This is a genomic window from Yoonia maritima, assembly GCF_043641945.1.
Classification (GTDB): domain Bacteria; phylum Pseudomonadota; class Alphaproteobacteria; order Rhodobacterales; family Rhodobacteraceae; genus Yoonia; species Yoonia maritima_B.
Genome location: NZ_JBHZRX010000002.1, coordinates 57,394 through 115,064 on the forward strand (window position 1 = coordinate 57,394; position 57,671 = coordinate 115,064).

Below are 57,671 nucleotides of genomic sequence, written 5' to 3' on the forward strand. Positions count from 1 at the left end.
CCAAATCCGCCTTGGCGATCTTACGCACCAGTGTTTCGTAACCAACCTGTTCGCCAAAGCCACAGACCATCGCGGCGACCTGTGTGTCAAACAGCGGCTCAGGAATTACCCCTGCGTCAACAAAGAAAATCTCAAGGTCTTGGCGGGCAGCGTGGAATACTTTGACCACCCCAACGTCACGGTAAAGGTCATATAGTGGTTCAAGCGACAGACCGTCAGCAAGTGGATCAACCAGAACAGCATCTTCGCCGTTCTCATCCTGATAGGCCAACTGCACGAGACACAGCTTTGAATAATACGTCCGTTCGCGTAAAAATTCAGTGTCTACAGTCACATATGGCCGCTTTGCTGCCTCTTTACAGAAGTCAGCCAAAGCTTCAGTCGTTGTGATCTTTTTCATGCGTCGTCCGTCAATCGTTCAATACTAAGCCACAGTGGTGAGGTTTGATAAGCGATTGACTGAAAAATGAAAAGGTCAGCCACGCACTAGCCGTTAATCATTAACGGCGTACGGTCCCCAGCGGCGTAACGCTGCAACACTTGCGGGTAAAGCTGGTGCTCTAGCGGTAGCAAACGCGCAGCTAATGTTTCGGCCGTATCATCAGCAGAAACCGCAATTTTCGCTTGCCCCAAAATAGGTCCACCATCCAATTCAGCCGTGACTTCGTGCACGCTGCAACCGTGCTCCGTGTCGCCAGCCTCAAGCGCTCGGGCATGCGTGTGAAGCCCTTTGTATTTTGGAAGCAACGATGGGTGAATGTTTAACATTCGCCCTTCCCACATGCGCGTAAATTCAGGCGTCAGAATGCGCATGAACCCAGCAAGACAAATGATGTCGGGCTTTGCCGTTTCGAGCGCCTTTTGCAAAGCGGCCTCAAACGCGGCGCGATCCTTGCCAAATGGTTTGTGATCAATAGCAAAAGTCGGGACGTTCAGCGCCCGCGCTTTTGCCAGCCCACCTGCGTTTGGGTCATTTGAAAGCACCAAAACAGGGCGCGCTGGGTGATCGCCAGTCATCGAATTGACCAGCGACACCATATTAGAACCACCGCCTGAAATCAGGATCGCAACGCGTTTAGTCACAAAAGAGCACCTGAATAGGAAACGCCTTCGCCTTTGGTCACTGTACCAAGGTGATGCACAGTTTCGCCGGCCTCGGCCAGCAAGACAGTCAATGCCTCAGCTTCTGCAGCATCCACGGCCAGAACCATGCCGATACCCGCGTTGAACGTTTTCAACAGCTCTGCTTCGGCCATGCCGCCAGTTTCAGCGAGCCAACGGAAGACCGGAGGAAGCTCCCATGAACTCAGATCAATCTGCGCGCCCAAGCCTTCAGGCAGTACACGCGGCAGGTTTTCCGTCAGACCACCACCAGTGATATGGGCCAGCGCATGCACGCCCCCTGCCCGCACAGCAGCAAGTGCTTGCTTTACATACAGACGCGTTGGCGCCAACAGCGCCTCACCCAATGTGCCATCCGAAAATGGCGCATCATCGGCCCAGGCCAAACCAGAAAGCTCAACAACACGGCGCACCAGCGAATAACCGTTTGAGTGCACACCATCAGATGCGAGCCCCAACAGCACGTCGCCTTCGGAAACACCCGAAGGTAACTCAGCGCCACGTTCCATCGCGCCCACTGCAAAACCAGCCAAATCAAAGTCGCCTTCGTGGTACATGCCGGGCATCTCAGCGGTTTCACCGCCAATCAGCGCACAACCTGATGCTTCACACCCAGCAGCAATGCCCTCGATAATACGGGTCGCCTCGTCTAGTTCGAGCTTACCAGTCGCAAAGTAATCAAGGAAAAACAGTGGCTCTGCGCCCTGACACACCAGATCGTTCACACACATAGCAACCAAATCGATCCCGATGGTATCAACGTTGCCTGTGTCAATCGCGATGCGCAGCTTGGTTCCAACACCGTCAGTGGCGGCAACCAGAACCGGGTCGGTGTAACCCGCACCTTTTAGGTCAAACAATGCACCAAAACCGCCAAGTCCGGCCATCACACCCGGACGGGCCGTGCGCTTTGCTGCTGGTTTAATGCGCTCTACCAGCGAATTGCCAGCGTCGATATCTACCCCAGCATCTGCGTAGGTCAGGCCGTTTTTGGTCATTGTGACACCCCATCTTTACGTTGAAGCTGCGATAGCCCAAGCCCCGCTCTTGCGCAACGCACTGTGGGCGTGAAACCGCAATAAATTGCGTTTTACATACCGTTTGTTAACCGTTTGAGGTGTATTCGAGGACCGAGATCGAAGCCCTCCTCAACTTCCATTGCATCTCAAGTCAAAGTGGCCAGCGAGTGTAAGGCGCTAAATTCGTCTACACTCGCCGGCCCGCTTGTACTGACAGGGTGAAGCATGTTGAAAAGATCGCACATCTGCTTCTTGACGCGCCTGCCCGGTCTGATACTTCATGTCGCCACGGGGGGCCTGTAGCTCAACTGGTTAGAGCAGAGCGCTCATAACGCTTTGGTTGCGGGTTCAAGTCCTGCCGGGCCTACCACCCCTACAATCCAGATAGCTTCATGATCTCTTCGGGATAACGTTCGCCTTGAACATTGAAATCATCCGAAAGCCTGTCGATTTCCGCCACGTCCGTCGGCAACAGAACGACATTAGCTGCGCCAAGATTTTCACTTAATCGTCCCAGATTGCGGGTCCCAAACAGTGGCACGATCCATGGACGTTTTGCCAGCATCCAAGCAAGCGCCAACTGCGCAGTCGTACAGCCAACACGCGTTGCGATTACGCCCAAGCCATTCACCAACAAAGCATTCTTACCCCGTGCATCCGCCAAAAACCGAGGTATTTTTCCACGAAAATCGGTTTGATCAAGCTGCGTTGATGTGTCGATTTTTCCGGTCAAGAAGCCCTTCCCTAGCGGACTGAACGGAATAAGCCCGATGTTCAGTTCCTCTAGCACAGGAAACACTTCTTGTTCGGGTTCTCTGGTCCAAATGGAGTATTCGCTTTGAAGCGCCGTAACCGGGCAAACAGCGTGTGCGCGACGAATCGACTGCTCGCCGGCCTCCGACAGACCAAAATGTGCGACTTTTCCAGATGAAATTAGGTCAGCGACGGTGCCTGCGACGTCCTCCATCGGAACGTCAGGATCGACGCGGTGCTGGTACAACAGATCGATCTTTTCGACTCCCAATCGCTTAAGCGAACCATCAACCGCACTACGAATCTGTTCTGGACGGCTATTTACGCCACCGCGATGAACGCCCGTTTTTTGATCGATATCCCACCCGAACTTTGTCGCAATTTTTACTGATCCAGCTAAGGGTGCTAGCGCTTCGCCCACCAGTTCTTCGTTGATCCATGGGCCATAAACTTCGGCTGTGTCGATCAGTGTTACGCCTTGCTCGACCGCTGCGCGAAGCACTGCAATGAGCCCGTCGCGATCACGCAATTCACCATAACCCATCGCGCCAAGTGACAGGCACGAGATTTCAAATTCTGATATACCCAACTGACGTGCTTGCATCTTTCTTCTCCGCGTTGCGCTATTCTTACGCTGTTCTGGCCCATCATTTAAACGACGCATTGCGATTTCGTTCATATCGGCCAGTTCGACATTCATATCACTTTGCGAGTTGACGCAACGTAGGCTTTGGTAGCGCTACCTCCTAAACATCAAGCTCTAAAGAATTATTCAGTATACTATAGTATACAGCCTTCCTGTGGTCATAATTTTGCGCTATGGCAGGGCCAGAATCCATCCTCAAACGGAGAGACACATGACAAAGATCAAGGTAGAGAACCCAGTCGTCGAACTTGACGGCGACGAAATGACTCGCATCATCTGGGACTTCATCAAACAAAAACTCATCCTGCCTTATCTGGACATCGATCTAAAGTATTACGATCTTGGGATGGAAGTCCGCGACGAGACGAACGACCAAATCACGATCGATGCAGCCGAAGCGATCAAGAAATACGGCGTTGGCGTGAAGTGCGCGACTATCACACCTGACGAAGCACGCGTCGAAGAATTCGGCCTGAAAAAGATGTGGCGCAGCCCGAACGGTACAATCCGGAACATCCTTGGTGGTGTTGTTTTCCGTGCACCAATCATCTGTAAAAACGTGCCGCGCCTAGTGCCGGGCTGGACCGACCCGATTGTTATCGGTCGCCACGCGTTTGGTGATCAATACAAAGCAACCGATTTCCTGATGCCCGGCCCTGGCAAACTTACGATGAAATTCGTTGGCGAAGACGGCACTGTGATCGAAAAAGAGGTCTACGACTCCCCGTCCGCTGGTGTCGCAATGGGCATGTATAACCTTGATCAATCGATCATCGATTTTGCACGTGCTTCGTTAAACTACGGCCTGAATGTTGGTTGGCCTGTATACCTGTCGACCAAAAACACGATTCTGAAAGCTTACGATGGTCGCTTTAAGGATCTATTCCAAAAGGTCTACGAAGAAGAATTCGAAGAGAAGTTCAAAGAAGCTGGCATCTATTACGAGCACCGTTTGATCGACGATATGGTTGCATCCGCAATGAAATGGTCAGGGAAATTCGTTTGGGCTTGTAAGAACTACGATGGCGATGTGCAGTCTGACACGGTCGCGCAGGGCTTTGGTTCACTTGGCCTGATGACATCGCAGTTGATGACGCCCGATGGAAAAATTGTCGAAGCCGAAGCGGCACACGGTACAGTGACGCGTCACTACCGTCAGCACCAAGCTGGCCAAGCGACCTCAACCAACTCTATCGCGTCGATCTTTGCATGGACCGGTGGCCTTAAACACCGCGCGAAACTTGACGATAACGCGCAGCTGATGGGTTTTGCATCCACACTGGAAAAAGTCATCGTCGATACTGTCGAAAGCGGTTTCATGACCAAAGACTTGGCGCTGTTGGTTGGCCCGGATCAAAGCTGGCTAACAACTGAAGGGTTCCTCGAAAAGATCGACGAAAACCTCAACGCTGCAATGTAACGCATTCTCTGGGGGCGGCTCTGTCCGCCCCCAGACTACGTCTCAAATGGGATTGTTAAGGTCAGCAATATTGACCTAAGATGCGCCCATGACCGAATCCCATACTCCACCAAGACACAGCCGTATCGACGATCTACAAGGGCTAGCCCTTGGCGTTTTCCTCTGCGGCATCGGCCTCCATATATTGACCCATGTCGGCCTGATCACAGGCCAAACCGCCGGATTGGCGGTCATCATCAGCTACCTGACAGGATGGTCCTTTGGCGCGGTGTTCTTTGTAATCAATATCCCCTTTTACGTCTTGGCCTACGTGCGGCTGGGGGTAGTATTCACAATCAAATCTTTGATATCCGTCACGCTTTTGTCGGTGGTGACCGAATTTCTGCCTATGGGATGGCAAATGGGAACGATCACACCGTGGCTGGGTGCGGTTGTCGCAGGTTGCGTGACTGGTATCGGCCTCATTGCGATGTTCCGCCACAATGGTTCACTCGGCGGTTTTGGTGTGATGGCGCTAGTCATTCAAGACGCCACCGGATTTCGCGCCGGATACTTCCAACTGTTGATTGACGCAGTGCTATTCAGCGTCGCGTTTTTCATCTTACCGTTCAATTTGGTTATTTGGTCGTTGCTCGGTGCAGTGATCATCAACCTTATGATTGCAGTGAATCACCGCCCCGATCGTTATGTCGCCCGCTAGCTGACTATTCGATTGCAATGATAAATGTACCAACGCCTTCAAACTCGTCGAATTGCAACGCAAGCACACCGCCCAGTTCTTCGGCAGAAGGCCCATAGAACGTTGCATCAACTGTCGAAGATGACGTCGTACATCCGGCTGAACAGATCAATTCACCACTGAATCCGTTACCCGACACCGGTGCAGCATCAAGCGATAGTTCTACAGGGGTTTCACCGTTTAGCATCCCATCCAACGTGCCATCCACGTTGCCGTTGAAGTCGGCGACGAAGGTTGCACCACCTTCGTAGTTCGCATCGCCGCCACCGATTTGACCGAGAGCCTGAAAACCGCCCGTATAAGTCGCCGATCCACTGGGAAGATTCCCAGCATTGGTTTCTGTCCCAAATACGTAATGTGTTTCGCCAGTTAATTCCCCGCCGTCAAACACGACGATCTCAACTGCGCCCGCATATTTGCCTGATCTTTCTGGCTCAAAGATCAGCGTAACGTCCTGATCCCCCAGCTTGCCACTTCCATCCGTAATAGCTACGGTTTCACCCGAAATCTCCAAGCTGCCGTTCAATGCGCTGCCGGTCAGAAACCCCTCGTCCAAGGTGATGTTTGCTCCGTCGGTCACAGACGCACCTTGGCCAGGTTGATAAGACGCCGCCGCAGCCGCCAGTTCGGTCCCCGTCAAATCCTCAAGCTGTGGCACGGATGCCGTCTCGCCTGTGCTGCCGCCGCATGCAGTCACGGTAACTAAAACTAGCAGAACAGTGGGGATCTTTCTGGTGGTCATGCTTAGGCGTCCTATTCAAGCGAAAGTCGTCATTATCGCGTTCGCAACACAATAGCCAAATCACGCGCCACTTCGATAGCCGAATGGCGATGACGATACGAATTTTGCGTAAACCCGCCGTTTTCCAGCTGACAGCCCCGGTCAGCTCAGCTACGCCTGAGATATGCCAGCACATTACATCCAACTGCTTCTTGCCATTATCACCGAAACGATCGGGACATCTGCGCTTCAGGCTAGCGCACAGTTCACGCGTTTTTGGCCGTCGGTATTGGTGGTCATTTCTTATGCGGCATCGTTTTACCTTCTTGCTCTCGCGCTCAAAGTCATGCCCGTGGGAATTCTATATGCGATGTGGTCAGGCCTAGGGATCGTTTTGATCGCGGGCATCGGCTACGCCGTGTTTGGCCAAAAACTTGATCTGCCCGCGGTCATTGGCATTGCGCTGATCCTTGTCGGGATCATTATCATACACCTATTTTCAAACACTTCGACGCACTAACGCACCGTCTTGCGAATAAGGGGTAGCTTTTGCTGCGATTGCACGGTATCCGCGCGACAACTTACCCAAAAGGCAGACCTATGGATATCCGCAATATCGCGATCATCGCGCACGTTGACCACGGCAAGACTACTCTTGTTGATGAACTTCTAAAGCAATCCGGCGTATACCGGGAAAACGAAGCCACCCAAGAACGGGCGATGGACAGCAATGACATCGAACGCGAGCGTGGCATCACGATCCTTGCGAAATGTACGTCTGTCGAATGGAAAGGCACACGGATCAACATCGTTGATACGCCCGGCCACGCCGACTTTGGTGGCGAAGTTGAACGCATCCTGTCGATGGTTGATGGCGTTGTCCTACTGGTTGACGCGGCCGAAGGCCCGATGCCTCAGACTAAATTCGTGACTTCTAAGGCGCTTGCATTGGGCCTGCGCCCTATCGTCGTCGTGAACAAAGTCGACAAACCAGATGGTGAACCGGATCAGGCTGTTGATTCCGTATTCGACCTTTTCGCGGCACTTGAAGCAGACGACGATCAGCTTGATTTCCCAACTATGTTCGCATCTGGCCGTTCTGGCTGGTGTGACAATGAACTGGACGGTCCACGCAAAAACCTTGACGCGCTGTTCGACAAAATCGTCGAGCACGTCCCAACGCCAAAGCAAATCGAACGCAAAGGCGAGCCTTTCCAGATGCTGGCAACCACCTTGTCTGCCGACCCGTTCATTGGTCGTATCCTGACAGGCCGTGTAGAAGCAGGTACGCTTAAGGCTGGTGACACGATCAAGGCGCTGTCGCGCACTGGCGAGAAAATCGAACAGTTCCGTGTTTCTAAGATTCTCGCGTTCCGTGGTCTGCAGCAGCAGCCAATCGACGTTGCCGAAGCTGGCGATATCGTGACCCTGGCGGGCATGGCCAAAGCGACCGTTGCTGACACACTATGTGACGTTAGCATCGACGAGCCGATCCCTGCCCAGCCGATTGACCCGCCAACCATCACTGTGACCTTTGGCATCAACGACAGCCCGCTTGCTGGCCGTGACGGCAAACACGTGCAATCACGTGTGATCCGCAACCGTCTTGAAAAAGAATGCGAAGTAAACGTTGCGATCAAAATCGCTGACACTCCGGGTGGCGACGCGTTCGAAGTATCCGGTCGTGGCGAATTGCAGATGGGTGTTTTGATCGAAAACATGCGTCGTGAAGGCTTTGAACTGTCAATCTCACGTCCTCAGGTTATCTTTACCGAAGAAGACGGCCAGCGCATGGAACCTGTTGAAGAAGTCACCATCGACGTGGATGACGAATACACAGGTGTCGTTGTTGAAAAGCTAACAGGCCCACGCAAGGGCGAGCTGATCGAGATGAAACCTGCCGGTGCTGGCAAAACCCGCATCATCGCATATGTGCCGTCACGTGGCCTGATCGGTTACCACGGTGAATTCCTAACCGACACGCGCGGTTCAGGTGTACTGAACCGTATCTTCCACGGCACAACACCCTACAAAGGTAAGATCGATGGCCGTCGTCAGGGCGTTCTGATTTCCATGGAAAACGGTACGTCTGTTGCGTTTGCACTTTGGAACCTCGAAGACCGTGGCAAGATGTTCATCGGCGCACAAGAACCAGTGTACCAAGGTATGATCATCGGTGAGCACAGCCGTGAAAACGACCTCGAAGTGAACCCGTTGAAAGGTAAGAAACTGACCAACGTGCGTGCCTCTGGTACGGATGAAGCAGTTCGTTTGACAACGCCTGTGACCATGTCACTGGAACAAGCCATCGCTTATATTGATGACGATGAACTGGTTGAAGTCACGCCAAATGCTATCCGTCTGCGTAAGCGTTACCTTGATCCGCACGAGCGCAAGCGTCAGTCACGCTCCGCTTAATTCGCGGCAACACTGCATTTTTGCACAGGGCGGTCCGCACGGGCCGCCCTTTTTCTTTGCGCGAACTCTACTATCTTGTGAACAAACCGCAGGAGGCGACCATGCAAAAGCTACAAAGCCAAGGTGTGCATCACATCACCATCACCGGCGCGGACCGGCAGTCTACGATCGACTTTTGGGAAGGCGTTCTGGGCATGCCGTTTGTGTTTGAACAGCCAAATTTGGACGACCCTGATCAAGGGCATCTCTATTTCGATCCAGGCGATGGCAGATTGATTACCGTTTTCACGGCCGAAGACCGGACCCCCAAGCGCCAGATCGTTGACCAAAGCCAAGGCTATCTACATCATTTGGCCTTTGCTGTTTCAAAGGTCAGCTTTGATCAGGCTGTCGATCGACTGAAAGAGCGAAAAATCCCGAACTCCGGCCCAAAGGATCGGGGATTTATGGACAGCATCTATTTCCGCGATCCATGTGGAATGTTGATTGAATTAGCCAGCTACCGCTTTGAACCGCCGCAGGGGTATACGCATACAGATGTGCTGCACCGTGCGCATTTGATCCGAGTCGCTGCAGGTGATGATCACATCGACAAAGTGCATCTGGCAAATGCGATCGAAGCTCTCGTCGCGAACAAAGCCCTTAGCCTATCACGGTAATAAAAAAGCGCGGTCGGTACCGCGCTTTTCATTATTCTGAAATTTCGACGACGACTAACTCGCGCTCGGATGCGCCACGTGCGTGATCCAACGCTTTTTGGTAGGCATCGGAATGGTAGCAGGCCACCGCCTCATCAACGGAAGGAAAACGCGCCACAACATTGCGCGGACGCTCTTTGCCTTCCAGCTGCACATAGCGACCACCGCGGGCAATGAATGTCCCGCCGTGGTCTGCGATTGCAGGCCCTGCGAGTTCCGCGTATTTTTTGTATGCTGCGTCATCCGTTACAGTGACGTGGGCAATCCAAAGTGCGCTCATTTCAATCCCTCCAAGACAGATTTACCGGCAGCGATCGCGGCTTCTGCGTTTTCAGCAGAAGCACCGCCACCTTGGGCCATATCCGGACGGCCACCGCCACCTTTACCGCCAAGCTCCGGCGTGACAGCACGCAAAATGTCGACAGCAGAAACGCGTCCCACCAAATCTTCGGTCACGCCAACAGCAACGGCAGCCTTGCCGCCCGTGTCAGCGATCAGAAGAACAGCACCGCTGCCCATGGCCGTTTTCATTTCGTCGATCAGCGCGGGCAAATCCTTGCCCGTTACGCCTTGCAAGACCTGCGCTTGGAACGCGACGCCGTTGATAACTTCTGATGGTGCAGCCTCTTTCGCGCCGCCACCCATCGCGACCTCGCGACGTAGCTGCGCCACTTCGTTAGCAAGCGCCTTGCGCTCATCCATCAGGGCTTTGACACGGTCTGCAAGTTCTGATGCAGGTGCCTTTAGAACCGCTGCCGCAGCCATCAACCGTTCGTCTTGCCCACGTAGATAATCAAGCGCGGCCTGACCAGTCAGTGCCTCGATCCGGCGCACACCGGCGCTTGACGCACTATCACCAAGCGCGACAAACGCGCCGATCTCACCAAGCTGGGTAACGTGCGTACCACCGCAAAGCTCAAGCGAATAAGTGTCGCCTGACGTGCCTTTTCCAGACCCGGCCTGACGGCCCATTGAAACCACGCGAACTTCGTCGCCGTATTTTTCACCAAACAACGCCTGCGCACCCATCGCGCGTGCATCGTCAGGTGTCATGATACGGGTCTCAACCTTTGTATTCTGGCGGATCACCGCGTTCACATCGCGTTCGACCTTCGCCAGCTCTGCTGCTGACAATGCCTTGGTGTGGCTAAAGTCAAAACGAAGGCGATCAGGCGCATTCAATGATCCGCGCTGTGCAATATGATCACCCAGTACTTCGCGCAGGGCTTCGTTCAACAGGTGCGTCGCAGAGTGGTTTGCCTGAATGGCAGCACGGCGAGAAGGATCAACGACAAGCGTCGCGCCCTGCCCTTTGTTGATCGAACCTTTGGTCACTTTTGCAAAGTGCACGTAAACACCTGCCACTTTCTTCGTGTCCGTGATTTCGGCAGTACCTGTCTCAGTGGTAAGCAAACCGGCATCACCAACCTGACCGCCTGCTTCTGCATAGAATGGCGTTTGGTTCAGCACGATTTGAACTGTACCATCAGCGGTGTCAGCCAGTGCACCATCAGCAACAAGCGCGACGATCTGGCCCTCGGCAGAAGTCGTGTCATAGCCCAAGAAATCTGTCGTGCCATGCTGGTCAGCAACATCGAACCATATCGTGCTGTCAGCGGCCTCGCCTGTGCCGGACCATGCGGCACGTGCCTTGGCCTTTTGTTCGGCCATAGCAGTGTCGAACCCATCGGTGTCCACCGTGCGACCACGATCACGCAGTGCGTCTTGGGTCAAATCCAGCGGGAAACCATATGTGTCATAGAGTTTGAATGCAGCTTCACCGGGCAATGCGGCGCCTTCGGGCAGATTTGAAACTTCATCATCAAGCAACTTAAGACCGCGATCCAAGGTCTGCTTAAAGCGTACTTCTTCGTTCAGCAGTGTTTCTTCGATCAAACGCTGCCCCTGACCAAGCTCAGGATAAGCCGCCCCCATCTGCTGAACCAATGCTGGGACCAATTGGTGCATGACTGGGTCTTTGGCACCCAGCAAATGCGCGTGACGCATCGCGCGTCGCATAATGCGGCGTAGCACATAACCGCGGCCCTCGTTAGATGGCAGCACGCCTTCGGCAATCAAGAATGACGTGGAACGCAGGTGGTCCGCAATCACGCGGTGGTGCGTTACAATGCTTTCGTCCGTGCCGGTCGATGTCGCATGCGCTGATGCTTCGACCAGCGCCTTCATCAGGTCAGTCTCAAAGACGTTGTTCGTGCCCTGCAGCAGTGACGAAATACGCTCTAGCCCCATGCCAGTGTCAATCGACTGCTTTGGCAGCGGCTTCATCGATCCGTCTTCGAACTGCTCGTTTTGCATGAAAACAAGGTTCCAGATCTCGATAAACCGATCGCCATCTTCCTCAGGTGAGCCTGGAGGGCCACCCCAGATGTGATCGCCATGATCATAGAAAATCTCGGTGCATGGACCGCACGGGCCGGTTGGACCCATCCGCCAAAAGTTGTCGTCAGTTGCGATACGGATGATCCGGTCATCCGGCAGACCTGCAACTTTTTTCCAAAGATCGGCAGCTTCGTCATCCGAGTGATAGACAGTGACCAACAGCTTTTCTGCAGGAATATCCAACTCTTTGGTTACCATTTCCCAAGCGTATGGGATGGCCTGTTCTTTGAAATAGTCGCCAAAGCTAAAGTTGCCCAACATCTCAAAGAACGTGAGGTGGCGGGCTGTCATGCCAACGTTATCAAGATCGTTGTGCTTACCACCGGCGCGCACACATTTTTGGCTGGTCGTCGCACGCGTGTAATCACGGGTTTCAACCCCAGTGAAACAGTTCTTGAACTGCACCATACCCGAGTTAGTGAACATCAAGGTTGGGTCATTACGCGGCACTAGCGGGCTAGAGGCCACGATTTCGTGACCTTGCTTGCCAAAGTAATTCAGAAAGGTTGATCGGATGTCAGCAAGGCTTGTCATGGCAGACTTTCATAAATGCGTCATAGTCCCGCGCAGAAATAGCGATGCACCCGCCTACTGTCCACAGTACGCACGCAATTCTTGTCATCTATAAAAGACGTTCGCCAACGAAAAAGGCGCCGCAAATGCGACGCCTTCAATCTAACTCAATGTGGCGAACTAGACCTCAACAAGATCGTCGTCGTCAGGACCACCCATTGGGGCGCCAAAATCCAGACCATGCGCTGCACGAATCTTATCTTCGATCTCGATCGCTATGGCCGAGTTTTCACGCAAGAACGTCTTAGAGTTTTCGCGGCCCTGCCCGATACGTTCGTCACCATAGCTAAACCAAGCGCCTGATTTCTCGACGACACCAGCCTTCACACCAAGATCGAGCAATTCGCCCATTTTGGAAATGCCTTCACCATACATGATGTCGAATTCAACCTGTTTGAACGGAGGCGCAACTTTGTTTTTGACGACTTTGACGCGGGTGGCGTTGCCGACAACCTCATCACGGTCCTTGATTGCACCGATACGACGAATATCCAAACGGACAGACGCGTAGAATTTCAACGCGTTACCACCTGTTGTTGTTTCAGGCGAACCAAACATAACGCCAATTTTCATCCGAATTTGGTTGATAAAGATAACCATACAGCCAGACCGGTTGATCGAACCGGTCAATTTACGCATCGCTTGCGACATCAGGCGGGCGTGTACACCAACGCTGCTGTCACCCATATCACCTTCCAGCTCTGATTTTGGCGTAAGCGCCGCGACCGAGTCGACGATGACCATGCTAACGGCACCAGAACGTACCAACGTGTCCACGATCTCAAGCGCCTGCTCGCCTGTGTCGGGCTGCGAAATCAGCAGTTCATCTAGGTTCACACCGAGCTTTTTCGCATAGCTTGGATCAAGCGCGTGTTCGGCGTCTACAAACGCGCAAACACCGCCTTTTTTCTGTTCTTCCGCAATCGCATGGAGCGTCAGCGTGGTTTTACCAGAAGATTCTGGCCCGTAAATTTCGATAATCCGCCCTTTAGGCAGACCACCGATGCCAAGCGCGATATCGAGCCCCAACGAACCGGTCGATGTCGCCTCGATGTCGGCCATCTTGTTGTCGCCGCCGAGCTTCATAATAGAGCCCTTACCGAACTGCCGTTCGATCTGCGCCAACGCGCTTTCTAGCGCTTTTTCTTTATCTGCCGTTTTCTTGTCAGCCATTTTGAGGAGCTCTGCCGTTGCCATGTTTCCAGTCCTTATTTCACGCGCCAGCCAAGGCGGCAATCACTGCTTTGTTCTTTTTATGTTCTCACTATACATGAGATCAAAAGCAGAACATTGCAACTAAAATTTTATAGGTGTACCTTCACCTAGAAACGGTTAATGTTTAGTTTATGCGAAATGCTACCCTACAAGTACTGAAAGGATGTCGTTTAAATGCTTGTTTTCTGGAAAGAAAACCTCGTGCTGCTATCTGTTCCAAAAACAGGAACGACCGCCATTCAAGGTACACTTGCGCCGCATGCCACGATGGTTTTACGTGATCCACCACAGCTAAAGCACTCTCCTTGTTATCGCTATAACCGATTCCTGCGCCCACTCCTTTCCCAAGCGGGCGGCCAAACTCCGGAAGTAATGGCGGTTGTTCGGCACCCGATTGACTGGCTCGGTAGCTGGTATCGATATCGCTCGCGCAATAATCTGGTCGGGCACGCAAACAGTACACGAGACGTCAGCTTTGATGACTTTGTCATTGAATACTGCAAAGAACGCCCTGCGCCCTTTGCCAGAGTCGGATCGCAAGCCAAATTCTTGCAGGTCAACGGTGAGCTCGGTGTCGATTATCTGTTCCGTTACGAGGCGCAGGATAAAATCATCGCCTTCCTTGAGGACCGGCTCCAAAAGCCCATCAACCTCAAACATCTGAATGTATCGCCAAAGCAAGAGCTTACGTTGTCGTCCGACTTAGAAACCAAGTTACGACAGAAAAGACCCGAAGAGTTTGATGTATGGGAGATCGGACGCAGCTAGACGCTGCTATCTTCCTCGCGCCCTTTGAACCCTGTCGCGACCACAAATTTCTCAGAACTGTCGGATCGTGACGCGGGCGGCTTTACGTTAGCCACTTTGCTAAAGCGCGATTTAAGCAGCTTTTGCAGGTCACCCTCTGCCCCGCCCGCCAAAACCTTAGCGACGAAGGTGCCGCCTTCGGTCAGAACATCAAAAGCGAAATAGGCTGCGGCCTCGCAGAGCGTCATAATCCGCAAGTGATCGGTTTGTTTGTGACCCGACGCAGATGCCGCCATATCGGACATCACAACATCAGCTGTGCCGCCCAACCAGCCCATAACCTTTTGGTCGGCGTCATCCTGTAGGAAATCTAGCTGGTGGATTTCGGCACCTGGGATCGGATCGACCTCTTGCAAGTCGACGCCAAGCACATAGCCCTGCGCCTTGCTTTTGCGTTCGCCCAATGTGTTTGCCCGCTTAACAGCAACCTGCAACCACCCACCCGGCGCGCAGCCAAGGTCAACAATCCGTGCACCCGGCACAAGGAAACGAAACTTGTCATCAAGTTCCAGAATTTTATAGGCCGCCCGACCGCGATACCCGTCTGCTTGGGCACGCTTTACGTAGGGGTCATTCAACTGCCGCTGCAACCAAAGCGTTGAGCTTAGCTTGCGACCCTTCGCAGTCTTTACCTTCACGGTCAGATCGCGTTGTCCGCGTCCGGATGTATTTTTTGTTGTTTTCTTGGCCATACTCTTGCCTATCGCCTAAAACGGCGCGTCTTCCAAGACCCCATCTGCCGACATTTGCGCATAAAGTAGCCCTTCACGCAGGCCACGGTCCGCTACAGACAGCCGATCTGTGGGCCACAAACGCATCAACGCCTGTAAAATGGCAGAGCCAGACATGATCAATGCTTGGCGATCTTTTCCAATACGCGGGTCGGCACGACGCCCGATTGGACCAAGTGACAGATAATCACGGATCACGGTATCAATCTGATCAGATGTCATCCGCAAGCCGTCAACCTTTGTCCGGTCATATCGCTTCAAACCTAGATGGCTGGCAGCAACGGTTGTCACCGTACCGCTTGTCCCGATGATCTGAAATCCTTCACGGGCCTGCGCCGCTGCGTAGGGTGAAAACTCTTCAAGGTTTTCTTCAAAGAACCAACTCATCAACGCAAAGCGTGCTGCGTCATCTTCGACGTCAGCGAATTGATCACGCAGCGTGGCAACACCCAGCGGCACCGAAATCCAATCGACAACTTTCGCAGCGGCAAATGGACCGGGGTCAGACTTAAAGCCCGCATGCAAACGCATGATCGCGCGTGGGCGTTCGCGTTTTGGCACGTTAGTCAGATCAATCCAGACCAGCTCAGTCGAACCGCCACCGATATCAACGACAAGCAACTGTTCAGTGTTCACACTGACCAGAGGTGCGCAAGAAATCACAGCAAGCCGTGCTTCTTCCTCTGGCTTGATGATCTCAAGCTCCATCCCGGTTTCGCGGCGCACCTGTGCGATAAAATTGCTGCCATTATGCGCACGACGACAGGCCTCTGTCGCGACGAGGCGCATATGCTGTACGCCGTGGCGTTTAAGCTTTTCACGACAAATCCGCATAGCAGAAATGGTTCGGTTCATCGACGCACGCGACAACCGCCCTGTGCTTTCAAGGCCGTGGCCCAGCTGCACAGACTTTGAGAAACTGTCGACAACATGAAACTGGCTGCCCTTTGGTTGGGCAATCAGCATACGACAGCTATTTGTACCTAAGTCCAATGCCGCATAAAGCGACGCTGGGTCAGGCCGTTTTGGCGCGGGGGTATCGACCGCTTTTGGGAACGCGCCCGCACCTTTGGGACGCTTGGGCGCCATAGGTCACGCCCTCCATTTTTCGAGTTACCCTCAAGCTAGGCCTCCGTAACCGTTTGCACAAGCCTTGTGTTCAACTTCGTGAATGCAATGCATCTTGGATATGAGGATTATGAGGTGCCGCGGCGGTAGCCCCCTAAGTAGGCATAGGTTAGCAAGTGGCCGTCGCTCATTGCGTCCGTGATGTCGAAAACCGACATTGGGGACAAAAATCGAGTGCTAGAACCGAAGTAACAGCAACGAAGGGAATCACCACATGCCCGATGTCACAATTGTCTACTGGCGCGATATGCCCGCCCAAGTCATTGTGGGCCGTGGTCGCAAGGGCACGAAAATGCCGCTGCCAGAACGGTTCGAACAAGCAATTGATCGCGCTGCGATGAAATCAGGCGCGGCAGAATCCGACGACTATTTGGCCGGGTTCCGCAAGGCGGCCCCCTACTCCGTTGAAGGCACAGATCTTGAGGCCGCCCAAGCAGAGGCCACTCGTATTGAAACCGAATATGATCAAGAGCGCCTGAAAACGCTTATCGCCAACGACGGCTGGAATTGAAGACACCAGCCAACATAGCCGCGCGCATTACGGAGGTCGCCATGTCCCTACTTCCCTTTATGAAACGGAAAGAAACGCAATTGGGCGTAAACCCCGATATTGCGGCCTTTCTGCAAGACTATTCGATCGAAGTCATGCCGCGCACAGCCGAAAAGGTTGAAGACTTCAAAGACCTTTTGCCTGCTGGTACCCGCGTATACATCGCACATATCGACGGCACACCGATTGAGGACATGGTCGCAACCGCGAAACGGTTGGCCGATGATGGTTATAAGGTCATGCCGCATTTCCCTGCACGCATCATCCAAGATCAGGCGACGCTCGCCGATTGGATTGCTCGTTATAAAGGTGAAGCAGGTGTAGACCAAGCGCTGCTACTGGCTGGCGGTGTCACAGAAGCCAAAGGCGATTTTCACAGCTCCATGCAGCTGATGGAAACTGGGTTGTTCGGCGACTTCAAACGCCTGCATGTTGCGGGCCACCCTGAAGGTAACCGCGACATCGACAAAGACGGCAGCGACCGCAATGTCATGGATGCGTTGCGCTGGAAGCAGCGTTTCTCAGAGACTACCGATGCCGAAATGGCGTTAGCGACGCAATTCGCATTTGAAGCCCAGCCCATCATCGCATGGGCGGATGCACTGCGTGATGCCGGGATCACAATTCCAATTCACATCGGCATTGCGGGGCCTGCCAAGCTTCAAACGCTGATTAAATTCGCGAGCGCTTGTGGTGTCGGCCCATCCCTGAAGGTTCTTCAAAAACGTGCGATGGACGTCACAAAACTGCTGTTGCCCTACGAGCCAACAGAAGTATTGGCAGAACTCGCGGCACACAAAGCAGCCAACCCAGATTTCAACATTACCAATGTGCACTTCTTTCCGCTTGGCGGGATCAAGTCCAATGCAAATTGGGCCATAGAAAACGGCGGTAGCGCAGCTATCCCGGCAAACCAGACCAAGGAAACCTCATGACCCGCACGATTGTCGAATCTAAAACAAAGACTGCCATCATCGGGTTCGACCAGCCCTTTTGCGTGATCGGTGAACGGATCAACCCAACGGGCCGCAAAATTTTGGCCGCTGAACTGGAACAAGGTGATTTCAGCCGCGTCGAAGCTGACGCAATTGCCCAAGCTGCCGCTGGTGCTAATATCCTTGATGTGAACTCTGGTGCTGTTTTCTCGAATAAAATGGCCGAAGACCCACGTTACGCCGATAACAACTTTGTTGAGCCGCCGCTCATGAAAGAGCTGATCGAGCGTGTGCAGGCGGTCGTTGATATTCCTCTTTGTATCGACAGCTCTGTTCCTGGCGCGTTGGAAAACGGGCTTGCCGCTGCCGAAGGGCGCCCGCTGTTGAACTCGGTCACAGGCGAAGAAGAACGGTTGGAGCTCGTGCTGCCGCTAGTCAAGAAATACAACGTCCCGGTTGTTGCGATTTCAAACGATGACACAGGCATTTCCGAAGACCCAGATGTGCGCTTTGCCGTTGCAAAGAAGATCGTCGAACGCGCCGCTGATTTCGGCATCCCCGCGCATGACATCGTCGTTGATCCGCTGGTCATGCCAATTGGTGCAATGGCGACTGCTGGCTTGCAGGTATTCACGCTGGTCCGTCGCCTGCGCGAAGAGCTGGGCGTGAACACAACATGCGGCGCATCTAACATTAGCTTTGGCCTACCTAACCGTCATGGCATCAATAATGCGTTCCTGCCAATGGCAATGGAAGCAGGCATGACATCGGCAATCATGAACCCAATCGCCCTACCCGTCGGCCCCACAAAGATTGCCGAAAAGAAGGCCGAGATCGCAGCCGCAGGGATCATCCTGCCAGAAGACATCGACGACGAGACCTTTGTCACACTATTTGGCATGGGATCTACTAAACCCAAAGCGGGTTCCGAAATGGAAGCGATCCGTGCTGCTAACTTCCTGACAAACAACGACCCATCAGGGTCGGATTGGATCAAGTTCAACCGCGCCCCGGTTAAGGCTGGCGAAGGCCGCGCACGTACTGGACGCCGCCGTCGCGGTTAATTTTCGTTTGATCGCAACAAAAGAGGGCCGCTGAGTAAATCAGCGGCCCTCTTTTGTTATTCTGAAAACCATTAACGGTAGTACAGCGACTGCCCGTTGTGGAAGATTTGAACCTTTTCAGGGGCGGCCTGCATGCGGACAGTTTTGCCGCGCAATCCAGAGTAGATGCCGGGCAACTTGCCGATAACCGCGTCGTTTTCTCCGATTTTGTCGAAGTAAAGCAGCGTCACCTCGCCCAAGGCTTCGGTGATATTCACTTTGCCTTCAAACAGGTAATCATCATCGGTTGTTTCCAACATATCTTCGGGGCGAACACCAACATTAACCTTGAAGCCCTTATCGCTGGCTTGCGTTGGCACCGCTGATGTCACTGTGCCACCGCCATCGAGTTTCACGACAGTATGTTCGCCCGTTTCAACGATTTCACCAGACAGCAGGTTCATTGCTGGAGAGCCGATAAACTGTGCCACGAATTCGTTTTCTGGACGTTCATACAGCTCAAGCGGCGTACCAACTTGCGCGATGCCTTTGTTCGCGAGAACCACGATACGGGTCGCAAGCGTCATTGCCTCGACCTGATCGTGGGTCACGTAAACCATCGTGCTTTCGGGCATCGATTCCTTGAGCTGCGCAATCTCGATCCGGGTTGCGACACGTAGCGCTGCATCAAGGTTGGAAAGCGGTTCATCAAACAGATAGACCTTTGGGTCACGCACAATCGAACGACCGATCGCGACACGCTGGCGCTGACCACCGGACAGTGCTTTAGGCAAACGATCCAAGTAGTCCTCAAGCTGAAGGATTTTTGCAGCCTTGTTCACGGCCTCTTCAATTTCGGACGGTGATTTCTTGGCCAGCTTCAAAGCAAATGACATGTTCTCGCGCACAGTCATATGCGGGTAAAGCGCGTAGGATTGGAACACCATCGCGATCCCACGCTGGGCTGGTGGCACGTCATTGACCAATTGACCGTCAATTTCGAGAGTACCGCCCGTGATCTTTTCCAGACCAGCAATCATCCGTAGCAAAGTTGATTTACCACAACCCGAAGGGCCGACAAAAACGATCAGCTCGCCTTGTTTGATATCAAGGTTGATGTCCTTCAGAACATCAACCGTCCCACCGTAAGTCTTGGCGACGTCTGTCAGTTTTAGATCAGCCATGTATCACTCCCCTTAATTTTCTGTCTTCAGCGCGAGGCAAACCTGCCAAGGGCCAAGATGCAAACGACCGTCAGCTGACACATGCGCGCTGCCCAACTCGGCCCCAATTGGGGTCCAGTTACCATCGGGCAGATCAAAGTCTGACGGTGTGTCGCTTACGTTAAATGCGCAAAAGATTGTCTGCTTCGCGTCACTGCGCGTGAAATAGATCACATCGCCTTTGGCACGCAGTTTGTCATGGCTTCCATGGCTTAGCGCTGGATGCGTACGACGGAATGCAATTGCTTTGCGATAATGGTGCAGCAAGGCGCCCGGCTCGTCCTCTTGCGCGCTCACTGATAGCGGCAGATGTTCGGATGCGACGGGAAGCCAAGGTTTACCCTCAGAAAAACCACCGTTTTGGTTGTCTGATGTCCAAACCATTGGCGTACGGCAACCGTCACGGCCTTTAAATTCGGGCCAGAATTCGATGCCATACGGATCTTGCAGGTCTTCAAAGGCGACTTCGGCCTCTGGCAGGCCCAGCTCTTCGCCTTGGTAGATACAAACCGAACCACGCAAACACATGATCAATGTTGTGAACATCCGCTGCGCACCGGGTGCAAGGTTCCAACGTGTCGCATGGCGCACCACATCGTGGTTGGAAAACGCCCAACATGCCCAGCCTTCGCCAGCAACCGTGTCAACTTCTTCCATGACTTCGACGATGCGGTCGGCGGTGGGAATGTCAGCCGCAAGGAATTCGAACGCATAGCACATCTGCATCAGATCATCGCCGCGCGTGTATTCGCCCAAGATTTCCAAACCACGCTGGCTATCGCCGACTTCTCCGACCGCAGCCGCGCCAAAGGGTTCCATGACGGCACGTAGACGGCGCAGGAATTCAACGTTCTTGGGGTGGTTCTTGTCGTACAGGTGTTCTTGGTGGTTGTACGGGTTCACCGCTGGCGCAGTATTGGCGTTACGGCGTTCAGGTGGCAACGCAGGGTTATCGCGCAACTGTTCGTCATGCATGTAGAAGTTGATCGTATCCAGACGGAAACCATCAACGCCACGGTTCAACCAAAAACGGCCCACGTCCAGCAGCGCCTCTTGCACGGCTGGTTCATGGAAGTTCAGGTCCGGCTGGGACACAAGGAAGTTGTGCATATAATATTGTTCGCGGCGCGCATCCCACTGCCAGCCAGACCCACCAAAGATGGACAGCCAGTTGTTCGGCGCGGTTCCATCTGGTTTCGGGTCGGCCCAAACATACCAGTTCGCCTTGTCATTGGTTTTGTCAGCGCGGCTTTCAGCAAACCACGGGTGTTGATCACTGGTGTGGCTCAACACAAGATCAATCATGACCTTCACACCGAGGCTGTGTGCCGTTTCAATCACCGCGTCGAAATCTGCCAGTGATCCGAACATCGGATCGACATCGCAATAATCACTAACGTCATAGCCAAAGTCCTTCATGGGCGACATGAAGAATGGTGAAATCCAGATTGCATCGACGCCAAGCGACGCGATGTACGGAAGCCGTTGAACGATACCCAAAAGATCGCCAATGCCATCACCGTTACTGTCCTGATAGCTACGCGGATAAATCTGATAGATCACCGCACCGCGCCACCAATCTTTGTCGTTGGCGTTTCCAGGTTTTGTGGCAAGAGCCGTAGTCATAAACGTCGTTCCTACTGCACCCCGCCCCGTGACTTTGCACGGGGCTTTGGGATGGATTTGATGAAAGCCTTGGGGTTTCCCAAGACAGGCTTACTTAACCGAGCCGGCCAACAGACCGCGCACGAGATATTTTTGCATGGCAAAGAACACTGCCAACGGCACCGCAATCGACACGAACGCCGCTGTGGCAAGGATTTCCCAGTTACCACCCCGCGTCCCTAGCAATTCGACGATTTGGTTCGTCATGACGGTGGTTTGCCCGGTCGCGTCGATCAAGAACACTTTGGCGACCAGTAGATCGTTCCAAGTCCACAGGAATTGGAAGATCGCAAATGACGCAAGCGCGGGGAAAGACAGCGGCAGAATGATCTTGGTGAAGATCTGGAAGTCAGTCGCGCCATCAACCTTTGCGTTCTCGATGATGTCGCGCGGCAGTCCGACCATATAGTTCCGCAGCAGATAGATCGCGAGCGGAAGCCCAAAGCCGGTATGCGCTAGCCAGACCCCCAAATACCCTTTGCCGATACCGATGTTCAGGTGAAGGCGCAATAGCGGGATCAAAGCAAGCTGCAACGGCACAACCAGTAATCCAACAACCAGCGCGATAAGGATCGCACGGCCAGGAAAATCCATCCATGCCAGCGCATATGCTGCAAAGGCTGCGATAACGATTGGGATGATGGTCGCCGGGATCGTCACAGTCAGCGTGTTAAAGAACGCTTTGGCCATGCTGTCGGTCGCAGAACCACTAAATAAAACACGTTTGTAGTTATCTAGCGTGAATTCAGGCGGCGTTGCTGCGGTCGCAAAGACACGCTGCCCACGGCCCGATAGTTCCTCGGTCCCGGTCCAAACATAGTCACCGTTGGCTTGCACGGTGATCGTTTCACCGTCACCTAGATCAGCCGTCTCACCCACGGTGTAGGCATCAATCGCACGAGACGATGAACCCCAAACGCTGATTTCAGCGCCGCTTTCTTCGAACAGGTTGCCAGTGATCGTATAAACGCCGTCAACCAACGTCTGCACGCCTTCGTCATCTGGGTCGGTTGTCCGCAGTGTGACGTTCTGTTCGGTCGGGAACAACGATTGCCACCAACCAGAACCAGAGATTTGATCTGTGGTCCGGAACGACGACACCAACAGGCCGACCGTCGGGAACAACCAAAGCAGGACAAGGAACACCACAGAGATGTGTACGATCCACGTTAAAGAGGACTTGCTGCCAGCAATATTATCCATCAGCGCATCTCCTTACGGGCGTTATAGACGTTCCAAATTAGAATGGGCGACACGAGTAACATGATGATCATCGCGCTCGCGGATCCAAGGCCCCAGTCGTTTGCCCGGAACAGTTTGTCGTACATATAGTTGGCTAGAACTTGGGTTTCCCACTGGCCGTTTGTCATCGCGAATACGATGTCAAAGACCTTAAGAACGACCAGCGTAATGGTTGTCCAAACGACGACAATTGTCCCAGAAATCTGTGGCATCTTGATCTTAAAGAAGACCTGAAAAGGATTCGCGCCATCAACGATTGCAGCTTCGACTGTTTCTTCGGGGATACCGCGAAGTGCGGCGGACAAAATCACCATCGCGAAACCAGTCTGGATCCAGATCAATACGATCATCAAGAAGAATGAGTTCCAGCCCGGGATCGTCAGCCAAGTCTGAGGAACGCCGTATGCGTAGGTTTTTGTGAACGCGCCAAACGCCAAAGCAAGCGCTGCAAATGCGATGCCGGCAAGAAGCAAAGTACCTACCCCGCGAAGCGCAGTTGCCAAACCGCCACCTTTGCCGACGAGCGCTTTTTGTACCATGCCCCAAGCAACATAAAGCGCAGCGGCAGCAGCACAGATCATCAATAGGCCCGGCACCAAACGTAAGATCAGGAACGACCCTACCCCGCCGTCAAATTGTAGCCACACCGCATTGAGTACACCAATCTGGCTTTGGCCGACGGGGCGCGTATCATAGATCAGTTTAAAGATGACCGAGGCACCGACGAATGAAATGGCCATTGGCATAAAGATCAAGGATTTCGCGATTGAGCCCCATTTGATCCGGTCAGTCAGTTGCGCAGCAAGTAGACCAAACGCAGTCGATGCAGCAGGCACAACAAGCAGCCACAGCATGTTGTTTTGAACAGCTTCCCAGAATTTGGGGTCGTCAAACATCTGGCGATAGTTGGCTAACCCAACAAAAGCACCGCCTTGATCACGGTCCGTCAATGAATACCACAGCGTCGCGAAGACGGGGTAAGCGAGGTAAAGACCAAGGGCAAAAATTGCTGGAAAAAGAAAGAGCCAAGGGCGAACCATGTTAGCGCGGTTAATGTTGCGACCAGCGTGTTCACCTTTTGCAGGGAACAAAACCTTGTCTAGAAATTGGTTGGAAAAGTAGAAATAGGCGATACATCCACCTACCCCTAGAAAAATTGTCAGAAGACCCTGTGCCGCTGGATGCATCGTCCGTTCCCCCCCGGGTAAAACTTGTGGGGGCCAGCGCGATAAATACCGCGCTGGCCCAATTTCTCATAAGCGGTATCGCTTACTTAATTGCGTCCCAAGAAGCTTGGATGTCAGCAGCGACTGCTGCTGCGTCTTTGCCGCCTGTGTAGTCAACCATGCCAGTCCAGAAAGAACCTGCGCCAACAGCGCCCGGCATCAGGTCAGAACCGTCAAAGCGGAAAGATGTCGCGTTCAGCAGGATGTCGCCCTGACCACGCAGTGTGTCATCAGCATATGTCGCTGTGTTCACACCAGAGTGTGGTGTCAGGAAGCCGCCTTGGGCCATCATTGCTTCGTGTGCGACTGGCAGCTTCATGAATTCCATGAATGCGTTAGTCGCGTCAGATGCAGTTGTGATCGCCATAAGCGTACCACCACCCAGAACCGGGTTACCCAGATCTTCGGCTTCGAAAGATGGGAAGTAGAAGAAGTCAGCATCTTCGCCAAGCTCTGTGCCTTCTGGGAAGAACGCAGGAATGAACGACGCCTGACGGTGCATGTAGCACTGTGGAGGGCTGTCAAACAGGCCTTTTGGGCTTTCGCGGAAGTCGGTTGTTGCGACAGCGCCGGCGCCACCAGCAACCCACGCGTCGTTGCGTGCGAATTTGCCGAATGTTTCGATTGCGTTGATCACTGCAGGATCGTCAAACTTAACGTCGTTTGTTGTCCAGCCGTCATATGTTTCCAATGACGCAGTGCGCAGCATGATGTCTTCGACCCAGTCAGTCGCAGGCCAACCAGTCGCAGCACCCGACCCCAGACCGATGCACCATGGTGTACCACCATCAGCGACGATTTGGTCGGACAGCGCAAGCAGTTCTTCCATCGTTGTTGGGACTTCATAGCCAGCGTCTTCGAAGTTCTCTGGAACATACCAAACCAGCGATTTCACGTTGACGTTAAAGAAGAAACCGTAAGTTTCTGTTTCGCCGTCAGCATTTGGATAGCTGCCCAAATCAACCCAAGACGAACCAGCGGCGTAATTGTCGTTGATCCAATCAGCTGTACCTTCTGGTAGCGCAGTCAACAGGCCACGAGCAGCCATGTTTGCCGCAAGACCAGGCTGTGGGAACACAGCGATGTTAGGAGCAGAGCCAGCCTCGGCATCGATAACGATCTGCTGCTCAAAGCTGTCAGAACCTACGTATGAAACGCTTGCGCCAGTTGCGGCTTCAAACAATGCTGCCATGCTCGCGAAGTTGTCAGCTTCCAAACCCAACCAAGGGCCCGAAATTGTGACTGTTTCGCCCGCAAAATCATTTGTTTCGGCAAAAGAGTTATAGCTATCCCAAGTGAAGTCACCCTCGCCCGGCGTCAGCTCAACGTGGCTCGCTGCGTTTGCCATGCCTGCCGACAAAGCAACGGCTGCAACGCCTGCATAAAGTTTCGTTTTCATGGATTGTCCTCCCATTCACGCCAAAATAGCGCGCAATCTAAAAAGCACATCACGTGCACTCACCTCCGTCAAGCGCAGCAGGAATCAGAGCTTCCCAAAGCGCTTTGGATTTGTTTACACTCATCCAACATAGCACCAAAGTCAACAACTGCCTGACATCAAAAAGTTCTTGGAATTTGACAAAATGCTGACTACTGAAACGATTACGAAACAGTTTTACGCCCAAAAATCGGGCTTTCACTTCAATATTGACCCACGAAAGCGGCACCCCGAAGCACCATGAACCTCAAAGAACTCTCTAAAAACCTAGGTCTTAGCCAAACGACGGTCAGCCGCGCGCTGAACGGCTATCCAGAGGTAAGCGCAGCAACTCGACACCGAGTCGAACGTGCCGCGAAAGAGTTCAATTACCACCCAAGCACCCGTGCAAAGGGACTTGCCACTGGTCGTGCGCTTGCAATTGGACACGTTATTCCCGTGTCGACCAAACACGAAATGGTTAACCCTGTTTTTGGTGATTTTATCGCTGGCGCTGGTGAAACATATGCCCGCAACGGCTTTGAAATGATCTTGTCTATCGTGGACGATCTGAACGAAGAACAAATCTATCGCAGCCTCAAATCGCGTCGCGCCGTTGACGGTGTGATTGTCCACGGTCCTCGCATCGATGACCCCCGGATCGCGCTTCTGACCAACCTTGAACTACCCTTTGCTGTGCACGGCCAAGTGACACATTGCGATTTGCCCTACACATTCTTAGATGTGAACAACCACGAAGCCTTTGAACAAGCTACGGACTATCTATTTGATCTGGGGCACCGCCGGATTGCGCTGGTGAACGGCCTCGAAACCATGGACTTCGCCCACCGTAGGCGGACGGGATACGAGGCATCGCTGACTGCGCATGGCATCGCGATTGATGCTGCATTGATGTGCTCTGGCGAAATGACCGAAGTGATCGGATACGAAACCGCAAGCAATCTACTTGCCCAAGATGACGCCCCTTCCGCATTCGTGTGCTCATCACTGATCTCTGCCCTTGGTGTACGCCGCGCCATCGAAGAACGCGGGCTTGTCATGGGTAAGGATGTTTCCGTGATCACGCACGACGACGTCTTGTCGTATCTTCAAAACGGTGGCGAAACGCCGATTTTCACTGCAACGCGATCATCGGTGCGTACCGCAGGGCGCCGTCTGGCCGAAGTACTACTACACGCAATCGAACACCCAAATAAACCACCGCAACAAGTCATCCTCGAATGTGAATTTGTGGTCGGACAGTCAACGGGCCCTGCCCCCCGAAAGGATTAACATGGACTTTAAACGCTCTGATTTCCCAAAGGATTTTCTTTTTGGGGCTGCGACGGCTGCCTATCAAATCGAAGGTCACAAATTTGGTGGCGCGGGTTCGACCCATTGGGACACGTTTGCAGCCACACCGGGCAATGTTATCCGCGCCGAAGACGGCGCTTTGGCTTGTGACCATTACCACCGCTTCCCTGAAGACCTTGATCTGCTCAAAGATGCAGGGATGGATGCCTACCGGTTCTCAACGTCGTGGGCGCGTGTGATGCCAGACGGGCGGACAGTGAACCCAGAAGGGCTCGATTTCTATGACCGCCTCACCGATGCCATCCTTGAACGCGGACTAAAGCCATTCCAAACGCTTTACCATTGGGAACTCCCCTCGACGCTGGCTGACAAAGGTGGTTGGACGAACCGGGACACATCAAAATACTTTGGCGATTACACCGATGCGATCACCGATAAAATCGGTGACCGGATGGCATCCATTGCCACGATTAACGAACCATGGTGCGTATCTTTCCTGTCGCATTTTCTTGGCCACCATGCGCCTGGATTGCGCGACATTCGCGCCACCGCCCGCGCAATGCACCACATCATGCTTGCCCATGGCGAAGCAATGACACGGCTACGCGCCAAAGGCATGGAGAACTGCGGCATCGTTCTTAACTTTGAACACAGCCCGCCCGCGAATGATGAACCCGAAACCGTCGCCGCCGCGAACCTACAGGACGCAATCTATAACCGTTGGTTTATCGAGGCCGCGACCAAAGGCACCTACCCCCAAGAAGTATTGGATGGGTTCGGCCATCACATGCCTGCTGGCTGGCAAGGTGACATGGAACAGATCAGCCAGAAAATGGATTGGCTTGGCGTTAACTATTACACACGGCATGAAATTTTGCCCGACCCAGACTCGGCTTGGCCCAGCTTAAAGGCCGCTGAACCGACACTGGATCAAACTCAGATGGGTTGGGAAATCTACCCCGAAGGGCTGCAAGGCATCCTGACCCGCATGGCGCGCGAATATATTGGAGACATGCCTATTTACGTCACCGAAAACGGTATGGCATGGGATGATCACGTCGAAAACGGCGCGGTCTATGATCCGGTTCGCATGCAGTATGTTTCAGATCACATCTTGGCCGCCAAGCATGCCATCGACGAAGGCGCAAATGTCAAAGGTTTCTTCTACTGGTCCCTAGTTGATAACTACGAGTGGGCCTTTGGATATGAAAAACGGTTCGGTATGATCCACGTTGACTTTGATACCTTGAAGCGGACGCCGAAAGCGTCATATCACGCCCTCAAATCAGCTATCGCACGTTAGGTCGCACCAATGAAACACCCCGACAACAAATACTCTCTCGTCGCCGATATCGGTGGCACCAACACCCGTGTCGCATTGGCAAACGGCAAGGCCATCCTACCTGACACCATCCGCCGCTATAGCAACAGCAAATTCCCAGGGCTGGAATCAGTCATCCGCCAGTACATCACTGACGAGAATAACGTCGATCCAATCGCTGCTTGCGTTGCCGTGGCGGGCCCCGTGCGCGATGGTCAGGCGACGATGACCAACCTTGACTGGACCATCGATAAAGACACGCTCGCCCGTGCGACAAGCGCTGAAACGGTGGCGATCCTCAACGATCTTCAGGCCCAAGGGCATGCGTTGGGTCACCTTGATCCCGCAAATATTCAAACGGTACTTGCTGGGCCCGAAGCACCCGACAACGCCGCAAGATTGGTCGTGGGTGTCGGCACCGGCTTTAACGCAGCGCCAGTGTACGATCTGGAGCATGGGCGCATAGTTCCCCCTTCCGAGAGCGGGCACGCAAACCTGCCTATCCGCAACGAAATGGAACTGCGGCTTTGTCAGTTTGTTTCAACTGCACATGGGTTCCCAGCCGTCGAAGACGTGCTTTCGGGCCGCGGCCTTGAGCACGCATATGCGTTCTTGGGCGTCGAAGCGAATGACCCACGTGAGCTGTCAGCAAAAGACATCATGGAACGCTGCGACAATGGCACCGACCCACGCGCCGAAGAAGCCGTACGCCTGTTTATTCGCATTTTGGGAACAGTTTGCGGCAACCTTTCCTTGATCCAACTTCCTTTTGGCGGTGTTTACCTAGTTGGCGGTGTTGCACGCGCAATGTCTGCACATCTGACTAAGTTCGGATTTGGCGACGCATTCCGCGACAAAGGGCGTTTCGCGGGCTTTATGGGTAACTTCGGTGTCTACGTCGTGCATGACGATTACGCGGCACTCACTGGCTCAGCGGCTCACTTGGTTAGCTTGAACAAAACGCTCTAAGAAACCTTTGCCAAATCGCTTAATTGCGATTGAACTGTGTGCGTCAAGGCACTGAGTGAAAACGGTTTTGGCAAGAAGACGGAATTGGGGATGCGCTTTTGGCCATCCCCAAATGCGTCCTCGGCGTAGCCCGAAACAAAAACGACTTTTGTGTTCGGCCGGTCTTTTAGCGCCTGCCGGACCCATGTTGGACCGTCCATACCTGGCATGATCACATCCGTAACAAATAGATCGACGTGAAGCGCTGGATCGGCGAGCAAATCAATCGCCGCCTCTGCGCAGTCGGCCTCTAACACAGTAAAGCCTTGCAGGCGCAACGCACTTGACGCGAATGATCGGACCGGTGCCTCGTCCTCAACCAACAGAACCACGCCATCCGCTGGTTGCGCCATGAGCGCAGCCGTTTCAACAACCGGGGCCAAAGGTTCCGCGACAGGCAAATCATAGCTAGGGAAAAGCAGTGAAAACTCTGTCCCGCTATCGACCTCACTGTCTGCAAAAATATAGCCACCCGTTTGCTTTACAATCCCGTAAGCCGTCGACAGGCCAAGTCCCGTCCCCTCTCCCGTTCGCTTAGTTGTGTAGAACGGTTCAAAAATCTTAGGGAGTTTCTCTGGAGCAATGCCATGTCCTTCGTCGATGACCTTGACCACGACGTATTCACCGGGCGGCACCACGGCACGGTCTTTGATCATAGGTTCCGTCAGCACAAGGTTTTCAGTGACGACCTGAATTTCGCCCGCTCCATCCATCGCGTCACGTGCATTAACGACAAGGTTCATCAACACCTGCTCTAACTGCCGCTTATCAGCCTTGATCTGTGCCAAGGCCGGGTCGTGGTGAAGCGACAACGTAACCTTTTCTCCGACAAGACGGTTCAGCAAGTGCGTTAGGTCAGACAGAGTATCTCGTAGATCAATCACCTCTGGCTGCAAATTTTGTTTGCGCGAGAACGCCAGTAACTGCCCAACGAGGCTAGCCGCCCGGTTCGCGTTTTGGTGAATCTGTATCAAATCACCGTAGTTTTGATCGCCCTCATCATGGCGCAACAGTAACAAATCGCAATGCCCAGAGATGGCGGTCAACAAGTTGTTAAAGTCATGTGCGACACCGCCAGCGAGTTGTCCAATCGCCTGCATTTTTTGGCTTTGAACGAACTGCGCTTCTAGCGTCTTTAGCTCGGTTACATCATTGAGCACTGCAATCAGATGCGGCTCATTCGCCTTTCCTGCAATGTTAAGTGTGACCTGCACAAAAGTACCTTGCCGGTTCCCGCGCCCACGCAAGAATTGTGACACATGGCCGCCCCGCCCTTCGGCGGCTTCGCGCAGCCAATCATTAATCGGCCGGCCCAATCCATCCAGAACATCCGCAACGCGCTGTCCGTCTTTTCCATCCATCCCCAGCAGTTGCCGTGCCTCACGGTTGGACGCCAGAACGCCGCCGTCAGAGGCAATTTTCAAAAGCGGCACAGGTAGATCTTCGATCTCGTCCCAGCCTGCGCCAATCGTTGGTGGCTTTTGGGGAAGATGTGCGGAAGGCATCACAACGATATCGCGGCGACCGGCATGCCCCTTCATTTCTGCGACCACAACGGGAACAGGCCCACCGACAGTTTTCATTTTTGCGGTCTGACCTGACACCAGTGGCAGCTCATCGAACAAATCCCTTAGGCTGTTCGCCTGCCCCCCATGCAATTCACGGAAGGCCTTGTTTTGATGTGAAACCACACCGTCAGACGCCACGCTTAGCAGCGGAAAAGCCAACCCCTCGCCCTGAATTGCATCACTCCCACCAAGTTCATCCAACCGCCACAGCAGGCTATTCTCGGCCAACAGTGACAACCTGATCCGAAAATGGGCGCGCCGTGTAATGATGTATTCTTTGCATGAACGACGCCGCAAATCAGTGCGCTGCATGCGCTCTAACAATGAAACCGGATCTGCGATCAAATTTTCAAAGACATCAGACAGTAGGCGATTATTGCAGTCGCCAAATCGTTCAATCGCCATTGGGTTTGTATAGCGGACAACGCCAGCCAAGTCGGTGATAAAAGCATGGTCGGGATCAAGAGCGATCAAACGGGCCGCGCGTTTTTCTGCCCCCGATGGACGCAATCCGCAATAGCCCAACGCTGCCCCTAAAGTCAGAAAGCCTAACCCTAGGGGCATTGTTGGTGAAACGGCCGAAACAGCAAGGCAGATCACTGATCCGCTAAGAAAAAGCGCGCGTTTTGATATTGGGACCGCCGGCGATAACTCGGGTATATCAATCGTTTGATCTGTGGACACTGCCAACCTCACTGCTCGCTCGGATCTGGCTTACCGCAAAAATGATTAACCATTCATTAATGCGTAGCGTTCAACCACCCCAACGAAAAGAGGCTGCTTAGATTTTACGCAGCAAATTCAAATAGAAACCATCACCATCAGGGCCGGGTATAAGCTGATGACGCACCTCGCTGCGCCATTCTGGATTTGCTGCGCAAAAAGCATCAACGATCGCATCATTCTCAGAGGCTAAGACCGAACATGTCGCGTAGGCGAGCAGACCATGTTCCGCGACAAGCGGCGCGGCGCTGGCTATGACCTCGGCCTGCATGGCGTTCAAGGCATCCAACCTTTCTTGGGTCAGACGCCATTTAGCGTCAGGCGTCCGCCGCCACGTACCGCTTCCTGAACAAGGCGCATCGCAAAAGACAACGTCAAATGGTGCCGCATCAAACAGATCATCTGTCGCGATCTGCGTAATCGCAACTTTGGCGCGGGACGCGCGCTCTGGCAGATCTTTCATCCGGGCCAGTGCAATATCATGCGCGAAAACAGCAGCATCAGAACGATCAGCAAAGCCAAGCGCTTTGCCACCTCCTCCTGCACAATAATCCAGCACTCTTGCACCATCTGGAAATGTCACTGCCTGGATGGCGAATTGCGATGATGCATCCTGCAATTCAACGTATCCATCCGTAAACGCAGCAGAGGTTTTGACCCGGCGCGGATTGTCCGTCACGCGCAGGCAGGCCTCAATCTGAGGATAGCGCAAGGTTGCAACGCCATCTTTGGCCAGCAAATCCATGGCATCTTGTACCGACCCGCGCTTTTGGTTCACACGCAGGAACACATCCGCCCGCGCTTGCTGCGCTAAGGCTGCTGGTTCCGCATCTAGGCCAAGACTTTCCTGCCAATGGGGCCAAAGCCAATCAGGCAAGTCACACATTGCCGCAGGTGAAAGTGAGGTCGGCACATCAAGTTCAGCACGTTCATCATCGGTCAAAGGGGCCGGAGCGTGCCCTTCCCCCGAAAACAATCCCTCAACGCCCAAACCGTCCCGCTGCACTAACCGCATCATCAGTTCACGCCCAGTACCATCACCAAGCGACCGACGAGCGCGAAGCACGTCAAAGACGTGATCCCGAACAGCAGCGCGATCTTTTGAACCGGCAAATCGACTACCACGCGCCCAAGCTGTCAACGCCTGTTCGGCAGCTTGGCCGTCACGAATATCATCCAAAATAGAAATCGCCGTGGCGACGCGTGCACCCGGGGTCATAGCGAAAGCCCGTCGGAAGAGTAATGTTGGAACAGCATAGTCGTAGACCTTCGTATTCAGGCGGATATCGGTGCGTATAACTGCGGTTCGCCCACAATCAAACCCACCTTGCACTAAATCGCATACGCAAAAACTCAAAGTTTCAAAGTCAAATTGTTGACACGTTTTGAGTGAAAGTTAGCGACATCAATTGTTTAAGAAAGCGTAATTGTGCAACATCTAATTTATCTATTCTTCAGACTGCCCCCTATCGGATATGTAGTACTGGCGGTCGTCTTCGTCTATTTCGGAATGAATGCACGTGACAGTCAGATCGCCTCTGCAGAAAATCGGGCGGCGGCGCTCGCGGCACCTATGCCGAAACCAATCTCCCTTGGTGATTTTACGTCCAATGATCGCGGGCTAGCTGATGAAATTAATATCGCAGCGCAGATCAACACCGACTACAATTACATGCTGCATCGCGGCGAAGACGAGGACGGAAATGCTAGAGTAATGTGGCTGCTTTTCGATCCTCAAGCAAATGGCACCGAGCGCGAAGTCAAAGCGGCCATTGTAATACCACAGGCACGAAAGGAAGAATTCGTGGCGTGGATCGTCAAAAACACGCATGGATTTGGAAAGTTAGGTCCGGTATTTCACTTTAACGGTGCCTACCGCAGCAGCGTATCTTACAGCGACGTTGCCGAAGAGGCGATCGAGAAAGAAGACCTGCGCCGTTCATCGCGGTTCTTCTATATTGAACCATGGATGAATGGCAGAGCCGCAGCGCTTGCCCCCCGCGAACAGGATGGCATGACATTCGCGCAAACCTTGAACTGCGTCGGGCTGTTCTTGGTCGCACTAGCGGCACTAAAATTTGCCATGCGCCGAAATCGAACCGCCGCGCGCAAGCGCGACACACTCTACGATTCACCGATACAACGAGTTGGGTTTCTCAGGTAATCAGCCTAGCTTTTATCACCGAAAGTTAGGCCACAAACGGCCATTGATCCCTGCGATTGTGATCAATGGCCGTATAAAGTGATCAGGATTGTTATCCGATCCGGTAGTTCGGGCTTTCGCGTGTGATCTGAACGTCGTGCACGTGGCTTTCTTTTAGGCCAGCACCAGTGATTTTCACAAAGGAACAGTTCTTGCGCATTTCTGGAATTGTGGCGTTGCCAGTGTACCCCATCGCGGCACGCAGGCCACCAACCAGTTGGTGAACAACCGCGCTTGCAGAACCTTTGTAAGGCACTTGACCTTCGATACCTTCGGGAACCAGTTTATCGCTGGCCGCGTCTTTCTGGAAATAGCGATCAGCAGAACCGCGCGCCATCGCACCAAGGCTACCCATACCGCGGTATGATTTGAACGAACGACCTTGGTACAAAATCACTTCGCCCGGGCTTTCGTCCGTGCCTGCGATCATTGAACCGACCATTGCACATGAAGCACCCGCTGCGATTGCTTTTGCAAAATCACCCGAGAATTTGATCCCACCGTCAGCGATGACAGGGATATCGCCCGCAGCCGCCGCGCAATCCATGATCGCAGTCAGCTGAGGGACGCCGACACCGGCAACCATGCGAGTTGTACAGATCGAGCCGGGGCCGATCCCAACCTTAACCGCATCTGCACCAGAACCGATCAGGGCTTTGGCGGCCTCACCCGTTGCGATGTTACCCGCAACGATTTGGACCTCATTCGACAGCGCCTTTGCGCGTTCAACGGCCTTTGCCACGCCTTCGGAGTGGCCGTGCGCAGTGTCGATGACGACCATATCTACACCCGCTTCGATCAACGCTTGTGTGCGTTCAAAACCGGCATCTCCGACTCCAGATGCCGCTGCAACACGCAAACGGCCAAGGCTATCCTTACATGCAATCGGGTTTAGAACCGCCTGTTCGCTGTCCTTCAGTGTCAGTAGACCAGTCAATTTCCCAGCGGCATCAGTGATCAGCAGTTTTTCAATCCGACGCGCTTGCATCAATGAACGTGCTTCATCCAGATCCGCTGGTTCCTGCAAAATCGCAAGATCCTTGGTCGTCATCATGACGCTGATCGGCGTATCGTCGTTTTGCGCAAAGCGCATGTCACGGTTGGTGACGATACCAACAATCTTGCCACCCTCGCCCACGACCGGGAAACCGGTGATGCGGTAGCGTTCCATCAGCGCCTTGGCGTCCGCCAATGTCTGATCGGGGCGCAGAGTAACTGGATTGTAGACGGTCCCCGATACGAAACGCTTTACGCGGCGGACTTCTTTGGACTGCTCTTCAACATTCAGGTTTTTGTGAATAACACCCATGCCACCCGCTTGAGCCATAGCAATCGCCATCCGCCCTTCGGTCACTGTGTCCATGGCACTGGACAAAACCGGAATATTCAAAGCAATCGACTTCGTTACATGTGTGCGTGTGTCAGCCGTAGACGGCATTACGTTTGATGCCCCCGGCACCAACAACACATCATCAAAGGTAAGCGCCTCGCGAATCTCCATCAACCGTCTCCTTGGGTGGCATCGTTGGCACTGCGCTATCGCATGGAAACGGCGTTTACAAAACCCCCAAAGCGTTGAGAGCGCAATTTCACCAAATACAAATCGCAAAGCGTGCACTGCTTTCGAATGGGTACAGCAAGTTTCAAACATATCTGGTAGACAAATCGGTCAGAATGAATGCTAGTTCACCCAAATCAAAGCCGCCATTCTTGTCCTTCGGAGATATCTTTTGGAAAACGCTTCATTAATAGCAGTATTGTTTGTTGTATTTCTGTGGTTCTGGCTAAGCATCTGGGTGCCAGCGACGATGGCGGTGAACCGACATAGAAGCGCTATCTTTTGGGTCATCATATCAATTCTGATAACGCCATTCTTGTCGATTTTTCTATTGGTTATTCTTGGCACGTCGCGGCGCTAGAAAGCGCGACATACGCACGGCGTCAGATCATTCAAACCTCAGTGCTGGCAAATAAGCTATCCAAGAAATACGCCGAGAGTTCGATCCGGCCAGAAATGCCAGCTTTGCGGTAAACCGCTTGCGCCCTATCGCGGATTTTAGCAAGCGATGTCCGCTGATCCAGCGCGATCTCTTTCATGGATGCGCCTTTTAATAGTAGTTCGGCCACGTCCATTTCTTCTCCGGTCAGGCCCCAAGCACGGAACTCAAGCGCGATTGCGTCGCTCATCGCCGCGATCTCTTGGGATCGCGCTGCGCGCCAGTCCTCTCCTTGGGCATTGTTACGAATAACTGCGTCGTGGAACGCCTGTTGATCATCGCGCATCTGCGCCACCCGCTGCGTTGACCACGCGACGACAACCACCATCAACACAAGCATCGCAGTCTGCGCAACATCCAGCGCGATATCGACCATATCCCAAGGCGGCGATTCACGTATGATATCAAGCGCGCAAACCAGCATGAATGCAAAGGCAGGCAGCATAACAAATAGAACAGGACGCTTCATTGGATCACCTCTGATTTCACTGCGGACTATGCAATGTATCTATTCCAAAGGTCCATCCAGCAAATACGCGGAAATCTATACGGCTCATGACGCATCACATAATCATTATGACGGGTTCTGACCTTACATTTGCCGCACACCACGGTATCTAGGCACAAACAACCCAAGGCCGCGTTCATGAGCACCGATCCACTTGTTATCTTTACACCCTCTGGTAAGCGCGGGCGCTTTCCGGTTGGCACCCCTGTTTTGACGGCCGCACGCCAGCTTGGCGTTGACCTTGATAGTGTCTGCGGTGGGCGTGGCATTTGTTCGAAATGCCAGATCACCCCGTCCTATGGTGAGTTTTCCAAGCATGGCGTGACTGTCGCGCCTGATGCTTTGTCCGAATGGAACAGCGTCGAAGAACGCTATGATACTATTCGTGGGTTGAAAAAGGGGCGTCGCCTTGGCTGCCAGGCCACTGTGCAAAGCGACATTGTGATCGACGTTCCTGCCGAAAGCCAAGTGCACAAACAAGTCGTGCGCAAACGTGCCGAGGCGCGTGATATCATCATGAACCCGTCAACGCGGCTGTATTATGTTGAAGTCGCAGAACCCGATATGCACGACCCATCAGGTGACCTCGAACGTCTTGTCGCTGCGCTGCGCCGTGAATGGGAGCTACCGCAACTCGAGGCCGATTTGGGCGTGCTACGCACCCTGCAACCGGCACTTCGCAAAGGCGAATGGAAGGTCACCGTCGCTGTGCACCTAGGCGATGACACCTATAGCCCGCGTATTATCCATGTCTGGCCCGGCTTTTATGAGGGCGCGATTTACGGGCTTGCCGTTGATCTCGGCTCCACCACAATTGCCGGACACCTTTGCGATTTACGCACTGGCGATGTCGTAGCGTCCTCTGGGATCATGAACCCGCAAATCCGATTTGGCGAAGACCTGATGAGCCGGGTCAGCTATGGGATGATGAACGCCACAGGTTCCGACGAAATGACCGCCGCCGTTCGCGAAGGCATGAATGCGCTATTCGTACAGATTGCAGCAGAAGCCGCCATTGATCGCACGCTCATTGTTGACGCTGTGTTCGTCTGCAACCCAGTGATGCATCACCTATTCCTTGGGATCGACGCCTATGAGCTGGGCCAAGCGCCATTTGCGCTTGCGACCTCCGATAGCCTGTCGTTTCGGGCAATCGACCTAGACCTCAACCTCCACCCCGCCGCGCGGGTTTACATGCTACCATGCATCGCTGGTCACGTTGGGGCAGACGCCGCAGCCGTCGCATTATCCGAGGCACCGGGCAAATCCGATGACCTGATGTTGGTCGTCGATGTTGGTACCAATGCAGAAATCTTGCTGGGTAATCGTGAAAAGGTACTGGCCTGTTCATCACCCACAGGACCCGCGTTTGAAGGCGCGCAGATCAGTTCAGGCCAGCGGGCCGCGCCCGGCGCGATCGAGCATGTCGAAATCGACCCGGTCACCAAACTGCCCCGCTTTAAAGTCATTGGTTCCGATCTGTGGTCCGACGAAGAAGGCTTTGCCGCCGAAGTCGCGCAAACCGGGATCACCGGCATCTGCGGATCCGGCATCATCGAAGTCGTCGCCGAGATGCGTATGGCCGGTATCGTAGACGCGCCCGGCCTGATTGGATCTGCTGAACAAACCGGATCGCCCAATTGCTTTGCCGACGGACGTACGAATTCATACCTGCTGTATGATGGCACCGAAAACGATGGGCCAAAAATCACAGTCACGAACACCGATATTCGACAAATCCAAATGGCCAAAGCAGCATTGTACTCGGGCGCACGCCTGTTGATGGACAAATTTGGCGTCGACCATGTTGACCGGGTTATCCTTGCCGGGGCATTCGGCGCTCACATCAGCCCCAAACACGCGATGGTTCTTGGGATGATCCCAGATGCACCGCTCGACAAAGTGACCAGTGCTGGCAACGCAGCAGGAACAGGAGCGCGGATTGCACTGCTGAATACTGATGCACGCCGCGAAATCGAAGAAACCGTGCGGCAAATCCACAAGATCGAGACCGCAATCGAACCGCGTTTTCAAGAGCATTTCGTGAATGCCTCGGCTATGCCAAATGCGGTCGATCCATTCCCGATACTCAACAGCATCGTCACATTGCCACAAGTAAACCACAACACAGGTGGCGACCGTTCAGGACGGCGCAGACGGCGATCAAGCTAAAAGCGCAAAGGCCGACCAGCGTGAGTTTACTCAACGTTTCCTAATAGAATATCACCATTTTTTATTTTTGAACCGAAGCTATGGACGCGGTTACGCGACGTCGATAACTTCGGGCCAACAAAGCAGAAGGTATTTATTTTGAGCGCTCAACTTCAATCGATTAGCACCCTCCTTAACGCCGCAAAAGATTCGGTCAAAGCCGACCTGACGGTGAAACTTTGGGACGGGTCCACGATAGATTACAACCGTACCGATGCAGCAAATATCGAAGTGGTCATCAATTCTGCGGATACAATCCGCCAAATGTTACTTAAGCCAAATATCGCAACGCTATTCGGGCTATACGGAAGCGGTGACATCAGCATTACCGACGCGTCCCCGCTGCAACTGCTTAAGGCGACTGACCACGTCAGCATCCTCAATTTTTTCAAGTCTTACTCTAAGGCAAAATTGGCCAAGGCATTGGCGCCATTTGTGTTCAAAGAACGCGCAAAGTTTTCGCCACGGGCATTTTTGGACCGTTTCCAAAAAGGCAAACGTGACGACAAGGCGATGATCGCATTTCACTACGATGTCTCTAACGATTTCTACAAACTTTTCCTTGATAGCGGCATGGTCTATAGCTGCGCGTACTTTAAGGATTGGGATAACGATATTGACCAAGCGCAAATCGACAAGCTCGACCATATTTGCCGCAAGCTTCGGCTAAAACCAGGCGAGCAGATGCTTGATGTAGGTTGCGGCTGGGGTAGTCTTGCTTGCCATGCTGCAGAATTTTACGGTGTGACCGTCAAGGGCGTAACCCTGTCTGAAACGCAGTTCGCGTTGGTCAATGAACGGATCAAGCAACGTGGCCTAGAAGACAAAGTTACCGTCGAACTCACCGACTTCCGCGATCTTAAAGAGCGCAACCACTTTGATAAAATCTCGATGATCGAGATGTTTGAACATATTGGCGCTGACAACTACGACAGCTACTACAAGAACATCCACCGTATGCTAAAACCCGGCGGATTGTGCTTACACCAAGCATCCACACGTCGGGTAACGCCCAACTTGGCCGACTTTGATCACCCGACGGGCTATCAAAAGACGATCACCAAATATATTTTCCCGGGCGGTGAATTGGACCATATCGGTCGCACGATCACAGACTTTGAACGCCATGGATTTGAAGTACACGACACTGAATCGCTCCGCGAGCACTTCCGCCTTACCCTCGAACTTTGGCACGATAAATTATGGGAAAACCGCGTCGAAGCCGAAGAACTGGTGGGTGACGAACTCGTTCGTCTCTGGTTGGCTTACTTTGCGCTGTTTGAGGTTGGTTTCCAACGTAACGTGGTCAACCTCTACCAAACACTGGCGTCGAAACGACGTATCGGTGTAACAGGTCCACCCGCCACTCGCGAGGATATTTACGCGTAAACGCAACCACGTAATAGCCGTTGACGAAGGCCGCACCGCGGCTTAGACGATGGCGCACGAGCGGGTATGGTGAAAAGGTATCACGAAAGCTTCCCAAGCTTCAGTTACGAGTTCGATTCTCGTTACCCGCTCCATGTTTTCCAACAGCAAAGAGGCCCCGATGCCCGAAATTACCCGTAAGCACACAAACGCCCGGATGAGCCAATTGGTGATCCATAATGGCATCGCATATTTGGCCGGTCAGGTCGGCATTCCCGGCGCATCTGTGACCGACCAGACCAATGATATTCTCGCCAAGATTGACGCCCTTCTGGCCGAGGCTGGTACGGACAAAACGAATATTCTGACAGCGCAAGTATGGGTGTCAGACATCGCAAATGAATTCGCTGAAATGAACGCGGCATGGGATGCATGGGTTCCCGAAGGGCACGCACCCGCTCGTTGGACTGGTGAAGCAAAACTTGCCACAACAGACTACAACGTCGAGATTATCGTAACAGCTGCGATCTAACGTAGGGTGGATCTTGATCCACCTAACCCCAGAACATGCCCAAGAAGCCTGCCACCGCAATTGGCAGGCTCATCGGCAAGATCTGACGCGAAAGCACAGCCCATTTGCTTTCTTCAGACCCAATAGCCTTTCGGATCATGATGATGATTGGGAAGGCCACAAAGACCGCCCCCAAAAAACCTACAAGAGCGATCCAACCGTTCGCGGTTGGGATAAGCAAAGCAGTGCCCGCCAGCAATTTCACCGCTCCGGCGCCAATACCGCCCGCTGCAAACAATGCAATCCCAAGAACGAAAACAATAACCCCTTGCGCCAATTGCCAAGCAAAGGCCGAAGGCATGCCGGATGCACCAACCTGCACGATGAACAAAACCACGGGCAGAAGCGTCAGCCAGTTTGGCATACGCGCAGTGCGCACATCGATCATGAGGGCAACAATTAAGATAGCTGCCATTGCAAACGGAATATATTGGGTGATCATCGTAGTACTTTCCTGCTTTGATCACCCAGCTTTGCGCTAAACGCCGTTCTTTTGCAAGAAACCCACAAGCGCGGCTGTCGATCCGTCTTTGCCTTCGGTCGCTTGTGTCCCTTCGACAACAGGTTGCAGTGCAGTCGCCAGCTCTTTACCCAATTCCACCCCCCATTGGTCATAAGAATTGATGCCAAGCACGACACCTTCAACAAACACGCGGTGTTCGTATAGGGCGATGATCTGACCAAGCATGAATGGGTCCAGCTTCGGATATGCAATTGTCACTGATGGGCGGTTGCCGGGAAATACCCGGTGCTTGGCTTGACGCTCAAGCTCTGCGCCTTCGAATTTGTCAGCAACTTTTCCGCGCGCTTCGTCCAGATCCCGCCCACGCATCAACGCCTCGGATTGCGCGAGGCAGTTGGCGACCAGCAACTGGTGCTGATGATGTAGCTCATCTTCATGACCACGCGCCGCGACAAGGAATTCGCATGGGATCACGCGCGTTCCTTGGTGGATCAGTTGATAGAAAGCGTGTTGACCATTGGTCCCCGGTTCGCCCCAGACAACAGGCCCGGAGTGCACCTCTAGTTCAGCGCCATCCATGCTGACGCCCTTACCGTTACTCTCCATCTCGAGCTGTTGAAGATAAGCCGGTAAACGACTGAGAAGATTATCATAAGGCAGCACTGCTCTTGTAGAATATCCACAAATCTGATTGTGCCAAATGCCAACCAGAGCAAGGAGCGCTGGTACGTTTTCATCCCATGCCGATGACTTGAAATGCACGTCCATCGCCTGACCACCACGCAAGAACGCACGGAATGCATCGTCACCAATCGCTATCATCAATGACAACCCGATCGGGCCCCACATTGAATAGCGGCCGCCGACCCAATCCTCGAAACCAAAGACGCGGCTAGGATCGATGCCGAATGCAGCGGTCTTGTCTTCCGCCGTCGATAGCGCGGCAAATTGCGCGCCAGTATCCGATACCGACTGCGCCATCCACGCCTGCGCAGTGCGGGCGTTGGTCATCGTCTCGATAGTCGCAAAGGTTTTTGACGCAACAATCACCAACGTCGTAGTTGGATCGCAATCGCGTAGCACGCCTGCAATATCCGCAGGATCAACGTTGCTCACGAAATGGCAGCGTGGGCCGTCATGATATGGCGCGAGTGCCTTAACAGCCATTGCGGGACCAAGATCAGAACCACCGATACCGATGTTGATAACATCCGTGATCTTTCCACCCTGCCCGGCAAAACTGCCGTCGCGCACAGCGGTCGCGAATACAGACATGCGGTCGAGCGTTTCCAAGACGCCGGGCATAACATCTGCGCCATCAACCTTGACCGGGCCACCATCAAGGTTACGCATCGCTGTGTGCAAAACTGCGCGGCCTTCGGTTTCGTTAATCGGCGCACCCGCAAACATTGCGTCACGCTTTTGAGCAACATTTGCTTGCTCTAGCAGCTCCACCAGCAATGCACGGGCAGTCGTGTCGATGTTTGTCTTTGCATAGTCGAACAACATATCCCCGGCTTGTGCCGAAAATTCACTTGCGCGTTCTACATCTACAAGCGTTTCAAATCGACGATCTACGACAGAGGCGTGATGGGTTTTCAGCTTCTCCCACATATTATTTCTCCGCCCAGTGTACGGTCGTGCCATTCAAAATTGCCGCGACGGGCGCTTCTGAAGGCGACAATGTCTGCGCTCGCTCAAGAGCTGCGCGTTTTTCAGGGCCGACGATCACAATGTGTCTGCTGATTGCTGCGTTCAGGACAGACGCCGAAAGCGTGATACGCGGTTCTGGCGCACCGGGAGCGCGCATCGCGACCAAACGGTCATCGCCGTGAAGCGCCAATTCTAGCTGGTCTGCGCCGGGGAAGATCGACGCGGTATGCATGTCCGCGCCCATGCCTAGCAAGCAAACAGAAATCGGCAATGCCGGATCAAGGGCGGCTGCCAATTCGGGTAGCTTTTCTTCGGGGGTTTCCGCGTCTGCGTACAGCGGCATGTACTGTGCCGCTGCGGCGCGATCGACGAGCAGGCGCTGGCGCAACAGACGCGTATTCGAACGATCAGAAGCTTCGGGCACCCAACGTTCATCTGTCAGCATCACATGCACGCGCGACCAGTCCAGATCAACACTGCACAAGCTGTCGAAAATGGGCCCTGGTGTTGTACCGCCCGGCACCGCAAGCGACGCAGTATCATGTGTCAGCAACGCGTTCTTTAGCTCTCCCGCCAAAGTATCCGCCAAGTTCATCATCATCATTTCCGCATCGGGATATTCGAGCAGTTTCATCTGGCCGCGCCCTCCTTAAGATCAATTAGTGCATTAGATATGAAGCGTTACGCTTTGATTTCGCGCCACTTTCTACCATCACGGTGCATCATCGCCATGGCATCTTCTGGGCCAGTGGAACCGGCATCATATAGCTTTGGCACGTCGTTGCGTGCCTCCCATCCGTTGATCAACGGATCAGTCCAGCTCCAAGCAGCTTCCACTTCATCGCCGCGCATAAACAGCGTTTGGTTTCCGCGGATGACGTCCATAATCAAACGTTCGTACGCGTCCGGCACTTCTTCCGCATCAGGGCCAAGCGCATCGGCAAATGACATGTCCAGCGGCACGTCAATTAGACGCATGCCACCCGGGCCAGGTTCTTTGATGGTAACCTGCAAATCCATGCCTTCGTTCGGCTGCAAACGAATTGACAGGATATTCCGGTGACGTGCCTCGTCGCCCTCAAAAATTGAATGCCCAAGATCCTTGAACACGACGGTAATTTCCGAAGAACGCGCTTTCATGCGCTTACCGGTCCGCAAATAAAACGGCACCCCTGCCCACCGCCAGTTCGCGATTTCACATTTCATCGCGATAAAGCTTTCTGTGAACGAGCGGGGATTTTCTGCATCTTCGCGATAGCTTTTGCCATCATATCCGGCATCATACTGACCACGGACAATATGATGCGGTTCGACGGGTTGTAGCGCACGAATTACTTTTAGCTTTTCATCACGAACTTCGTCCGCGCCGAATTGGCTCGGTGGCTCCATAGCGATAAGGCACAATAGCTGCATCAAGTGGTTTTGCACCATATCGCGCATCGCGCCGGATTTATCGTAGTAAGCACCACGCCCGCCTACCCCGACCGTCTCGGCCACTGTGATTTGGATATGGTCAACGTAGTGATTGTTCCAAAGTGGCTCGAACAGCATATTACCAAACCGAACGGCCATCAGGTTTTGAACCGTTTCTTTGCCCAGATAATGGTCAATACGATAGATTTGGCTTTCGTCGAAATGGGTTGCCAAAGTCTCGTTCAGCGCGCGCGCTGTTTCAAGGTCGCGGCCGAACGGTTTTTCAACCACGATCCGACTTTGCGCATTCGCAATGCTATTTGTGTGTAGGCGTTCGGCCAGATCACCGAACAATGACGGCGCAACCGAAAAATAGAATGCTTGAACGACATCCTTACGCACGATACTCGCTAGCTCAGCCCAGCCACCTTCGCCTTTGGCGTCGATCGCGACATAGTCTAGCGTCGCAATAAATGCCTCTAAGCCTTTGGAGTCGTGTTTTTCTTCGCCACCGAATTCGGCCACAGCTGCGGCAATCATCTGGCGATAGCCAGCCTGATCCAGATCAGATCGAGCAGCACCGATAATACGCGATCCTTCGGGCATTTGCCCTGAACGGAAGCGGCGGAACAGGCCTGGCAAAATTTTACGGCGAGCCAAATCACCGGTCCCGCCAAAGATGACAAGATCAAAAGTTTCAACGGGAATGACGCGAGAGACCATAGCTTACTCCGCTTAGTTTGGGTACGTTAGCGCTAACGTCGCGTGTCTAACCCGCGAAGCAAAACAAGTCTAGCACCAGATAGCCTTAAGCTTCTAGTTCTGCATCCCAATAAAGGAAATCGACCCAACTTTCATGCAGGTGATTGGGCGGAAATTTGCGGCCTACGTTATGCAGCTGTTCTGTCACAGGCTGCCGAGGCGGCTTGCGCAGGCTCATCCCACATTGTTTTAAAGACTTTGACCCCTTCCGCAGATTGCATGGTGAGCAGGCTGCGACAACATTTTCCCAGCTTGTCACGCCACCAGCTGCACGTGGCACGACGTGATCAAAAGTTAAATCACCTTTTGCGCCGCAATACTGACAGCAAAACGAATCTCTTAAGAACAGATTAAATCGTGTGAACGCGACCTGTTTGCGGGGTTTCACAAAATCCTTCAGGACCACGACACTGGGGATTCGGATTCTTGTCGTTGGGCTGTGAACGTATTCGTCGTACTCACTGACGATATCGACACGGTCCAGCCACGCTGCCTTGATCGCATCCTGCCATGGCCACAAGGACAAGGGGTAGTATGACAATGGCCGATAATCCGCATTTAGCACCAAAGCTGGATACTGCTTTAGCGCTGCGGGTTCGCGTACGAAATCAGTTCGAAAATCTGCCTGCGTCATATCTCACATCCCACACCACGAAGTGCGGGAACTGTGCAAAGCGGCGTTCCCGCAGTCCTCTTAACTAAGGACTATATATCGCGTCAGAAATGTGACAACCCCCAGCATCTACCGAGAATTGTACAAAATATAGGCTAACTAGGCCGCTTTTGGCCAACCACGCATTATGACCCGTGCCCGTCCTTCAAGCTTGGCCCGATCCAAAGCACGTTCAGCAAAACGCAAAAGCGTTTCAATCGACGGCTGCCCCCGCGCGACCACCGCACCAACCGAGATGGTCGCGCGCAGGACTTGGCCTCTGGTACAGACTTGGATACCGTCTTTTAAACGCTCAGCAATCTCACTCGCTGCCTCCGCAGGAACCCCTGGCAGGTAGATCGCGATTGCCGCTCCATCAAGGCGTCCAATAACATCAGAATCGCGAGTTAATTCGCGGCAACGCTGCGCCAGCGCCATCAAACAAACATCACCTGCGCCGCGCCCGTGGTTACTGTTGATTGCACTCAGGTGATCGATATCCAGCACAAGCAATACACCGTTTTGTGAAACAACCCTCGTTGCCGCAGCACAAAAGGTCCGTCGATTGAGAAGCCCAGTCAAATTATCCAAAGCGCCAATAGCGCGGACTCTACTCTCTAAATGCCGAACTTTTGTGATCGCGTATGAGAACACTGTGCCCAGCACCGCGACGAACAAGACAAAAAGAATAGGTCGTGCGTATTGCACCACACTTAATCGCCCCCAATACGCGGATTGCGCTAGGGCCACTGCAATTAGGATCAAACATAATAAAGACAACCGCAGCGCCCACGCCCGCCCAAAACGAGGCGCGCGTAATTCTAAGGCCTGCGGATAGAACATATTTGAAAACCCCTGCTATATTAGTCGCACGCAAGCATTCTTGCGCACGACCAGTAAGGGCTTCGTTAACAGCGTCTAATAATCTAACAAAAACTACCGAATGCCAAAACGATCGCGCATGAACGCAAGCGCGACCTGTAAACCGTCGGGTGCGATCCCGTGACCAGTGCCCTTCATAATATGGGCGAATACCTCTTTCCATCCTGCACCCTGAAGCGCTTCGGCAGCTTGCGGCAGCGACTGCGGTGGAACGACGTCGTCTGCGTCACCATGAATAAGCAAAACGGGTGGACGACACTGAGCTTCATCCGCCAAGAGCTCGGGCTCAAGCAACCGACCAGAGAACGCGACGATTCCCGCAACAGGATCTTCACGGCGCGGCACCACATGCAGCGCCATCATTGTACCCTGCGAAAAGCCTAGCACGATCACCTGCTCGGGAAGGAGATCCTCATCGACCATGACGCCATCTAGAAACGCGTCCAAATCAGCGGCAGCGCGTTCTAGCCCTGCTCGGCTTTCTTCCTCGGATGAACCGTCAATCCATGGGATTGGAAACCACTGAAACCCCATTGGGGAACCGGCACAATCCTCTGGCGCGTCAGGCGCGATGAACAGCGTATCAGGCATATGTTCACCCAGCGGATCCGCGAGGCCGATCAGATCGGCGGCATTCGCACCATAGCCGTGTAGAAATACCACGCAGGACCGTATGTCGCCCGAAATTGGTTCGCGCCGCTGCGCCTCAAGTGCCCGAGTCATCTGATACCTTCTCGTTGTTTGCTTTGTTTGTAGTAGGCCCACATGATCCGCGCCGCAACCGATCGCCACGGCGACCAATCCATCGCCAAGTCGCGCAAGGCGCGTTCCTTTGGGCGCTCATCCAGATCAAAAATCAACCTAGCGGCTTCTTGCAGCGCCAAATCACCCGGTGCGAACACATCAGCCCGACCGAGCGAGAACATCGCGTAGATTTCAGCGGTCCATATACCAATGCCCGAAACTGCGGTTAATGTTGTGACGACATCATCGGTGCGCATCTTGCGTAACAGGTCGAAATCAATCTGCGCATCGGCTAGAGCCTTGGCGTATTTTGCCTTTTGGCGGCTTAACCCAAGCGCACGCAGACCTTCATCTGACGTTGACGACACCGCTGAAGGCGTAACCATCCCTGCCGCATCAAGCCGCGACCAAATTGCATTTGCTGATGCAACACTTACTTGCTGACTAACAATCGCGCTAAGCAACTCAGCAAAACCATCGGGCTTTCGCCGAAGCGGAAGTGGCGGCACCCCCTGCATCGCTATAGCAAAGCGGGGCTCGTGATTACACAACCATGCGGCACCTTCAGCAACGCAATCAAGCGAATGGATCACCCGCTCATTCATAACGCTTTCACCCATTCCAGCGCAGATTGGACATTATCGACAATTGACCAATCGCCACGCGGCGGTCGCGCTATCATCAGAACAGGGATACCCAAATGGTTTGCCGCCGTCAGCTTTGTCCGGCTCGCGGCACCGCCTGCATTTTTCACGACCAAACAGTCAACGCCCAGTGCCAAAAACAATTGCATCTCATCCTCGACCGAGAACGGAGGTCGCCCCACTAAAAAACGCCCACCTTTGAACGGAAACGGGTCACTTGGCGGGTCAATCTGCCGGCAGATCACTTCCCTGGCCTCAAGATTGGCGAAACGATCAAGCGTCTGACGCCCAGTCCCCAAAAACACGGTTGCCCCCACCGGAATGTGGTCAACTGCATCTTCTTCGCACGCAATCTCGGTCCAGTCGTCACCCGGTTCCGCCGACCAGCCTGGGCGTAACAGCTGCAAGTAAGGCATTCCAATATCCGCGCAAACACGTGCCGTTCGTGTTGTGATGCGATCGGCGAATGGATGGGTTGCATCTAAAACCGCCGAAATCGAATTCTGTGTTAAATAGTCACGAAAACCTTGTTCTCCGCCGAAACCACCCACGCGGCTTGGCATTGGCAGTTTGTCGGGCGAACGTGTCGCCCCAGCTAGAGAAATAATAGCGTCGGTTCCCTGCAAGGCCTCTGCCAATCGCCGGGCATCGCCTGTCCCACCAAGTATCAACAAGGTCATTCCGGTGCCTTTGCAATTATCTTTCCAGCGCGGTCGATCACAACTGTATCAATTAAACATTGATCACCGACCACGGCCTGGGCTTTATCGCGGGCCTGTTGTGCGATGCGGGCAGCGAGTGGCGCACCTGCAATTTCATAGGCTTCCAGCGCTGTGTTCGCACCACTAATACGCGGGTTTCCGGCCCAATCAGCCAGAACATCAAAATCCACCTGTGACCGTGAAGAGTGTAAATCAATCGCGCCTTGAGCCAGCTTTGCCATTTTTCCGATGCCGCCGCCGATGGTCACGCGATCAACGGGATGCTTGCGCAAGTACTTTAGCAGGCCACCCGCAAAATCACCCATGTCCAGCATAGCGTGATCAGGCAAACTATAAAGCGCCTGCACTGTGCGTTCTGACGTGGCACCAGTGCATCCGGCGACATGAGTCAGACCACCCGCACGCGCCACATCGACACCCCGGTGGATCGACGCAATCCAAGCAGCGCATGAAAACGGGCGGACAACGCCAGTTGTTCCAAGGATAGAAAGCCCGCCTTGAATGCCCAGCCGTGGGTTCCACGTCTTTTGCGCAATGGTCTCACCATCTGGTATCGACACTTCGATTTGCACATCTGGCGATTGACCATATTGCTTCGACATTTCGTCAACTACGGCGCACATCATTTGGCGAGGCACCGGATTGATAGCTGGTTCACCTACGGCGATTGGCAAACCCGGTTTGGTCACAACCCCTACGCCCTGCCCGGCCTGAAACTCAATACCGCCATCCGACTGACGGACGGTAACGACGACTAATGCACCATGTGTCACATCCGGATCATCGCCAGCATCCTTCGTTATGCCAACACGCGCCCAGCCTTCACCTGCTTCAGCCAACGCCAACGGAAACACAGGCTTTTCACCCTTCGGCAAGGTGATCCCAACCTCGGTCGGAAACGCGCCACCCCAAAGCTGGTTCAACGCCGCCTTTGTAGCGGCAGTCGCACAGGCACCTGTGGTCCAGCCACGGCGCAACTCTCCGGTTGGTTTCCTTGTCATCAGTGCGACTATAGGCGGGCATCGCGATGCCGCCAATCCGCAATCGTTGGTCGTTTGGCACCTTTCCAAGCCTCGCGTTCAACGGCATAAAGGGCGCATGACGCATACACCTGATCTTCCCTCCTTCGCATGGCCGCAAATGGAACCCGGCTGGGTCTGGCTCTGTGGCGCGGGCCCCGGCGACCCGGGCCTTTTGACGCTGCACGCGGCCAACGCTTTACGCCAAGCAGATGTGGTCATCTACGATGCGCTCGTCCAAGAGGCTATTTTGGACTGGGCACCGCAGGCCGAACACATCTACGCAGGTAAACGCGGCGGAAAACCGTCAGCCAAACAACGCGATATCTCGTTGCAATTGGTCGATCTGGCCCGCGCAGGCAAAAAAGTACTCCGGCTCAAAGGCGGCGATCCCTTTGTCTTTGGCCGCGGCGGAGAAGAGGCACAAACTCTCATCCAACATGACGTCCCCGTACGGATCATTCCGGGTATATCAGCGGGTATTGGCGGGCTGGCCTATGCCGGCATCCCAGTCACCCACCGAGACGTAAATCAGTCAGTCACTTTTGTGACCGGTCACGATCAGTCAGGTAACACTCCGGGTTCGCTCGACTGGGAAAGCATTTCCAAAGGCTCCCAAGTCCTCGTGATCTACATGGGAATGAAACACATCGCCCAGATCGCATCCAAGCTACTGGATGCGGGGCGCGGATCGGACGAACCCGTTGCCGTGGTTACCTCTGCAACCACCCAAGATCAGCAGGTGCTCGAAACGACACTTGGAACAATGGTCGACGACATCGCCAAATCCGGTCTAGAGCCACCGGCGATCATCTGCGTCGGCAAATCCGTTCTCATGCGCCAAGTCCTCGACTGGCAAGGCATGGCCGAAGGAAAGCCACCGCGCAACCTCGACCCGTTAGGGCGCGGCCGCCCCGCAGAAACAGCCTGATGCCTATCATCTTGCCGAAAATACTCCCGCCGGAGGCAGCGCAACGCCTCAGCCAGTCATGAGCTTTGTGATTGCCGCACCGTCATCGGGCAGCGGCAAAACAACCATCACGCTTGGGCTTCTCCGGGCTATCAGCCGAACAACGCCCGTATGTGCTGCAAAATCCGGCCCCGATTATATCGACCCGCGATTTCATGAAGCGGCATGTGGCCAGCCCTGTCTAAATCTTGACGCTTGGGCAATGTCACCGGCCCGGATCAAATCGCTCGCTGCTGGCGACATTCCCTTGATTGTCGAAGGTGCGATGGGCCTGTTCGACGGCGCACCACCAGACAGCAAAGGCGCAACCGCAGACGTCGCACGTATCCTCAACCTTCCTGTCGTTTTGGTGATTGACGCAGGCCGGATGGCTGGGTCAGTCGCAGCCCTTGCGCAAGGGTTTATTAATCATGACCCAGAACTGAACGTGGCAGGCGTCATCTTAAACAACGTCGGCTCTCCGCGTCACGAAGCCATGCTAAGGCGTGCACTGTCAGGAGTAACAGTCTTTGGCGCAGTTCCGCGCGCAGCCGGATTGACGCAACCATCAAGACATCTCGGCCTTGTTCAGGCACAAGAACGACCTGACCTCGAAGCATATCTGAATACCGCAGCAGACCTTGTTGCCGCTTCGGTCGATCTCAACGCGCTAATAAAACTTCATAGCTCGCCACTTCCGCCCTGTAAGGCCGCAACAATCCCTCCCCCTGCCCAGACGATCGCAATCGCCAAAGACGAAGCCTTTGCCTTTTGCTACCCACATCTTTTGGATGACTGGCGCAGGGCTGGTGCATCACTTTCGTTTTTCTCGCCACTCGCTGACGAACCTGCCCCAAAGGCAGATTTCATCTACCTGCCCGGCGGCTATCCAGAGCTTCACGCCGGACGGCTGGCCAACTGCCAGCAGTTCCTGAACAGCCTACGCACCACAACCGCCCAGATTTTTGGCGAATGCGGGGGGTATATGGTGTTAGGGCAAGCATTGATCGACGCAGAAGGTGTCACCCATAAAATGGCCGGGCTACTGGAGTTAGAAACGTCGTTCGCCACACGCAAACTGCACTTGGGTTACCGTCAACTGCAAGGGTCGCACGGTCCGATGCAAGGCAGATGGGCAGGCCATGAATTCCACTACGCGACCACAGTGCGCGCCGAAGGCACTCCGCTGTTCCAAGCCCAAGACTCCGAGGGCAACGACCTTTCGCCAATGGGGCTCATCCGTGACAATGTATCAGGTTCATTCGCGCATTTGATTGACGCGACATAAAGGGCATTGCCACTGCCCTATTCGGTGCTTACCGATACGAGTATGGATTATACAAACGATACCCGCGCGAAACGGAACGTTGCCGTTCTGGTCATGGCCCAAGCAATCCTGGGCGCCCAAATGCCAATGATTTTCGTCATTGGCGGGCTTGCCGGTGGGATGCTCGCGAGTAACCCATGCCTTGCGACCCTACCGATTTCATTCATCGTCTTTGGATCCATGACAACGGCACCATGGCTAAGTCCATTGATGCAACGTAATGGTCGGCGTTTTGGATTTTTCATTGGGGCATTCGCGGGTGCTATTGGCGCACTGATCTCAGCCTATGGTCTTTACACCGCATCCTTTCCGATCCTCCTTGCAGGATCATATTTCACCGGCATCTATATGTCGGCACAGGGTTTTTTTCGTTTTGCCGCCACTGACACCGCGTCCGATGCATTCCGCCCCAAGGCGATCTCATACGTCATGGCGGGCGGGCTGCTTTCCGCAATCATCGGACCACAGCTGAACAAAGTCGTCCAAGACGCTTATGCCGTGCCATTCCTTGGCAGCTACCTTGCGGTCGCTGCTCTGAACCTGGGTGGTATGTTGCTGTTCTTCTTTCTGGACCTGCCCAAGGGAACAAACGGCACCCCAACAGCAGTCGACGCACCTGTTGGGCGTGGTCGGCTGGAATTGTTGCGCGAACCTCGCGTGATGGTCGCCATCATCTGCGGCATGGTATCATACGCGCTGATGAACCTTGTGATGACATCAACCCCGCTTGCAGTTGTGGGATGTGGCTTTGACAAAAACAACGCCAATGACATTGTATCTGCCCACGTGTTGGCCATGTTTGTACCCTCGTTCTTTACCGGTCATCTGATTGCACGCTTTGGGGTAGAACGCATCGTCGCGACCGGTCTCGTAATCCTTGCTGGTGCTGGCGTTGTCGCGCTATCTGGCGTGACCCTCACCAACTTCTACGCAGCACTAATCCTACTAGGGCTTGGCTGGAACTTTGGCTTTATCGGCGCGACAACAATGCTCGCTGGTGCACACCGCCCGGAAGAACGCGGTGTGGTCCAAGGTATGAACGACATGATCGTCTTTGGGATGGTGACAATCGCGTCGCTTGCGTCCGGCGGACTGATGAACTGTTCAGGCGGTACCGCAGTCGAGGGCTGGACCGCAGTGAATCTCGCTATGATCCCATTCCTCGTACTTGCAGGCGGATCGCTGATCTGGCTCGTGCGACAGCCGACGACAGCGGCCTAACGCCACCATCCGCGCAGCGCGACATTGGTAAACCGCAAGTGTTCGCGCAATGGCGGCAACCCAAGTGCGCCACGTGCAACTTTGCCCGGCTCATTGTGAATTTGCCGCAGAACGGGGCGGGCCAGATATCCCGCGTACAAAACTGGCGCAGCATCAACCGCGATAGTCTTCCGTTTCTTAATCGCTGCTGTCAGCCGTGCCTCTGCACTTTGCGCAAGGGCAAGTACACCCGACTCGGAGCCATCCAACAGTGGCTTGCGCCCCCGTTCTTCTAGGTCAGGAATGGCACGGAACATATTGGCGGCCCCCACACCATAGGCAAAATCCCGGATAACAGATTCATCGCCCTGTCCTAAAAGACGCGCAGCAGTCCACATCAGATGTCCCGATGTGGCATCGATATAGCTATCGAAGTGCGCTGTATCCTCGAATGGGTCTTTATAAATATCCCAACGACGCGCTGCGATCAAACCATCCAATAGCGTCGCACCTTCGACATCCAAAACCTCAGCCAAGGCGTCAACAACTTCGTGCTTGCGTGGTTTCGCATCACCCGCAATTTCCTCAAGCGCGTCACGCCACCATTGTAATCGCATCTCTGCGATCATCGGCTCTTCTGTCACCCAAGGCGCACGTGCGACCTCAACGTTAAAGGCGTAGAGCGGAAACAACACACGACGCGCAGCAACAGGTGCCGCCATCGTCGCGCGGAAACGTTCTGGGTCAGCCTTTTCGACCAAAGCGGCACACGCATTCAGGCTCATCGCACTATCATCTTGCCAAAAATACTCAAAAATCAGACCTTCGCGCCATCACGGATCAGTTTCCAATTGATCGCATCAACCAGCGCATCAAACGAAGCATCTACGATGTTGGCGCTGACGCCGACAGTCGACCAACGTCTTCCCTGAGCATCTTCTGAATCGATGATTACCCGTGTCACAGCCTCGGTGCCGCCATTCGTGATACGCACCTTAAAATCAACCAGCTGCATATCTTCGATATACTGCTGATAAGGGCCCAAATCTTTGGACAATGCACGCGATAGCGCGTTGACTGGACCTTGGTCACTGCCATCCGGGCCTTGGCTTTCTGATACGTTCAGAAACCGTTCGCCATTGACCTTGGTCACCACCACCGCCTCTGACAAAGACACCATCTTGCCGCGCTTGTTTTTGCGACGCTCAATCGTCACGCGATAGCGTTTCACTTCAAAAAATTCAGGCAACCTGCCCAGTTCTTCGCGGGCAAGCAATTCAAAGCTGGCCTGCGCGGTATCATAAGAAAACCCTTGAGATTCTTTCTCTTTGATCCGCTCAACAATCCGTGCGAGCGCCGGATTTCCCAGTTCGACCTCGATCCCTGCGTCGGCCAAACGCGCCTTTAGGTTCGACTGCCCTGCTTGGTTGGACATCGGCACGATACGACTGTTGCCAACGGCTGCTGGATCGATGTGTTCATAGGTCGACGGGTCTTTGGCGATGGCCGAAGCATGCAAACCAGACTTATGCGCAAAGGCGGACGCCCCAACATAGGCCGCCTGTTTCGCAGGAACGCGATTCAAGATGTCATCCAGCATACGTGACGCCTTACGCAGTCCTTTCAGCGCATCAAGGCTGACACCCGTTTCAAACTGGCTCGCGAATGGTTCTTTCAACAACAACGTCGGGATCAGCGTGGTCAGATTGGCATTCCCGCAACGTTCGCCCAAACCGTTCAGCGTGCCCTGCACCTGACGACAGCCAGCCATAACAGCGGCCAGCGTGTTAGAAACCGCGTTTTCAGTATCGTTATGCGTATGAATCGCAAGGTGATCGCCCGGAATACCACTTGCAATGACAGCGGTTACAATCTCGGTCACCTCATGCGGTAGCGTGCCACCGTTGGTGTCACACAGTACGATCCAGCGCGCCCCTGCACCATAGGCTGCATGAATAGCCTCGAGCGCATAAGCGGGGTTCGATTTATAGCCATCAAAGAAATGCTCCGCATCGAACAGCCCTTCGCGCCCGCGTTCTTTCAAATAGGCAAAGCTCGCGCGCAAGTTTTCAGTGTTTTCTTCCAGAGTGATGCCAAGCGCGGTCGTCACATGGAAGTCATGCGATTTGCCAACCAAACATACGGCAGACGTCCCGGCATTCACTACACCGGCCAAAATATCGTCGTTTTCTGCTGACCGACCTAGCCGTTTGGTCATCCCAAAAGCTGTCATCGTCGCGCGCGTTTCCGGCACATCGGCAAAGAACTCGGTATCGGTCGGGTTCGCACCTGGCCATCCGCCTTCGATGTAATCGAGACCCAGTTTATCTAGAACCGCTGTGATCTGACGCTTTTCATCCGCAGAAAACTGTACGCCTTGGGTCTGAGCCCCATCGCGCAGCGTCGTGTCGAATAGGTAAAGACGTTCTTTAGTCATCACAGATCCCCCAGCTTAGCCGCGTCAAAATCTGGACCGGGTGCCCAAGTCGCCTGCCCGCCCACGTCAGTGACCTCTACACCTGCGGCGTTCAGGATATCACGGACCTCATCTGCACGATCCCAATCTTTGTTTGCGCGCGCTGTCGCACGATCCGCCAGCAACGCGTCAACACGTGCCGCAACGGCTGGCGCGACATCAGGTCCCGCCTCGCCACCGTCAAACATCGGGATGTCAGACCAATCATTGACGAGCCCCAGCATTTCCAAACCATGCGCAAAACCTGCAAGTGCTGCTGGTGTTTTGCCCTTAGACAAAACATGCAGCCGTGCCAGTGCACCGGGTGTATTCAGATCGTTGCCCAACACACCGATAAATTCAGCATCAGCTTCCCATTTGCCATCAGCCTGCAACGCCTTGATCAGATCAGGACCAAAGCCGTGCCCCTGCAAAATGCCGTACCATTTACGCAGCGTTCCGTCGGCCTCTGCCCGGCGAGATTCGGTCCAGTCGGTGGTTTTTCCGTAATGTGTACCCAGCATCACCAAGCGGATCACTTCACCGGGGATACCCTGATCCAGCAGGTCGCGGATGGTAAAAAAATTGCCCAAAGATTTGGACATCTTCTTGCCCTCGACCTGAAGCATTTCATTGTGGATCCAATAGCGTGCAAATTCACCTTCTGGGTGGGCGCAGCAGCTTTGGGCGATCTCGTTCTCGTGGTGCGGGAATTGCAGATCATTGCCGCCACCGTGAATGTCAAAGCTCTCGCCCAGCAGATCATAAGACATGGCCGAGCATTCGATATGCCAACCCGGACGGCCATAACCCCAAGGGCTGCTCCACCCCGGCACGCCATCAGCTGATGGTTTCCACAGCACGAAATCCATCGGATTACGCTTATAGGGTGCCACCTCAACACGCGCACCAGCGATCATGTCGTCCAGCGACCGGCCAGAAAGTGAACCGTATTTATCATAGCTTTCGACGGCAAACAGCACGTGACCATCGCCGGCATATGCATGCCCCTTGTCGATCAGGTCTTCGATCATCGCGATCATTTCAGCGATGTAGTCAGTCGCGCGCGGTTCGTGCGTCGGACGCATGGCACCCAGCGCATCCATATCATCATGATACCAACCGATGGTTTCAGCCGTGATATCGCCAATCTCGCGACCACTTTCGGCGGCGCGTGCGTTGATCTTATCATCCACGTCCGTGAAGTTACGCACGTAGGTCACATGATCCGCACCATAAACATGGCGCAGCAAGCGAAACAGCACGTCAAACACGAGAACATTGCGCGAATTACCTAGGTGGGCACGATCATAGACCGTCGGGCCGCACAGGTACATCCGCACGTTCTTTGGATCGATGGGAACAAATTCCTCGCGTTTGCGGGTCTTTGTATTTTGCAGCCGGATAATAGTCATAACGCCTCACGCACGGGTTTCGCCGGCGGGCTTACCAAGTTCAGCATTCAATTGAAACGTGAAAGAGCAGCCCGCGACAGATGTCAGCAGGTAATAATGCAGCAGATAATGATGCAGATGCTCTTCATAGTGATCGAAATAGCAGCTAAGCGATCAGCCGTCCAGCATTTCGACCATCTTGGAAATTGTATTTAGATTGCGCGCCGTCGCCGGGCCGATGCAGGATTCCATATTGGCCATCAGCTTGGATCGCCCCACCCCTTCGGGCGCAAAGAACCATACCGTCCGGTCGATAATCGCGATTTGTTCGGTTGCGGTTTTAAGACAGTCAATTTTGTCCTGATTTACCGCGGGGTCATTTAGGCACAAAAATGCGTGTACTTTGTTGCCTGCCTCATCCGGGAATGGGCAAGACGACGAAATCGCACGCATATTCATTTCTGGGAGGACCAAAACAGGCACTTCAAAGCCAAACTTTTGTTTGATGGCCGCGCTGATCTGCGCTGCGACATCAGCCGCAGCACTATCAGTTTCAAACACAAGATTTCCCGATGCGATGTAGCTACGGACGTCCGGATCATTGGTCACTTCGCGGCATAGTTCACGTAGATCAGCCATCGGAATCTTACAGTTCCCGCCAACATTGATCCCGCGTAAGAATGCGACGAACTTTGCCATGCTTTTTCCTTTTGTCGCCATCACAATGGCACGGCGACATCTCAGGTCAAGCCTCGGGCGGTCTAACTATAGCTGACAACTTCGAATTCGACGCCGTCATCGTCATGAAAATAGAACCGGCGGCCGGGTTCGTAATCCGCATGGCTGTGCGCTTCATAACCCATCGCACGCACTTTTTCTTCAATTGTATCAAGGTTATCGACGACAACG

At 53.8% G+C, this 57,671-nt stretch carries 53 protein-coding genes and 2 tRNA genes (2 of these 55 only partly in view); 21 read left to right on the forward strand and 34 right to left on the reverse strand.

All coding sequences use genetic code 11. From position 1 onward, the window contains the following. The 3 genes from rnd to purM form a co-directional block, all read right to left on the reverse strand. On the reverse strand, positions 1–400 hold the 5' portion of the coding sequence (gene rnd, locus ACHUEV_RS03860; protein ID WP_394177746.1) for a ribonuclease D. It extends 758 nt beyond the left edge of the window; 400 of the gene's 1,158 nt are visible here — the first part of the coding sequence; it begins with the start codon at positions 398–400; its stop codon lies beyond the left edge, outside the window. Between the two features lie 86 nt (positions 401–486). Further along, on the reverse strand, positions 487–1,083 hold the full coding sequence (gene purN, locus ACHUEV_RS03865) for a phosphoribosylglycinamide formyltransferase (protein WP_394177747.1): 597 nt from the start codon (positions 1,081–1,083) through the stop codon (positions 487–489). Beyond that, the gene (gene purM, locus ACHUEV_RS03870; RefSeq protein ID WP_394177749.1) at positions 1,080–2,120 is read right to left on the reverse strand and encodes a phosphoribosylformylglycinamidine cyclo-ligase; all 1,041 of its coding nucleotides are present in this window, start codon (positions 2,118–2,120) and stop codon (positions 1,080–1,082) included. Before purM ends, purN begins: the two co-directional genes overlap by 4 nt. 314 nt (positions 2,121–2,434) lie before the next feature. Between purM and ACHUEV_RS03875 the strand changes: the two genes are divergently transcribed. Then, positions 2,435–2,511, forward strand: a tRNA-Ile gene (locus ACHUEV_RS03875). 3 nt (positions 2,512–2,514) lie between these two features. On the opposite strand, the gene ACHUEV_RS03880 is transcribed toward ACHUEV_RS03875, so the two are convergent. Continuing rightward, a complete protein-coding gene (locus tag ACHUEV_RS03880) occupies positions 2,515–3,594 on the reverse strand; it encodes an aldo/keto reductase (protein ID WP_394177750.1) in 1,080 nt (359 codons plus the stop codon). A 157-nt stretch (positions 3,595–3,751) separates the two neighbouring features. Here ACHUEV_RS03880 and ACHUEV_RS03885 point away from each other — a divergent pair, with 157 nt between their 5' ends. Further along, entirely contained in the window at positions 3,752–4,960 is a 1,209-nt protein-coding gene (locus ACHUEV_RS03885; RefSeq protein WP_394177751.1) for an NADP-dependent isocitrate dehydrogenase, read from the forward strand. A gap of 88 nt (positions 4,961–5,048) precedes the next feature. Further along, positions 5,049–5,660, forward strand: coding sequence for a YitT family protein (locus ACHUEV_RS03890; RefSeq protein WP_394177752.1), 612 nt, complete (start codon positions 5,049–5,051; stop codon positions 5,658–5,660). Between the two features lie 4 nt (positions 5,661–5,664). Here ACHUEV_RS03890 and ACHUEV_RS03895 read toward each other — a convergent pair whose 3' ends face one another. After that, positions 5,665–6,441: a transferrin-binding protein-like solute binding protein gene (locus tag ACHUEV_RS03895; RefSeq protein ID WP_394177753.1), complete on the reverse strand. Its 777-nt coding sequence runs from the start codon at positions 6,439–6,441 to the stop codon at positions 5,665–5,667. Between the two features lie 163 nt (positions 6,442–6,604). Between ACHUEV_RS03895 and ACHUEV_RS03900 the strand changes: the two genes are divergently transcribed. The 3 genes from ACHUEV_RS03900 to ACHUEV_RS03910 all read left to right on the forward strand — a co-directional run bounded on the left by ACHUEV_RS03900 (position 6,605) and on the right by ACHUEV_RS03910 (position 9,497). After that, positions 6,605–6,940, forward strand: coding sequence for a DMT family transporter (locus ACHUEV_RS03900; RefSeq protein ID WP_394177754.1), 336 nt, complete (start codon positions 6,605–6,607; stop codon positions 6,938–6,940). Between the two features lie 80 nt (positions 6,941–7,020). After that, positions 7,021–8,838, forward strand: coding sequence for a translational GTPase TypA (gene typA / locus ACHUEV_RS03905; protein ID WP_394177755.1), 1,818 nt, complete (start codon positions 7,021–7,023; stop codon positions 8,836–8,838). Positions 8,839–8,939: 101 nt separating this feature from the next. Next, entirely contained in the window at positions 8,940–9,497 is a 558-nt protein-coding gene (locus ACHUEV_RS03910; RefSeq protein WP_394177757.1) for a VOC family protein, read from the forward strand. Positions 9,498–9,528: 31 nt separating this feature from the next. On the opposite strand, the gene ACHUEV_RS03915 is transcribed toward ACHUEV_RS03910, so the two are convergent. From ACHUEV_RS03915 to recA, 3 genes are all read right to left on the reverse strand, one after another. Continuing rightward, positions 9,529–9,816, reverse strand: coding sequence for a DUF1330 domain-containing protein (locus ACHUEV_RS03915; RefSeq protein ID WP_106355485.1), 288 nt, complete (start codon positions 9,814–9,816; stop codon positions 9,529–9,531). Beyond that, positions 9,813–12,470, reverse strand: a complete 2,658-nt coding sequence (gene alaS, locus ACHUEV_RS03920; protein ID WP_394177758.1) for an alanine--tRNA ligase — start codon at positions 12,468–12,470, stop codon at positions 9,813–9,815. The genes ACHUEV_RS03915 and alaS overlap by 4 nt, the downstream gene beginning before the upstream one ends. Positions 12,471–12,629: 159 nt before the next feature. Further along, positions 12,630–13,706, reverse strand: coding sequence for a recombinase RecA (gene recA, locus ACHUEV_RS03925; protein ID WP_394177759.1), 1,077 nt, complete (start codon positions 13,704–13,706; stop codon positions 12,630–12,632). Positions 13,707–13,898: 192 nt separating this feature from the next. Here recA and ACHUEV_RS03930 point away from each other — a divergent pair, with 192 nt between their 5' ends. After that, on the forward strand, positions 13,899–14,492 hold the full coding sequence (locus ACHUEV_RS03930) for a sulfotransferase family protein (RefSeq protein WP_394177760.1): 594 nt from the start codon (positions 13,899–13,901) through the stop codon (positions 14,490–14,492). Here ACHUEV_RS03930 and ACHUEV_RS03935 read toward each other — a convergent pair. Continuing rightward, a complete protein-coding gene (locus ACHUEV_RS03935) occupies positions 14,489–15,223 on the reverse strand; it encodes an RlmE family RNA methyltransferase (RefSeq protein WP_394177761.1) in 735 nt (244 codons plus the stop codon). The two genes, ACHUEV_RS03930 and ACHUEV_RS03935, sit on opposite strands and share 4 nt — an antisense overlap. A 15-nt stretch (positions 15,224–15,238) precedes the next feature. Further along, entirely contained in the window at positions 15,239–16,351 is a 1,113-nt protein-coding gene (locus ACHUEV_RS03940; protein ID WP_394177762.1) for a Ppx/GppA phosphatase family protein, read from the reverse strand. 253 nt (positions 16,352–16,604) lie between these two features. Between ACHUEV_RS03940 and ACHUEV_RS03945 the strand changes: the two genes are divergently transcribed. The 3 genes from ACHUEV_RS03945 to ACHUEV_RS03955 are packed head-to-tail and all read left to right on the forward strand — an operon-like array spanning position 16,605 to position 18,939. After that, positions 16,605–16,901 carry a virulence factor gene (locus tag ACHUEV_RS03945; RefSeq protein WP_394177763.1) on the forward strand — a complete coding sequence of 99 codons (297 nt, stop codon included), beginning with the start codon at positions 16,605–16,607 and terminating at the stop codon, positions 16,899–16,901. Positions 16,902–16,942: 41 nt separating this feature from the next. Beyond that, on the forward strand, positions 16,943–17,875 hold the full coding sequence (locus ACHUEV_RS03950; protein WP_394177764.1) for a methylenetetrahydrofolate reductase: 933 nt from the start codon (positions 16,943–16,945) through the stop codon (positions 17,873–17,875). Further along, the gene (locus tag ACHUEV_RS03955; protein ID WP_394177765.1) at positions 17,872–18,939 is read left to right on the forward strand and encodes a dihydropteroate synthase; all 1,068 of its coding nucleotides are present in this window, start codon (positions 17,872–17,874) and stop codon (positions 18,937–18,939) included. Before ACHUEV_RS03950 ends, ACHUEV_RS03955 begins: the two co-directional genes overlap by 4 nt. A 71-nt stretch (positions 18,940–19,010) precedes the next feature. On the opposite strand, the gene ACHUEV_RS03960 is transcribed toward ACHUEV_RS03955, so the two are convergent. From ACHUEV_RS03960 to ACHUEV_RS03980, 5 genes are all read right to left on the reverse strand, one after another. Continuing rightward, positions 19,011–20,102, reverse strand: a complete 1,092-nt coding sequence (locus ACHUEV_RS03960) for an ABC transporter ATP-binding protein (RefSeq protein ID WP_394177767.1) — start codon at positions 20,100–20,102, stop codon at positions 19,011–19,013. A gap of 12 nt (positions 20,103–20,114) precedes the next feature. Next, positions 20,115–21,767: an alpha-amylase family glycosyl hydrolase gene (locus ACHUEV_RS03965; protein ID WP_394177768.1), complete on the reverse strand. Its 1,653-nt coding sequence runs from the start codon at positions 21,765–21,767 to the stop codon at positions 20,115–20,117. Positions 21,768–21,857: 90 nt separating this feature from the next. Further along, complete coding sequence (locus ACHUEV_RS03970; protein ID WP_394177769.1) at positions 21,858–23,009, reverse strand: carbohydrate ABC transporter permease; 1,152 nt, start codon at positions 23,007–23,009, stop codon at positions 21,858–21,860. Beyond that, on the reverse strand, positions 23,009–24,235 hold the full coding sequence (locus ACHUEV_RS03975) for a carbohydrate ABC transporter permease (RefSeq protein WP_106355513.1): 1,227 nt from the start codon (positions 24,233–24,235) through the stop codon (positions 23,009–23,011). Before ACHUEV_RS03975 ends, ACHUEV_RS03970 begins: the two co-directional genes overlap by 1 nt. A gap of 82 nt (positions 24,236–24,317) precedes the next feature. Next, positions 24,318–25,673, reverse strand: coding sequence for an ABC transporter substrate-binding protein (locus tag ACHUEV_RS03980; RefSeq protein ID WP_394177770.1), 1,356 nt, complete (start codon positions 25,671–25,673; stop codon positions 24,318–24,320). 279 nt (positions 25,674–25,952) lie between these two features. Here ACHUEV_RS03980 and ACHUEV_RS03985 point away from each other — a divergent pair, with 279 nt between their 5' ends. The 3 genes from ACHUEV_RS03985 to ACHUEV_RS03995 are packed head-to-tail and all read left to right on the forward strand — an operon-like array spanning position 25,953 to position 29,295. Then, complete coding sequence (locus ACHUEV_RS03985; protein ID WP_394177771.1) at positions 25,953–26,984, forward strand: LacI family DNA-binding transcriptional regulator; 1,032 nt, start codon at positions 25,953–25,955, stop codon at positions 26,982–26,984. Position 26,985: 1 nt separating this feature from the next. Continuing rightward, positions 26,986–28,308, forward strand: coding sequence for a GH1 family beta-glucosidase (locus ACHUEV_RS03990; protein ID WP_394177772.1), 1,323 nt, complete (start codon positions 26,986–26,988; stop codon positions 28,306–28,308). A 9-nt stretch (positions 28,309–28,317) separates the two neighbouring features. Continuing rightward, on the forward strand, positions 28,318–29,295 hold the full coding sequence (locus ACHUEV_RS03995; protein ID WP_394177773.1) for a glucokinase: 978 nt from the start codon (positions 28,318–28,320) through the stop codon (positions 29,293–29,295). Here ACHUEV_RS03995 and ACHUEV_RS04000 read toward each other — a convergent pair. Beyond that, entirely contained in the window at positions 29,292–31,586 is a 2,295-nt protein-coding gene (locus tag ACHUEV_RS04000) for an ATP-binding protein (RefSeq protein WP_394177774.1), read from the reverse strand. The genes ACHUEV_RS03995 and ACHUEV_RS04000 overlap by 4 nt on opposite strands. Positions 31,587–31,683: 97 nt before the next feature. Continuing rightward, the gene (locus tag ACHUEV_RS04005) at positions 31,684–32,844 is read right to left on the reverse strand and encodes an RsmB/NOP family class I SAM-dependent RNA methyltransferase (RefSeq protein WP_394177775.1); all 1,161 of its coding nucleotides are present in this window, start codon (positions 32,842–32,844) and stop codon (positions 31,684–31,686) included. A 210-nt stretch (positions 32,845–33,054) separates the two neighbouring features. On the opposite strand from ACHUEV_RS04005, the gene ACHUEV_RS04010 reads away from it, so the two are divergent. Then, a complete protein-coding gene (locus tag ACHUEV_RS04010) occupies positions 33,055–33,789 on the forward strand; it encodes a hypothetical protein (RefSeq protein ID WP_394177776.1) in 735 nt (244 codons plus the stop codon). Positions 33,790–33,880: 91 nt separating this feature from the next. Here the strand turns inward: ACHUEV_RS04010 and guaB are convergent, their stop codons facing one another. Both guaB and ACHUEV_RS04020 read right to left on the reverse strand, forming a co-directional pair. Continuing rightward, positions 33,881–35,329, reverse strand: coding sequence for an IMP dehydrogenase (guaB, locus tag ACHUEV_RS04015; RefSeq protein WP_394177777.1), 1,449 nt, complete (start codon positions 35,327–35,329; stop codon positions 33,881–33,883). Positions 35,330–35,778: 449 nt separating this feature from the next. After that, positions 35,779–36,294: a helix-turn-helix transcriptional regulator gene (locus ACHUEV_RS04020; RefSeq protein WP_394177778.1), complete on the reverse strand. Its 516-nt coding sequence runs from the start codon at positions 36,292–36,294 to the stop codon at positions 35,779–35,781. A 177-nt stretch (positions 36,295–36,471) separates the two neighbouring features. On the opposite strand from ACHUEV_RS04020, the gene ACHUEV_RS04025 reads away from it, so the two are divergent. The 4 genes from ACHUEV_RS04025 to ACHUEV_RS04040 all read left to right on the forward strand — a co-directional run bounded on the left by ACHUEV_RS04025 (position 36,472) and on the right by ACHUEV_RS04040 (position 40,444). After that, the gene (locus ACHUEV_RS04025; RefSeq protein ID WP_394177779.1) at positions 36,472–38,505 is read left to right on the forward strand and encodes an ASKHA domain-containing protein; all 2,034 of its coding nucleotides are present in this window, start codon (positions 36,472–36,474) and stop codon (positions 38,503–38,505) included. A 138-nt stretch (positions 38,506–38,643) separates the two neighbouring features. Further along, entirely contained in the window at positions 38,644–39,933 is a 1,290-nt protein-coding gene (locus ACHUEV_RS04030) for a class I SAM-dependent methyltransferase (protein ID WP_394177780.1), read from the forward strand. Between the two features lie 60 nt (positions 39,934–39,993). After that, positions 39,994–40,067: transfer RNA gene (locus ACHUEV_RS04035), tRNA-Gly, on the forward strand. A gap of 26 nt (positions 40,068–40,093) precedes the next feature. Further along, positions 40,094–40,444: a RidA family protein gene (locus ACHUEV_RS04040; protein ID WP_394177781.1), complete on the forward strand. Its 351-nt coding sequence runs from the start codon at positions 40,094–40,096 to the stop codon at positions 40,442–40,444. 22 nt (positions 40,445–40,466) lie between these two features. On the opposite strand, the gene ACHUEV_RS04045 is transcribed toward ACHUEV_RS04040, so the two are convergent. The 10 genes from ACHUEV_RS04045 to ACHUEV_RS04090 form a co-directional block, all read right to left on the reverse strand. Further along, the gene (locus ACHUEV_RS04045; RefSeq protein WP_394177782.1) at positions 40,467–40,925 is read right to left on the reverse strand and encodes a prepilin peptidase; all 459 of its coding nucleotides are present in this window, start codon (positions 40,923–40,925) and stop codon (positions 40,467–40,469) included. A 36-nt stretch (positions 40,926–40,961) separates the two neighbouring features. Further along, positions 40,962–42,560 (reverse strand): glucose-6-phosphate isomerase, encoded by a 1,599-nt coding sequence (gene pgi / locus ACHUEV_RS04050; protein WP_394177783.1) that lies wholly within the window; start codon positions 42,558–42,560, stop codon positions 40,962–40,964. Between the two features lies 1 nt (position 42,561). Continuing rightward, positions 42,562–43,233, reverse strand: coding sequence for a 6-phosphogluconolactonase (gene pgl, locus ACHUEV_RS04055; RefSeq protein WP_394177784.1), 672 nt, complete (start codon positions 43,231–43,233; stop codon positions 42,562–42,564). 47 nt (positions 43,234–43,280) lie between these two features. Then, positions 43,281–44,735 (reverse strand): glucose-6-phosphate dehydrogenase, encoded by a 1,455-nt coding sequence (gene zwf / locus ACHUEV_RS04060; RefSeq protein WP_394177785.1) that lies wholly within the window; start codon positions 44,733–44,735, stop codon positions 43,281–43,283. 85 nt (positions 44,736–44,820) lie between these two features. After that, positions 44,821–45,408 carry an HNH endonuclease gene (locus ACHUEV_RS04065; RefSeq protein ID WP_394177786.1) on the reverse strand — a complete coding sequence of 196 codons (588 nt, stop codon included), beginning with the start codon at positions 45,406–45,408 and terminating at the stop codon, positions 44,821–44,823. A 138-nt stretch (positions 45,409–45,546) separates the two neighbouring features. Continuing rightward, a complete protein-coding gene (locus tag ACHUEV_RS04070; protein WP_394177787.1) occupies positions 45,547–46,269 on the reverse strand; it encodes a GGDEF domain-containing protein in 723 nt (240 codons plus the stop codon). A gap of 93 nt (positions 46,270–46,362) precedes the next feature. Continuing rightward, a complete protein-coding gene (locus ACHUEV_RS04075; RefSeq protein ID WP_394177788.1) occupies positions 46,363–47,031 on the reverse strand; it encodes an alpha/beta hydrolase in 669 nt (222 codons plus the stop codon). Next, the gene (locus ACHUEV_RS04080) at positions 47,028–47,672 is read right to left on the reverse strand and encodes a DNA-3-methyladenine glycosylase family protein (protein WP_394177789.1); all 645 of its coding nucleotides are present in this window, start codon (positions 47,670–47,672) and stop codon (positions 47,028–47,030) included. The genes ACHUEV_RS04075 and ACHUEV_RS04080 overlap by 4 nt, the downstream gene beginning before the upstream one ends. Then, a complete protein-coding gene (locus ACHUEV_RS04085; RefSeq protein WP_394177790.1) occupies positions 47,654–48,376 on the reverse strand; it encodes a cobalt-precorrin-6A reductase in 723 nt (240 codons plus the stop codon). Before ACHUEV_RS04085 ends, ACHUEV_RS04080 begins: the two co-directional genes overlap by 19 nt. Beyond that, positions 48,373–49,419, reverse strand: a complete 1,047-nt coding sequence (locus ACHUEV_RS04090; RefSeq protein ID WP_394177791.1) for a cobalt-precorrin-5B (C(1))-methyltransferase — start codon at positions 49,417–49,419, stop codon at positions 48,373–48,375. Before ACHUEV_RS04090 ends, ACHUEV_RS04085 begins: the two co-directional genes overlap by 4 nt. Positions 49,420–49,516: 97 nt before the next feature. Here ACHUEV_RS04090 and cobA point away from each other — a divergent pair, with 97 nt between their 5' ends. Genes cobA through ACHUEV_RS04105 form a run of 3 tightly spaced genes read left to right on the forward strand, consistent with a single transcriptional unit; the run spans position 49,517 to position 52,934 of the window. Then, positions 49,517–50,368, forward strand: a complete 852-nt coding sequence (cobA, locus tag ACHUEV_RS04095; protein ID WP_394177792.1) for a uroporphyrinogen-III C-methyltransferase — start codon at positions 49,517–49,519, stop codon at positions 50,366–50,368. Positions 50,369–50,426: 58 nt separating this feature from the next. Beyond that, complete coding sequence (locus ACHUEV_RS04100; protein WP_394177793.1) at positions 50,427–51,674, forward strand: cobyrinate a,c-diamide synthase; 1,248 nt, start codon at positions 50,427–50,429, stop codon at positions 51,672–51,674. A gap of 42 nt (positions 51,675–51,716) precedes the next feature. After that, complete coding sequence (locus ACHUEV_RS04105; RefSeq protein WP_394177794.1) at positions 51,717–52,934, forward strand: MFS transporter; 1,218 nt, start codon at positions 51,717–51,719, stop codon at positions 52,932–52,934. Here ACHUEV_RS04105 and ACHUEV_RS04110 read toward each other — a convergent pair. The 5 genes from ACHUEV_RS04110 to ACHUEV_RS04130 all read right to left on the reverse strand — a co-directional run. Beyond that, positions 52,931–53,698, reverse strand: coding sequence for a squalene/phytoene synthase family protein (locus tag ACHUEV_RS04110; RefSeq protein WP_394177795.1), 768 nt, complete (start codon positions 53,696–53,698; stop codon positions 52,931–52,933). The genes ACHUEV_RS04105 and ACHUEV_RS04110 overlap by 4 nt on opposite strands. 32 nt (positions 53,699–53,730) lie before the next feature. Next, positions 53,731–55,350, reverse strand: a complete 1,620-nt coding sequence (gene cimA, locus ACHUEV_RS04115; protein WP_394177796.1) for a citramalate synthase — start codon at positions 55,348–55,350, stop codon at positions 53,731–53,733. Next, positions 55,350–56,783: a cysteine--tRNA ligase gene (cysS, locus tag ACHUEV_RS04120; RefSeq protein ID WP_394177797.1), complete on the reverse strand. Its 1,434-nt coding sequence runs from the start codon at positions 56,781–56,783 to the stop codon at positions 55,350–55,352. The genes cimA and cysS overlap by 1 nt, the downstream gene beginning before the upstream one ends. Before the next feature lie 153 nt (positions 56,784–56,936). Then, entirely contained in the window at positions 56,937–57,461 is a 525-nt protein-coding gene (locus ACHUEV_RS04125; RefSeq protein ID WP_394177798.1) for a DUF1697 domain-containing protein, read from the reverse strand. Between the two features lie 62 nt (positions 57,462–57,523). After that, positions 57,524–57,671 carry the final stretch of a VOC family protein gene (locus ACHUEV_RS04130; protein ID WP_394177799.1) on the reverse strand. It continues 242 nt past the right edge of the window, so the window shows 148 of its 390 coding nt (coding positions 243–390); its start codon lies beyond the right edge, outside the window — the gene reads right to left on this strand; its stop codon occupies positions 57,524–57,526.

Excerpts from the sequence above, each read along its gene's own strand:
- ACHUEV_RS03990 (WP_394177772.1), top strand. The coding sequence starts at position 26,986 with ATGGACTTTAAACGCTCTGATTTCCCAAAGGATTTTCTTTTTGGGGCT.
- ACHUEV_RS03935 (WP_394177761.1), bottom strand. The coding sequence starts at position 15,223 with ATGGCCAAGAAAACAACAAAAAATACATCCGGACGCGGACAACGCGAT.
- pgl (WP_394177784.1), bottom strand. The coding sequence starts at position 43,233 with ATGAAACTGCTCGAATATCCCGATGCGGAAATGATGATGATGAACTTG.
- ACHUEV_RS03940 (WP_394177762.1), bottom strand. The coding sequence starts at position 16,351 with ATGGCGCCCAAGCGTCCCAAAGGTGCGGGCGCGTTCCCAAAAGCGGTC.
- ACHUEV_RS04125 (WP_394177798.1), bottom strand. The coding sequence starts at position 57,461 with ATGGCAAAGTTCGTCGCATTCTTACGCGGGATCAATGTTGGCGGGAAC.
- ACHUEV_RS04100 (WP_394177793.1), top strand. The coding sequence starts at position 50,427 with ATGAGCTTTGTGATTGCCGCACCGTCATCGGGCAGCGGCAAAACAACC.
- cimA (WP_394177796.1), bottom strand. The coding sequence starts at position 55,350 with ATGACTAAAGAACGTCTTTACCTATTCGACACGACGCTGCGCGATGGG.
- ACHUEV_RS04110 (WP_394177795.1), bottom strand. The coding sequence starts at position 53,698 with ATGAGCCTGAATGCGTGTGCCGCTTTGGTCGAAAAGGCTGACCCAGAA.
- cysS (WP_394177797.1), bottom strand. The coding sequence starts at position 56,783 with ATGACTATTATCCGGCTGCAAAATACAAAGACCCGCAAACGCGAGGAA.
- zwf (WP_394177785.1), bottom strand. The coding sequence starts at position 44,735 with ATGGTCTCTCGCGTCATTCCCGTTGAAACTTTTGATCTTGTCATCTTT.
- ACHUEV_RS03975 (WP_106355513.1), bottom strand. The coding sequence starts at position 24,235 with ATGCATCCAGCGGCACAGGGTCTTCTGACAATTTTTCTAGGGGTAGGT.
- ACHUEV_RS04045 (WP_394177782.1), bottom strand. The coding sequence starts at position 40,925 with ATGATCACCCAATATATTCCGTTTGCAATGGCAGCTATCTTAATTGTT.
- ACHUEV_RS04005 (WP_394177775.1), bottom strand. The coding sequence starts at position 32,844 with ATGACCCCGGGTGCACGCGTCGCCACGGCGATTTCTATTTTGGATGAT.
- ACHUEV_RS03980 (WP_394177770.1), bottom strand. The coding sequence starts at position 25,673 with ATGAAAACGAAACTTTATGCAGGCGTTGCAGCCGTTGCTTTGTCGGCA.
- ACHUEV_RS04070 (WP_394177787.1), bottom strand. The coding sequence starts at position 46,269 with ATGTTCTATCCGCAGGCCTTAGAATTACGCGCGCCTCGTTTTGGGCGG.
- ACHUEV_RS03880 (WP_394177750.1), bottom strand. The coding sequence starts at position 3,594 with ATGAATGTCGAACTGGCCGATATGAACGAAATCGCAATGCGTCGTTTA.
- ACHUEV_RS04105 (WP_394177794.1), top strand. The coding sequence starts at position 51,717 with ATGGATTATACAAACGATACCCGCGCGAAACGGAACGTTGCCGTTCTG.
- ACHUEV_RS04025 (WP_394177779.1), top strand. The coding sequence starts at position 36,472 with ATGAGCACCGATCCACTTGTTATCTTTACACCCTCTGGTAAGCGCGGG.
- ACHUEV_RS04085 (WP_394177790.1), bottom strand. The coding sequence starts at position 48,376 with ATGACCTTGTTGATACTTGGTGGGACAGGCGATGCCCGGCGATTGGCA.
- ACHUEV_RS03950 (WP_394177764.1), top strand. The coding sequence starts at position 16,943 with ATGTCCCTACTTCCCTTTATGAAACGGAAAGAAACGCAATTGGGCGTA.
- ACHUEV_RS03960 (WP_394177767.1), bottom strand. The coding sequence starts at position 20,102 with ATGGCTGATCTAAAACTGACAGACGTCGCCAAGACTTACGGTGGGACG.
- ACHUEV_RS03910 (WP_394177757.1), top strand. The coding sequence starts at position 8,940 with ATGCAAAAGCTACAAAGCCAAGGTGTGCATCACATCACCATCACCGGC.
- ACHUEV_RS03985 (WP_394177771.1), top strand. The coding sequence starts at position 25,953 with ATGAACCTCAAAGAACTCTCTAAAAACCTAGGTCTTAGCCAAACGACG.
- ACHUEV_RS03890 (WP_394177752.1), top strand. The coding sequence starts at position 5,049 with ATGACCGAATCCCATACTCCACCAAGACACAGCCGTATCGACGATCTA.
- ACHUEV_RS04020 (WP_394177778.1), bottom strand. The coding sequence starts at position 36,294 with ATGAAGCGTCCTGTTCTATTTGTTATGCTGCCTGCCTTTGCATTCATG.
- ACHUEV_RS03900 (WP_394177754.1), top strand. The coding sequence starts at position 6,605 with ATGCCAGCACATTACATCCAACTGCTTCTTGCCATTATCACCGAAACG.
- ACHUEV_RS03945 (WP_394177763.1), top strand. The coding sequence starts at position 16,605 with ATGCCCGATGTCACAATTGTCTACTGGCGCGATATGCCCGCCCAAGTC.
- ACHUEV_RS04065 (WP_394177786.1), bottom strand. The coding sequence starts at position 45,408 with ATGACGCAGGCAGATTTTCGAACTGATTTCGTACGCGAACCCGCAGCG.
- alaS (WP_394177758.1), bottom strand. The coding sequence starts at position 12,470 with ATGACAAGCCTTGCTGACATCCGATCAACCTTTCTGAATTACTTTGGC.
- ACHUEV_RS03965 (WP_394177768.1), bottom strand. The coding sequence starts at position 21,767 with ATGACTACGGCTCTTGCCACAAAACCTGGAAACGCCAACGACAAAGAT.
- cobA (WP_394177792.1), top strand. The coding sequence starts at position 49,517 with ATGACGCATACACCTGATCTTCCCTCCTTCGCATGGCCGCAAATGGAA.
- ACHUEV_RS04090 (WP_394177791.1), bottom strand. The coding sequence starts at position 49,419 with ATGACAAGGAAACCAACCGGAGAGTTGCGCCGTGGCTGGACCACAGGT.
- guaB (WP_394177777.1), bottom strand. The coding sequence starts at position 35,329 with ATGGAGATTCGCGAGGCGCTTACCTTTGATGATGTGTTGTTGGTGCCG.
- ACHUEV_RS04080 (WP_394177789.1), bottom strand. The coding sequence starts at position 47,672 with ATGGGTGAAAGCGTTATGAATGAGCGGGTGATCCATTCGCTTGATTGC.
- ACHUEV_RS03955 (WP_394177765.1), top strand. The coding sequence starts at position 17,872 with ATGACCCGCACGATTGTCGAATCTAAAACAAAGACTGCCATCATCGGG.
- ACHUEV_RS03885 (WP_394177751.1), top strand. The coding sequence starts at position 3,752 with ATGACAAAGATCAAGGTAGAGAACCCAGTCGTCGAACTTGACGGCGAC.
- typA (WP_394177755.1), top strand. The coding sequence starts at position 7,021 with ATGGATATCCGCAATATCGCGATCATCGCGCACGTTGACCACGGCAAG.
- ACHUEV_RS03970 (WP_394177769.1), bottom strand. The coding sequence starts at position 23,009 with ATGGATAATATTGCTGGCAGCAAGTCCTCTTTAACGTGGATCGTACAC.
- ACHUEV_RS04040 (WP_394177781.1), top strand. The coding sequence starts at position 40,094 with ATGCCCGAAATTACCCGTAAGCACACAAACGCCCGGATGAGCCAATTG.
- ACHUEV_RS03995 (WP_394177773.1), top strand. The coding sequence starts at position 28,318 with ATGAAACACCCCGACAACAAATACTCTCTCGTCGCCGATATCGGTGGC.
- ACHUEV_RS03930 (WP_394177760.1), top strand. The coding sequence starts at position 13,899 with ATGCTTGTTTTCTGGAAAGAAAACCTCGTGCTGCTATCTGTTCCAAAA.
- recA (WP_394177759.1), bottom strand. The coding sequence starts at position 13,706 with ATGGCAACGGCAGAGCTCCTCAAAATGGCTGACAAGAAAACGGCAGAT.
- ACHUEV_RS04075 (WP_394177788.1), bottom strand. The coding sequence starts at position 47,031 with ATGACTCGGGCACTTGAGGCGCAGCGGCGCGAACCAATTTCGGGCGAC.
- purM (WP_394177749.1), bottom strand. The coding sequence starts at position 2,120 with ATGACCAAAAACGGCCTGACCTACGCAGATGCTGGGGTAGATATCGAC.
- pgi (WP_394177783.1), bottom strand. The coding sequence starts at position 42,560 with ATGTGGGAGAAGCTGAAAACCCATCACGCCTCTGTCGTAGATCGTCGA.
- ACHUEV_RS03895 (WP_394177753.1), bottom strand. The coding sequence starts at position 6,441 with ATGACCACCAGAAAGATCCCCACTGTTCTGCTAGTTTTAGTTACCGTG.
- ACHUEV_RS03915 (WP_106355485.1), bottom strand. The coding sequence starts at position 9,816 with ATGAGCGCACTTTGGATTGCCCACGTCACTGTAACGGATGACGCAGCA.